Source organism: Chitinophaga oryzae (assembly GCF_012516375.2).
Taxonomy (GTDB): domain Bacteria; phylum Bacteroidota; class Bacteroidia; order Chitinophagales; family Chitinophagaceae; genus Chitinophaga; species Chitinophaga oryzae.
The window spans coordinates 2,824,923-2,882,593 of record NZ_CP051204.2 but is presented as its reverse complement, the minus strand read 5'-3'; the positions used below and the strand labels follow the sequence as shown (position 1 = coordinate 2,882,593).

Sequence of the window (57,671 nt, the reverse complement as noted above, 5' to 3'; positions counted from 1 at the left end):
TAGCAGCGTATAACGGGGTGAGAAGTCTTTGCGCCAGGACGACTGTACGAAGAAGTTACGGTCCCATTGCCGGTCGATATGCCCGAAAACGTTATTGACCACGAAACCGGGAAGGCCGCGTTCCGAATCGTAGAAATAGACCTTGCCGTTCCATTCGCCGCCGTTGATCACGCCGTGCAGGGCGCCTTCGAGGCGGATAGCGTTGATATCGGTGTTTTTGCGGACAGCGGTGGTATCGTAGCCTTTTTGTTTCTGGTAGCGGAATTTGTATTGGCCGTTGGCATTTACCCATTCCGCGCTGAGGGAGGCGCCTACACGCCGGCTGATTTTCTCCTGCCACAGTAAGGAAGGATTAAAGAGGCCGAAGGAACCGGTTTTGACAGTTCCTTTCACATGTCTTTGTTCTCCTTCCGCGAAGCGGGGCTTGAGCGAGGTGAGATAGATGGCCGCCGCGGAGGAATAGTCTTTGGCCGGCTGGAGGATATTGCTTTTCTGACCGTTGTACAGGGCTATTTCCTCCATGTTGTCCAGGGAGAACCGGCCCAGATCGATGACGCCGTTTTGAGCGTTGCCCAGCTGGATACCGTCGTAGAACACGCCGGTATGGTTGGAACCCATACTGCGCACGTCCACCGTTTTCAGTCCGCCGATACCGCCATAGTCTTTTATCTGGATACCGGAGAAATAGCGCAGCGCATCGGCTACGGACTGGGAGTTCAGCCGTTGCAGTTCAGCCCCTTTCAGTTGCTGCCCCGGGGACACCTCCCTGTTGCTGCGGGGTGCAGTGACAGACACCTCGCGCAGGTCTTTGGTCCGGCTGCTGTCCGGCTGCTGTTGCGCCTTCAGGGACATAGCAGGGCATCCTGCGAGCACCAGGTACAGGGTACTCCTCAGTAATGGGATACGCATGTTAATTCACCGTTTTGATAGTTCATCCAACGGCCTTCGTAACAGGAAATCAAATCAAGGTAAATAACGGCAGGATCAGTACTGCCACATGATTCACTTCCAAGCCTCATTCCACGAAGGCTTAAAAAACAAATGCATGGCAGGTATTCTGACTTATCTCAGCTCAGGGCGGCCTTCCCATTGAATGTTCAACAGTGGCCGGACAAATGCCCTGGCGTTTTATGGAGAATTACAGCAGCGGGACTGTCCGGGATTTACACCCGTGTTCCCTTTTAATTACCCCCGCACCGCAACGGAGGGGGTAAACCATTGCGGTGCGAAGGTAGTGCTTTAATTTATTTCTTCAAAAAGTTGTCAGCAGCTTGTGATCGATGGCACATTTGATGAGCATGGCGGTGTTGCGGGCTTTAAGTTTGCCCAGCAGGTTGCGGCGATGGCTGTCAACCGTATCGCTGCTGATAAACAGTTTCTCGGCTATTTCATGGTTCGTATGTCCGTTGGCGATGAGCCACAGTACTTCTTTTTCTCTTTTGGTGATATGGAGCTCCCGCGTGCGGGCGGCGCCGGCAGCGGTTTGCAGCCCGGCGGCCAGTTCCGGGGAGAGATAAGTGTGACCGCTGTAGACATCATGGATCGCTTTGAGCAGTTCTTCCTTATCGGCGTTTTTCATCAGGCAGCCGCTGGCGCCGCTGTCCATCATATCCTGTATTTCCCGGCCGTCTTTATGGTAACTGAGTCCCAGCACCATAGTGTCGGGATGATTTTTTTTGATGAGATGACACAGCTCGGCCCCGGCAATATCGGGGAGCATGGTGTCCAGCAACACAACGTCGGTCTGGTGGTGCAGCAGGAAATTCAGGCAAGACTCGCCCGTTCTTGTTTCCCCTGTCAGTTCTATATCTTTTTCATAGCTGAGTAATGCGCGTAGTCCCTCTAGTATCAATGGATGATCATCCACAAAATATAATCTGATCATGGTTTTTCATATTTGCTGTAACGTCGGCATGCATCGGCATGGCATCTCCGGGTAAACCTGCTGTTTAGATTTCATTTACTACCCGTAATATATAAAAAAAAAGAAGATGAAGCGTATCATGAAAAGTTCACGATATCAGCAGGCTGTTATTCCACCCCGGTTTTATTTCCGGCTGCAGGAAGCCCAGCAATGACAGGCCAATGCCGGCGATGCCTTCGAGTACATTGTGACTGTTGTGATAATCGGGATGATGATAAAACTTGTAACCGGCAGGCCCATCCTTCCAGGTATTCATACGAAGTGTTGTTTGCAGCCATTCTCCGGCCGCTTTATTGAGGACAGGGTCTCCGGCAGCCATGGCCGCCTGTTGCAGCATATGAGCGATACCTGCGCTGCCGTGGCAGATGCAGGCGTCGTGCACCGCGCCGTTTTGCGTATTACGATGCTGCGCAATGTCCCGCAGGATAGTGAGCGCGGCCTCGTTGTAATCTGCCCGTTGCAGGCGTTTTCCGGCCCCTGACAGCATGGTCGCAATTCCCAGATCGCCGTAACACCAGCCCAGCCGGCTGTGGGTATCTCCTATGCTCACACCTGTAGTGTCGACCAGTACAGGGAACAAGGACTCTCCCCCGCCACCCTGCGCTTTTTTGTGGGACAAAACCCAGCTGATACTGCCTTCCATGAGGCGGAGCACGGTATCGCGGGCGATACCTTTTTCGTATATCCGTCCCAGCACGGCAATGATAGCCGGCACCCCATGGGCCAGGCCCAGGTTGTACAGATCACGGCCCTGGTAACGTTCGCTCGCAGAAGAAAACATATCTTTCCAGGCGATGCCGGAAGGAAGATGGTGCGCCGACTGGTCGAGACCGGCGACGAGCCGTTCCAGCACCGGCTTCCCCACCGGCAGGGGCCGTTCCAGGAAATACAGGGCGGTGCCCAGCCCTTCGTGCAGAAAGTCATTTTTGCCGGCCACTAAGGATTCTTCCATAAAAGCGGCCACCATCTGATCTATCTCCCCGAAAGCATCTTCGATCTCGTCTTCCTCAATGAATCCCATCTGTGTGAGATGCTGCACGCACCAGGCCACCCCTGAAACGCCGCCACAGAAAGATCCGTTCAGCGGCTGCTCGGACAAAGCCTGCAGGCTTTTTTCTATAATAGCTAAAACCTTGTCTACATGTTCTTCGCGGGAAGTATGCTGGTAATAATAGGCATAAAATAAAGCACAACCGGTAAATCCTCCCAAAAGCCCGGCATTGTTATCGTTGGCAGTAAAATGGTCTAATTCCCGGCTGATATTTTCCAGCGCGGCGGTAATGTCGTCTTTATAATCCATCGTTCCTGAAATATAATGATTCCGGGGCTAAAACCCCGGGCGAAGAATGTGTTAAACAGCAATGTTATGCATACCCTAAAACATAATAGCCCCGGGCTTTCACCCGGGGCAGGCTGTAATCCGTAAAATCTGTTTAATACAAGCAGGAGTCTACACTGCAGATAGGAGCACCTGTGCTGATGCACTTCATGGATCCTGCACGGTTATCTGCACCGGCTGTCTGCGTGTTTTTGCTCAGGTCTGATACTTTGATCTTGCCTAAGCTGAGTTTTTTTTCAGTTTGCTTTTTCATCAGCTAACGTTTTAGGTGACAAGTATGGTAATACCGGAGTACTTTAACCCGGAGGAAACTGTAGTCCGTCAATGTCCGCTTAATACCGGCAGGAGTCGATGCTGCAGATAGGCGCTCCCTGGCTCAGGCAGGAGAGCGGGTGAGAATTACAGGCCGCAGAACGGTTATCTGCATCAGCAGTCGGCATATGCTTGCTCAGGTCAGATACTTTGATCTTACCGAGGGTGAGTTTTTTTTCAGCTTGCTTTTTCATCAGCTACCGTTTTTTTTTGATTAACAACCTTTAGTGGAAGGAGGAGTACATTTGGCCATCAGGCTGCATCCTGTGTAAGTAGGCGCTTTCACGTCGATATTACCCGGTTGGGAAGCATTCAGTTTAGCTACTTTAATCTTGTTGAGCACCAGCTTTTTTTCAAATGTTTTTCTCATAAAACAATTTTTATAGGTTTAAATAATAAAGAAGATTGATAAACAGATAAATGGATTTTGGACAGACATTCTACTTTGAGGGTGATTAAATCAGGATTTCTACGGATTACAGGATAGTGATAAATGTAAGCAGAAACCACGAAACCATAGCTCACGGAAAAACGTGATTTTTAAAATTTAGCTGTTTAAACATGAAATTTACCGGTTTTACGGGATAGCCTTTCGCTGCCGTTTCTGTTACCTTCAGTAGTTTTAAGTGTACACCGAAAACCATGATCAAGGCTGAAAATTTCTACGTTGTCAGAACACCGCTTTTACCGGTAAACACCTCCGCCAGTCTGGCCCACCCTCATCTTGCCGAACATATCCGACAAATACTGCAAACACCTTTTCTGCGCGAAGCTATCTATATCGCTTCCCCGGAGCTGTTCGGGGAACTGGAAAAATGGGAACAGGGAAGCCAGGACGACAAACTGGTGTATTCCCTCTACCGCTACCTGCTGCGCATGAGCAGCCGCTGCACGCCCTATGGCCTGTTTGCCGGCTGCGCTACCGGCGCAGTGAGCGATCAATCCGGTATCCGCCTGCACCATTACGCGCAGCATGTGAAACAGAGCCGCCTCGATATGAACTATGTAGCGGAGCTGGTGACCGCATTCACGGCTATCCCTGCCGTGCGGGAACAACTCCGCTTCTATCCCAACAACTCCCTGTACAAATCAGGTAGCCGTTACCGTTATGCCGCCTACCAGTTGTCCAATAAGTTCCGCCACTACTTCCTGACGGCCGTCAACACCAGCGGCTATCTCGATGCTGTGCTGGACACGGCTGCCCGCGGGGCTACGCTGAAGGATATACGCCATTGCCTCATCGATGAGGCCAACGGTATCACCGAAGCGGATGCGGCTGATTTTACGGAAGAACTGCTGCAAAGCCAGCTGCTGGTCAGCGAGCTGGAACCAACCGTCACAGGGGAACAGTTCTTTCAGCGCTTCCTCGAAAAAGCGGCAGCCCTGCAGCCCGACGGCGAATGGCCGCCGGTGCTCCGCCGGATACAATCGCTGCTGCAGGACCAGCAAAGCAGTATTTCCGAATACCGGCAGCTGCATTCCCTCGTGAAATCACTCATGCCGGATACCAGCGAAAAAGACCTTATCCAGACAGACCTCTTCATGGCTACGGTGCAAAACACCCTGAGCCGCACCCTCGTGGAAGATATCACCACACAGGTGAACCAGCTGCGGAAACTGATGCGCCACCGGCCGCATACAGACCTGGAGAATTTCGCCCAGGCTTTCAGCAAACGATACGAAGAACAGGAAATACCGCTCAGCCTCGCCCTCGATCCGGAAGCAGGCATCGGCTACGGACACCACCTCGGCCGCCATACCGATCATACCCCGCTGGCCGACGATATCGTGGTAGCCGGCGCGGAAACACCATCACCGCGCCCCGCCGGCAAACTGCAACAATTTCAGCAACAGCAGCTGTACCGCTGCCTCCGGGAGAACAGCACCGAAATACTGCTGACGGATGCAGACCTCGACACGCTGGAGGAAAAAGACACCGCCACCCTGCCTTACAGCATGTACCTGATGGGCAGCATACTCGGCGCCAGCGCCGCCGCCGTAGATGCCGGCGATTACCTGTTTGAGCTGAACGGTTGCGCCGGACCCTCCGCCGCCAACCTGCTGGGACGTTTCTGTCATGGCGACGAACAGCTGACGGCCCGGCTGAAAGCCTGCCTCGACCGTGAAGCGGCACAGGAACCGGATAAAATATTCGCAGAAGTTGTGCACCTGCCGGAAGCCCGCACAGGCAACGTTCTCCTGCGTCCGCAGCTGCGTGATCATGAAATCGTATACCTGGCCAATTCAGCCGCCCCCGCAGATCAGCAGCTGCCGCTGTCAGACCTGATGATCAGCGTGCAACAGGGCCGTATTGTGCTGCGGTCCCGCAAGCTGAACAAGATCGTCGTCCCCCGGATGAGCACCGCGCACAATTACCGCAACGGCCTGCCGGTCTATAAATTCCTTTGTGAACTGCAACACCAGGACTATCCCGGTAACCTGGGCTGGGCATGGCAACTGCCGGGCGGCGAAACATTCCTCCCCCGCGTGCGCTATCGCAATATCATTCTCAGCAAATGCTCCTGGACGCTGGATAAAAAAGACTTTCCCGATCTCGACAGCGGCAAATCCTGTCTCGCTGTTTTCCAGCCCTTCAAAACCCGGTGGCAACTCCCCTCTCACGTAGTGATCGTGGAAGGCGACAACGAACTGCTGATCGACACCACGCAGGAAGCCGCACTGCACCTGCTTTTCCGGCAACTGCGCAAAAGTGGTACGCTCACCATCCAGGAGTTCCTCAGCACCGCTGAAAACTGCTGGATAGAAGGTCCCGATGGCAGGCATACCAATCAGTTTATCATCCCCGTGCATGACAGCATATCGGCGCAAAAGAATGCCACAGCCGATACTACCCGCACGGCAACCGTTACCCTGCCCCGGCAGTTTATGCCCGGCAGTGAATGGCTATACGTAAAAGTGTATTGCGGTACCCGCACAGCGGAAGACTTCCTGAAAGAGACATTGCAACCGCTGGCGCAGCAACTCACAGACGCAGCGCTCATCGACAAATGGTTCTTTATCCGCTATACCGATCCGGACCACCACCTGCGCATCCGCTTTCATCACGGAACCCGTCCCGATTTCTGGAAGACGGTGCTGGAAAGGTTTTACGCAGCCCTGCAGGAATTTTCCGGTAAAGACCTGGTATACCGCGTGCAAACGGATACGTATGAACGGGAAACGGAACGTTACGGCGACAACACCATGGAGTTCAGTGAAAGCCTCTTCTGTTACGACAGCGAGGCGGTAGTACAAACCATAGCACTGCTGGACGAAGAGCAGGGAGAAGATTATCGCTGGCAACTGGCGCTCCGCGGCACAGACATGCTGATACAGGACTTCAGTCTCGCCGCCACGGAGAAACCCGCTTTCATGGAAAAACTGCAACAGGGATTTTTCCGGGAGCATGGCGGCGAAAAAGCGCTGCTGCTTCAGCTCAACGATAAGTACCGCAAGGAGATGCGAAAAGTACAAAGCATACTGAACCCGCATGACGACGAGCAAAATGACATTGAAGAAGCGGTGGCGTTCTTCCGGCAGCGTTCAGAAAAAACACACCGGTTGCTGCAGCAACACGGACCGTTAGCCGACAAGACCGCGCTGCTGCCCAGCTATATCCACATGTTCCTCAACCGCCTGTTCCTTGCCAATCAACGCAAGCAGGAACTGGTGCTCTATCACTTCCTGAGCAAATACTATGCTTCGCAAGCCGCCATCCGGAAGCAGCAAAACACATCCGGCACTGTTCATCACAAAAAAACAATACAGTATGAAAAAGAAAAGTGAGAAAAAAATGAAGCTTACCGCTATTAAAGTGGCCAGGCTGACAGCACAGCGGGAACAAAGCGCCGCAGGCGCAACACACCCCACCACCACGGTGATACGGACATTTGATTGCTGATCATGCAGGGGTTGCGTTACGCCTGTAACGCAACCTTTTTATGCTTCCCCAACGACGGAAAGCACCCCGCAAAAATTCGCAAACCACCTCCTGGTTTAATAGGTTATGGACTATCTTTGAGGCAGACCATAAAAACCCTTTTATAATGAAAACAAAAAAGATCTGGGCTAATTTCAGCGTACAGAATTTAGAACGCACTACCGCCTTTTACCAACGTCTCGGCTTTAAACACAACGGAGCGTCAGCGCAGCTGACCAGCTTTTTCTTTGGCGACGATAACTTTATCATCCATTTCTTTTTGAAAGACGTTCTGGAACCTGCTATGATGGGTCCTGTCATTGATACAAAGGCGGGAAATGAAATCATCTTCACCCTTTCTGCCGACACAAAAGAAGAGGTAGATAACTGGGAAAAAGAAATACGGGAAGCCGGCGGTACCATCGTGTCACAGCCGGTGGAGTTTGGAGAGGGGTATTACGGGTTTGTGTTTGCCGATCCTGACGGCCACAAATTCAATGTCTTCCACATGTAGCCCTGTTACTGAAGAAACTCATCTTCAGAAGCGGACTTCTTCAATATTGACAGCTGCCGGCGTCGTTTCTGTCGCCAGATGGCCCGCATAGGTATCCTGCAGCGCCACAGGTGTCAGCGTCCAGGTAAAGCCCTGCAGCGCCACTGCGGTATCAGACAGGATATGCACCGCCGGTAGCTCTACGATGCCGATGCCATTGGCTTTGGCCGTCGCTTCCTTCATGGTCCAGTACCGGTAAAACTGCCATACCGGGTCCGGCGCCCCCATCACCTGCTGCCACTCACCGGGTGTAAACTGCTCGCGAAAATCTCCGATTTCGATACCTCCGTTTTGTTCTATGTCGATGCCCACTCTGCCGCTGGTATCCACAGCGCAGACGGCTATATTGCCGGAATGAGAGATATTAAAATCCGGCCCGCCCGGCCAATACGGCCGGCCCGACGGCGTATACAACACCGCTTCCAGGTCCACCTGACGGTCCAGCTGTGCAAAGGCGTGCAACAGCAAATGTTTTCCCAGCAGGGAGGCATGTGCGTCCTGCCAGCGGTGAAACCGCAATACCTTTCTGCGTGCCTGTTCGGGTAGTACACCCAGCAACCGCTCGAACCGGTCCTCCGGCAGCGGTGCATCAAAAACAGTATAATAAATCGAGACAGCCATAAACGGAAGATATATTTTTTCCGGGAACAAAACAATCGGCGGTGCCGGAAGCATTGGAAATGCCGGCCGGCGCTGCGCATCAGCCAAACGGGCGCCCGTGCAAACGGAGAGGAACGGTATGCCTCAGCCCCCGGGGGAAACAGGCGGGCGCCGTCGTAATGTCCCCCAAATTTGTCGCAACGCCCCCCGGCGCCATCCCCGCACATACTTTAGTTTTGCTGAAAACCATTGTATGTCACAGATCAACGTATACCTCAACTTTGACGGCAACTGTGCTGAAGCCATGAAGTTTTACCAGTCCTGCCTCGGCGGCGACCTGTCTTTGCAAACTGTAAAAGACTCTCCCATGGCCGGCGACTGGCCCGCCCATAAACAGGAACATGTGCTGCATAGCAGCCTTACCAAAGGACCGCTGCTGCTGCTGGCCTCCGACATGGGCGAAAATCCCGCCGGCAACAACATCTCCATCAGCCTCACCTGTGATACGGCCGAAGAGCTGATCGATGCCTTCGAAAAACTGTCTGCCGGCGGAGAAAAGACCCGCCCCGTACATGATTTTTTTGCCGGCAAAATAGGCGCGCTGAAAGATAAGTACGGGTTCTACTGGATGCTCTATTCCCATAACGGTCAACAGTAAAGTTGACAGTAGTCCTGACCAATCTGGCAGCCAGAGCGGCCATGCTTTGACAAAAAGGCGGAAATTTATTCTGGATACATATTTGAGCGCTTATGCCACTATGGAAAATGCACTCACCTTCTTAGCACATCATCCGGTAAACGACGCCGGTTTACTGGATGCATATTCTCAAACGGTCACCGGTGTGGTAGGCACGGTCGCCGAATCCGTTGTACACATTGAAGTACAACGCCCTGTCAACGACAGGCGCAATCCTGAAAAGAAAACGCAGAACGGCGCCGGATCGGGCTTCATCATTTCTTCTGACGGCTTTATCATCACCAATAATCACGTGATAGAAAAGGCGGAAAGCATCCGCGTTTCTTTCGTTGACGGCAGGAAAGTCAACGCAGAAATCAAAGGCGCCGACCCCTCCACGGATATCGCCGTACTCAAGATCGATGAAACCGGGCTGAAAGCGATGTCTTTCGCGGATTCATCTGCCTTACAGGTAGGACAGATCGCTATCGCCATCGGTAACCCCATGGGCCTGCAATATACCGTTACTGCCGGCGTGGTCAGTGCGTTGGGCCGCACCCTCCGCGCCAGTAACGGCAGGCTGATAGACAACGTCATCCAAACCGACGCAGCCCTCAATCCGGGCAACAGCGGTGGACCGCTGGTCAACTCCCTCGGCCAGATCATCGGCGTAAATACCGCCATGATCCCGGCTGCACAGGGACTTTGTTTCGCCATCTCGTCTAACCTCGCCGCCCAGATAGCCGGCCAGCTTATCCTCCACGGGAAAGTCAGACGCGCCCAACTCGGCATCGCGGCTCAACCGGTAAAACTCACCGCCCGCATGATCGCCGCCAATAAACTCACCACCCAAAGCGGCGTGTATGTGGTGGAAACCATCCCCGACGGCAATTACGATAACAGCCGCTTACACACCGGCGATATCATCGTCGCTTTCGACAATGTGCCCGTAGCCACCGTGGATGATATGCATCAGCAACTCACGGAAAAACAAATCGGCCGCAAAGTGCCGGTAGACCTGCTCCGCGGCGGCCACAAGATGACCGTTACCGTTATCCCCGGACCAGCCGGGATTTAGAGATTTTGAAATTTTGGAATTTTTTGATGTTGGAATTTCGGGGGAAGATAAAAGCGAATAAAAAAGCGAATAAAAAAGCGATTTAATGATCCGCTTTGTTATTCGCTTTTATCATCCCCGAAATCAAAAAATCCCAAAATCAAAAAATCCCAAAATGATCACGTTCTTGCTTTCTCGACATTTCCTTTGTCTTTATTCTCCCCTTTCACCGTTTTTAGCAAGATGACCATCGGCGATTCCTGCTGTTTATTCGGCAGATGAATAAAGTATTCGTTGCGGCCAATCCATTCCGGCGCAAGAGCGACATTACCCTGCATCATAGATACGCCTGTCAGCTCCGTACGCGCCGGCAGCTTTACCCTTAAACTACCGGATACGGGCATATTAAAAACCACCATGTACACACTGTCTGTTCCGGATTTACGGATATAATACCCCCAGTCCTGTTTCTCGAAACCGGCATAGGTACCGTCGTAAACAGCAGCGCCGTTGACTTTCATCCACTCGCCAATACCTGCGGCCAGCTGCTGCTCTTCGGCGCGGTAAGTACCGTCTGCTTTTGGTCCGAAATTGAGCACAAAATTACCATTGAGCGAAACACTTTTCACCAGCATTTCCAGGATCTCGTTCACTGTCTTCACATGCCCCATCCACTTCGCATGGTAGCCCCACTGGTTTTCAGGTACCGTCATCACCGCTTCCCAGTCGTTGCCATGCACGTCCGCGATGGTGGCAGGAAGCTTTCTCTCCCAGCCCTGCTCATAATCGCCCATCAGGCGGCCGTTGGAATCGAAGTGACGGGCCCCTTTTTCATCGGCACGCAGGCGGCTGCCCATCACCAGGCCGGGATGCAGCGCTTGCAGGTACTGCTCCAGTTCATCGCTGAAAGCGCCGTCGTTTTTCCAGGAATCGTCCCACGTACCGTCAAACCAGAAACCTTTGATAGTGGGATAACGCTGCAACAGTTCCGCCAGCTGATTTTTGACAAACACCTGGAAACGTTTACCCGCCGCGGAATCCGCAGCATTCTTTAACGAAGCCCGGTAGTCCGGATGGTTCCAGTCGATAATAGAAAAATACAGGTGTACATCGATCCCTGCTTTATTGTACGCATCGATCATCGGCCCCAGTAAATCTTTTTTCCACGGAGAAGCGGCGATGGTATATTTTGAATACTTGCTGGGCCAGAGACAGAAACCATCATGGTGCTTGGTGGTGATGATCATATACTTCGCGCCCATCGCTTTGGCCTGCGCTGCCCACTGCTGCGGGTTAAAATTCACCGGGTTGAACTGCCTGTACAGCTGATCATACGCCTTATGCGGCATCTCTTTCCACGAGCGTATCCATTCGGCAGCGCCGTTGTACGTCTTGCCGTTCCATTCCCCGGCGGGGATGGCATACAGCCCCCAGTGTATGAACTGTCCAAAGCGGAGAGACCGCCAGCGGACCATATCGGCATCGGTGCGGTTACCCATACGATGTGCGCCGTGTTTCAATGCAATGGTGTCCTGCCTGGGCTGCTGGCCCTGCACCGTGGCCTGCAGCAGCAATGTGCAACAGGCGGCGGCGAATATGCCGGTAATCATTTTATTCCTCATGATGCTACTCTTTTTATTCCGATACCTGCAACTGCCAGGTGATCGTGTCTGTCAATATCTTTCCCTGCTGTACACCGGTGGCGGTGATGGTATTCGCGCCGGGCCGCAGGATAATGTTCTCAAAAAGAAAATCTCTCTTATTAGCGCCCTGCCTGGCGGTCAGCGGTTTTCCATTATTCACGGAGACGGTCACGTTCTCCATGTTGCTGAATACTTCCACCTGTACCTTTGCCTGCTTACGCACGTTGTTGCGGCGTTCAGCGATATAGATCATAGGCTCCGGGTTCCAGTTGGCCTTGTACCAGAAAAAAGCGTCTTTCTTCTGCTGACGGTCGTAGGTGATCAGCCCTTTCAGGTTGCGGGCGTTCACCCCTCCCCTGTTCCACATGGGCACGGCAAACTCGAACGTGTTCCACAGATAGGAAGCGGCAATATAAGGATGCTGCTCTATAACAGCCCACTGTTTTACATGGGTGGCCGTCTGGTATGTCTCGGGAAAAAATTGTCCGCTGACCGGATCGAAACCGGTGGACAACGAATCGGTATGCTGGTTGATATTACCGTCCGCACCGTATTCTGTCAGCATGAGTTTATAATCCGGGTATTTTTGCTCCAGCCCCTTCACCCAGCCTTCAATATCTTCTATCTTTCCCTCGTACCAGCCGTAATAACGGTTCATACCTTGTATATCGGCCGCCAGGTTGGCCGGCCGGTCCATCTCGCCATACCCGCTAACGGCGGTGGTATAACGATCGGGATCTTCTGTTTTGGCCAGGTCGTTCAACTGACGGGTCAGTACGGCCACATGCTCGTCAGGCGTTTTGGCGTATACTTCGTTATGCAGCCCCCAAACATAAATAGCCGGATGGTTGAAGTTCTGCCGGATCAATTCTGTCAGTTGTTGTTTGGCATTGTCGCCCTCCTTTCCGGAAGCTTTATTGACGAAAGGTATTTCCGCCCATATCACAAAACCCATGCTATCACACTGCGAATAGAGGTACTCCGCCTGCTGATAGTGCGCAAAGCGGATAGTGGTGGCGCCTATCTCTTTGATCAGGTCCAGGTCTGCCTTGTGCTGCGTATTGGAAAGCGCATTGCCGTAGTCCTGCCATTCCTGGTGACGGGTAACGCCGTGCATGGCATAAGGTTGTCCGTTGAGGAAAAAACCTTTACCCGGCACCACCTCAAAGCGACGGATGCCCAGCGGCTGTGTCACCGCGTCCAGCATTTTTCCATCAGCCATGACCGTAGTCGTCAGCGAGTACAGGTACGGATCTTTGCGGCCGTTCCATAAATGCGGCCGGTCTACCTGCAGGTCCTGCCGGATGATATTGATGCCTTGCGGGCTCACCTGCACGTTCTTACGCTGAACAGCTACCGGTCTGCCCTGCCGGTCTTTGATCACCGTCTGCACCACGATGTCTTTATGATGCAGCTGTTTGTTCTCAATCTTGGCGGTGACGTGGATAGCCGCCTTTTGGGCGCTCACGTTACTTTGACGGATATAGATCCCCGGCGAAGCATAGTCCGTGGTAGTGATATTGATATCATTGGTAACGATCAGGCTTACCGGCCGGTAGATACCGCCGAAGATGCCAAACAGGAAATGATTGATGGGCAGTACATCTTCGCGGGCGCTGTTGTTCGCTTTTACCACGAAAGTGTTTTCCTCACCATATTTCACGGAATGGGTGATCTCATAACAAAAAGCGGAATAAGAACCTTTGTGCTCTCCTATCAACCGGTTGTTGACATACAGGCCGGCAACAGCACCTACGCCTTCAAAACGCAGGAACAGCCGTTTGCCTTTCCATTGCGGATCTACGGCAAACACTTTGCGGTAACAGGCTTCTCCGGCATAAAAGTCTTTACCTTCCTGCATGTCCTTGTTGTTCCAGGTATGCGGCACCGTTACATTCGTCCAGCCGGTGTCCGGCTGATTTTTGTCAGTCGTCAGCGCGCCTTTGCGGAAAGACCAGCCATCGTTGAAAGGCAGTACGCTGCGGCCTTCCTGCGCGTATCCCCGCAGGAACAGGGATACGCACAGCACGCCGGCTAAAGAAAATTTCTTCATAATAATTATTTCTGATAACCATCGTTCTGCGTCAGCACAGCATCTTTATTCACATCGATCTCTGACTGCGGGATGGGCAGGTGTATGTTAAAATCGCTGATGGTAGGCGCCACTTTCGGGTTGAATTTGCGTACTCTTTCCACCAGTTTTTTGGTGCGGATCAGCGTCAGTCTTCTCAGCTCTTCGGCCGTCAGTTCGCGGGCGCGTTCATCCAGCAGGTAGTCCATGGTCACCTCGGCGGGTTGTACCGGTGTTGCATGGGCACGGCCGCGCACTACGTTGATGCTGGCTGCTGCGTCGGCGTTACGGCCCTGCAAGAGCTGGGCTTCCGCCAGCAACAGGTAGGTTTCACCGAGGCGCATCTGTATACGGTCTTTATAAGACTGGGCACCCTGTATGTCCTGTGGCTGGAACTCGTACCATTTTGTAGTATGCGCGTACATGTTCTGGATGGTATCGAAGCCGGTAGGCATTACCTGCTGACCGAATTTAGGAGAAGCGGGGTCGTTGTAGTAGTAGGTACGGCGGATATTGTAAGGAGAATTGCGCATGTCTGTTTTCTCGAACAGCTCGTACGTCCACCAGTTGGTGGGCCTGATCCTGCCGATACCGCGGCCGCCGAGGCTGTCGGCCACTTTCATGCCCTGCACGTTTACATAGAAAGGTCCCCATTCGCGGCGGCGCTGGTCAAAATCGGAGCCGCCACCAGGAATGTTATACTGCTGTTCAATCACCCAGATGGCTTCTGTATTGCCCTGGCTGCGGCGCATGTTGCCATAGGTGAACATGTCTGCAAAAGGATCGCCGGGCAGTGATGCTTTAGTGCCGTAACGGGCAGTGATGAGCGTGAAAAATTTACTGTCGATCACGCGTTTGGCGGCGGCTTCTGCTTCGGCGGGTTTGTTGGCGCGCAGCAACGCTTCGGCCAACAGCTGCGCGGCCGCGAATTTATTGATGCGGCCCTGTTTTTTCACACCGGCCGGGTCAGGCAGATTTGCTTCTGCAAAAGTGAGGTCGTTAACAATAAACTGTATCACGTCTGCTTCCGAAGCGCGGGTATAGTCCGTACGCGGCACGGCTACCGGTTCTTTGATGATGGGTACGCCGCCGAACAGGATAGACAACTGGTTGTAGGCATATGCCCTGAAGAAGCTGGCCTCTGCTTTATAGAAAGCGCGCTGTTGCGGCGTGAGGGTAGCCTTCGGGTTGTCTGCATTGAAGATGATATTGTTGGCGGCGTTGATCACGCGGTAGTTCCAGTTCCAGACGGTAGAGAGGGAACCCGTTTGCGGGTTAAGATTGCGGTAGTCTTCGTAGGGCGCCTGCACAGCGTTGGGCTGGCCGGTAATGGCCAGGTCCGTACCTACGTAAAAGGTGGCCAGCAGTCCCTGCGTATTGCCGTAGTCGTTACGCACAATACTCTGCAGTCCTGTGCTGGCGGCTTCGAAGCCCAGTTCATCCACCAGCGTGTTGTCCGGTGCGTATTTGGATTTCAGCTCTTCATCGAGGAAATGTTTGCTGCAGGAGGTGCTACCGGCGATCACCAGCCCTGCGAGCAAAATGCTGTGTATATAAGATGATTTCTTCATGACCTTACATTTTTAAAATTACAGACTGATGTTAACGCCAAACACGATAGTGGCCGTCAACGGATAAAAATCGGAGCTCTGTGAGCCTCCACCCTGACCGTTGTTTAAACGGGTAGCGGAAGAAGTGGAAGAGGTAGGCGCTGTTTCCGGGTCCCATCCGGTCCATTTGGTGAAAGTGCCGAGGTTACGGCCGCTGAGGTACATCATCAGATGACCGATCTTGTAGCGTTCGAGCATATTTTTATCGAAGGTGTAACTGAGCGTGACATCTTTAATGCGGACAAAGGAAGCATCCTGTGCATATTTGTACCCTTTGGGGTTATTATAGATGAGAGACGGATTGGTGTTGATCTTATTCTCTGAAGTCCAGTACGGTATTTCAGCCGGTAAATTCACGGTGCCGCCCTGATCGCGGTTGTCCAGGATATAATTAGGGCGAAGCTGGCCGTGTACATTCTGAATAAAGATATTCAGGGAGAAATTTTTATAGGTGAAGGTATTGGTAAGACCGGCGATGTATTTGGGCAGTTGCGACCCCAGGTAAGAGCGGTCTGCCGCATCAATTTTACCACTGCCGTCGCGGTCCAGGAACCTGATGTAGCCGGGTTTGGCGCCAGGATCTATTTTCATATCTTCTCCTTCCTGCCAGATACCGGTCATGGTATAATCGTATATGCCTAACAGTGGTTTACCGATGAACAGGTTATTGCCGATATCATCTTTATTGTCTCCATACAGTGATACCACTTTGTTCTTGTTAAAGGAGATATTAAAAGATGTTTGCCAGGTGAAGTTGTCCGATTCGATGTTGCGGCTGTTGAGCAGTACTTCAATGCCTTTGTTGGCTGTTTTGCCGATGTTGTCGAACACGGAGGTGTAACCGCTGACGGCGGGGATTTTCCGGCTGAGCAGCAGATCGTAGGTATTGGTGTTGTAAGCCTCGATGGTACCGCTTAATCGGTTGTTCCACAGCCCGAAGTCGACCCCAACGTTAAGGCCTTTGGTGGTTTCCCATTTCAGGTTGGCATTGCCAAGAACGTCCGGTATTACGCCGATGGTGGTCACGCCGTCATAGATATATTGCGCGGTATTCATCCTTGTCAGTGTCTGATAGGCGCCGATGGCCTGGTTGCCGGATTTGCCGTAGGAGGCGCGCAGTTTCAGCTGGGAGATCACCGGCGCGGCGGCTGCCAAAAATTTCTCGTTGTGCACATTCCAGCCTACTGCTACGGAAGGGAATACCCCGTACTTATTGTTTTTACCGAAGCCGGAGAAGCCGTCACGGCGGATGGTAGCGGTAACGAGGTAACGGCTGTCGTAGGTGTAGTTGGCGCGGAACATCTGCGACAGCAGGCTGCTGCTGGTATAGTTGGATTCTGTTTTCTGTACCTGTCCGGCAGTAAGGTTGTTGAAATCGAGGTTATCGTTGATGAAGGAATTGGCTTTAAGCTTAGTGGTGAACAGTTCATCGCGCTGGGCGCTGTACAGGGCGGTGAAGTCCAGCCCGTGTTTGTTGAAACTGGTCGCATAGGTCAACAGGTTCTCCACGATCCACTGTTTGGTCTCTTCATTGTACACCTCCGCAGAGCCCAGCTGGTCGCCGGCTTTGCGGCCGGTGTAGTTGGCTGTGCGCACCGGTCTGTAGCTATAGGAACCGTTGACGCGGTATTTTAATCCTTTGATAAAACCGGGTGATGCTTCCGCGTAACCGCTGGCCGACGTGTTTTTAGTACGGTTCAGACCGGGGTCGTACAGGTTTACGAGCGGGCTTTGGTACAATGTCTGCGGCGCGATGGGATATATTTCGTAATCTCCTTTGGCGTTGTAGAGCGTACCGTAAGGGCTCAGGGAGTTGGCATCGAACAGCGTGGCTTTACCGCCGTCGTTGTTATTGTTTACCAGGAACATGTTCAATCCCGTTTTCAGCCACGGGGTAACGTTCGCGTCTATATTGGCGCGGATGCTGCTGCGGTTGAACTGGTATCCTTTAATGGTGCCTTCCTGTTTGAGGTAGGTGCCGGACACATAGTATTTCACGTTGTCGGTGCCGCCGGAAATACTCAGCTCATGGCTCTGGATATAGCCCTGCTGACCGATTTCCTTTTGCCAGTTCACTTCCGGAACGCCGTTGGCATAGTTGGTCTGTTCGGAGAGATAAGGCAGGTCGGGCGCAGTGGGACGGCCAGCCTGGATATTGTACCAGTGGTTTTTGGTACGGTATTGTTCCCCGTTCATATTCTTCATTACATTCGATTGAAATTCCGGGCCGCCATATCCGTTATAGGAGATCACCGGTTTACCGGACTTGCCTCTTTTAGTGGTGATCATGATCACGCCGTTGGCGCCGCGGGCGCCGTAGATAGCGGTAGCGGAGACGTCTTTCAGCACATCGATGGAAGCGATATCATTCGGGTTGATGTCGTTGTAGGTGCCTCCGAAAGGCACGCCGTCCAGCACGATCAGCGGCGCGTTGCTGGCCGTAATGGATTTCATGCCACGGAGATAGAAAGCGGGAGAGCTGCCCGGTTTGCTGGTGTTGCTCACGATATTGATACCGGCGGCGGAGCCCTGTACTGCCTGCAGCACGTTGGTCACCGGCAGATTTTTAAGACGTTCGGTAGGTACGGAAGAAATAGAGCCGGTCACATCGCTTCTTTTTTTGGTGCCATAGCCCACCACTACGACTTCGTTCTGTTGTTCCACGGCCATTTTCATGGTGATGCTGAGCGTGGTGCTTGTTGTCACCGTTACCTCCTGCGGCTCCATGCCGAGGTAGGTGAACTGTAATACCGCCGGGCCGTCGCCGGGCACGCGCAGGGCGAAGCCGCCATCTGCGCCGGTAGAAGTGCCCAGTGCTGTTCCTTTCACCCTCACGGACACGCCGGGCAGGGGGTCACCGCTTTCGTCGGTAACCTTGCCTTTAATGTCCAGCGGTGCTGCAGCTTCCGTGTTAATGGCGGATGCAGCGTGGTTGGTTGTTTTAGGAGAAATAAAGATGGATTTGTTTTCGATCACATACTTCAGCGGCTGGTCTTTCAGCACTAACTCAAGGAACTCGGCCACCGGCATGTTCTCGGCCGAAACGGTCACCGGGCGAGCCTTCTGCAGCACATCCCTGCTGGCGACGATCGTATAACCGGACTGTTGCCGGATGATGCCAAAGATCTTTTCCACCGGTACATTCCTGCCGGACCAGGTGATCAGCTGGGCATATCCGGTAGCACTGGCTTGCAACATCACAACGGTAAGGAATAAAGAAGTCAGCTTCATGACTAACAGCATTTTGGTTGGCAACCATTGGCGGACACGGCTCCCCGTTGACACAGGGGCATAGCACGCCCGGTTGCAAAGAGCAGTTTTTTGCATAACTTTGCAGTGGTTTGGCTTGTAAAAAATGGTGTTCTGGAACACTCAACATTTTTGCATGACTGTAACCATCCAGCCGGAAGTGGGTCGAAGCACTTTCGGTTTTCTATTACAGGCAGACACGAAGTTGATATTTGAAATTGTTGTTCACTGTTTTTTCCATAACGCCCCGCTACGGGGTGCGATTACTGGTTGATTTGTTCACGGCATTACGATTGTTTACTGTTTTTATACGGACGACTTTTCGGATTGTTTACTGTTTCCCGATGATCAATGTTCTGTTCTCCAGCCTGAAGGCCACTCCTGACTCCTTTAAAAAATTCAATACGCTCGAAAGATTGACATCACTGCCTATTTCACCCACAAAAGTGATATCAGGCGGCGTGCCGGCATAAGTGACTTCTATGTCGTACCAACGCCCGATCATGGCGATAACGGCCGTTAATTTTTTATCCTGAAAATTCAGGATACCGTTTTTCCAGGCCATGACAGCGGCAGTATCTACCTGTCTGTTTAACGCCACGGTGCCGGCTTGTTTATTGAACAGCAGCTGCTGGCCAGGCTTCAACACACTGGGATACTCCGGTATGTCCACCCGCACGGCCCCTTCCAGCAATGTGGTGCTGATACCCGGGTCGTCGGCATAGGAGCTGATATTAAAATGTGTTCCCAGCACTGTTACGGAGGCCTGATTACTCAGGGCCACTACAAAAGGCGTTTTACCTTTGGCCACTTCAAAGTAGGCTTCCCCGGTCAGCTCCACTTTCCTTTCCGTGCCGGTAAAAGCGGTAGGGAAAGTAAGGGCGCTGGCGGCATTAAGCCATACCAGCGTACCATCGGGCAATTGCATTCGGAACTTGCGCCCCCTGGGCGTATGCAGGGTATTGGCGACAGCTTCCCCTGTGCCGGACGGCTGATATTCCACCTGCCCGTTTTTTAATATTACCTGCGTGCCCTGAGCGCTGGAGATGAGGCCATCCTCCCGGTTGTCGAGCACCACCTGCTGACCGTTGGCCAGTGTGAGTACAGCGCCGTTTTTACCGGGCTGTACGTCTGCCGCCGCTACGACCGGACCAGCCGGTGCTGCCTGACGCGTGTGCAGCAACCAGTAACCACCGGCGGCCGTCAGCAATACGATAACGGCTGCAGCGGCCACCCAGCGGCGCACACGGCTAAGCCGGCGGACACGGGCGGCAGGCTCCTGCTGCAGAATACGCTGCAGCAGCGGTTCATATTCCGCCGGATGGTAGTGCGGGTCTGCCGGGGTATGTGCGTGCAGCTCATTCAGCATCGCCACCCATTCCTCGTCGTCCGCCTGTTTGCCCAGTTCGGCAAACAGCTCCGCCTCCTCTGCCGGTGCGGCAACGCCAGCGTAATAACGCTGCAACAAAAACCTGTAATACTCTTTTGCTTCCACTGTAGGCCCCCGCTTTTACTCATCAGACGCTGAAAAATTAATGGTGTACTATGCCGTCTGAAAAAAAATTAAAAAATTCTTAACAGCATCCCTATCAGGAAGACAGGGAGGTAGTCACCGGTGTGCTTCTCCAGGTATTCCCGGATAAATTTCCGGGCGGTGACAAGCTGATTTTTTACCGTATGCTCTGAAATATCCAGCGCTTCCGCTATTTCCCTGCGGGACTTTCCCTCCTGCGTGTTCAGGATAAACACCTCGCGGCGGGAAGCCGGCAGCTGGTCAATGGCATTCCTGATGTGTAACTGTAATTCCTTGACGCGGAAAGCCGCGGTCACATCTTCATTATCTTCTATATCATCGTGTGTGATAGCTTCTACCCGTATCTTTTCGCGGGCTATTTTCCTGAGAGCGGAAAGAGAATAGTTGGAGGCGATTGTGTACATCCAGCCGGCCGGATTGTCGATACCACCCAGCGTATGCCGTAGCTGCCATACTTTCAGGAACACCTCCTGTAACACTTCGGCGGTGGCTTCCTCTGAACGGAGCATCTTGCGTACAGAGACGGACAGCACTGCATTGTAACGATGATACAGTATACGAAACGCTGCCTCATCCCCCGCTGCAATCCGCGAAAAAAGTAACCTGTCCTCGAGTATTTTCACAGTGCACAAGATAAAAAAATTTAGAGATTTCGGAATTTGGGGATTTTGGGATTTCGGGGATTGGGTTTACGAAAATAAAAGCCATTTAAAAAGCAAAGCTGCCTCCTGGTAAGGAGGCAGCTTTGGACACAAAAGGTCAAATCAAAAAAATCACTACATCAAAAAATCCCTAAATGTCACGGCCACGATGTCTCCACGCCGCGGGCTCGGATATAATCCTGGAACTCCTTCAGCAGCGGGGCCTGTTCCCGCACGGCGCGGGGCGTTACGTTCTTGCTGCGGGCAAAAGCCACGAGGTTGCCCACTGCTTCGCCAATACCCCATTCAGTGGGATGAAGGCGGTAACAGCCATTGGTGATATGGGTAGTGCCGATATTTTTATTGGCAGGCAGCAGGTTCTCCATCCTTTGTGGCAACAGGGCGCCCAGCGGGATCTGGTAAGGCAGCGACCCAAAGTCAACATAATTGACGCCGGCGCAACTGGGATGAAGGTCGATATGATAATAGCCTACGCCTACGCTGTCGTAAAACTCGGCCGCTTTTTTCTGCGGCTGGCCGGCTTTCTGCGCACGTTGCTCTGCACCCACATGTTCTTCGAGGACCGTAAACACTGCTTTGATACGCCGCGACTCGCGGATATAGGGATATTTGGCCATACCGTCGGCAGTACCCATGATGTCTTTACGGAAACGGATGCCGGGCCACCCTTTGCCGCCATCAGGACGGGGCGCCTCGGTCTGCAGCCAGTAGATGAGTGACAGGTTGAGCTGCTTGGCCTGCGCTACATGGTGATGGAACTTTTCGGGGCTGACACCAATCACGTTGCCCAGCATATAATCGTTCTGCGGCCAGTTAACGATGGTCACGTCGCCCTTATAGGCGCCTTCCGCAAAATTGCCTTTGTTGATAATGCGCCGGTAGTTCCACAGGTTGAGCGCATCGCCGGTGGCGATGCCTTCGGGGTGGAAACCAAGCAGCTTGGGCTTCAGCGTGCGCGGATCGGAATAGTGCAGGTCCAGCTGCCGGCCCGACCAGGCGGGCGTAAGCGCCGGCACATGGTTCCGCCAGAACTCGTACCTTGCGGGCTTTTCGATGACGAAGTTGCCGCCTGGCACATAGTCCAGCGCAAAACAAACAGTAAAAGCCTGGTTATTTTCCGGGTTGCCTTTTTCCGGCGCATGCAGCTCGCCGGTCTGTTGCTTCGATTCGGTGCCGGTCACAAACTCGGTGCCTGTCAAAGGCAACAGGTCGCCCATTTCGGTGGCATCTGCAAAGTAGGAACCCTGTAAAATCAGTTCCCGGTGGTTACGTTGGTCCTCTGCGGTGAGCGACAATACCTTGCTGCCCGATACATTAGCGCGCACCACTTTGGTATCGGTCAGCAGTACCAGTTGACCTGTACTGATGAAAGGAGCCAGCATATCCAGCATCACGGCCAATGCCACTTTAGGCTCGTGACAGAGCCGGGACACGGAGCCGTCGCCCGGATTCAAATGCGTCCGTTGGCGGGCATCGGCAGTGAGCGGATAATGACGTGTATAGTATTCCCGGATACGGTTTCTCAGTTCGCGATAGCGCGCAGGCGCGCCATGTGTTTCAATCCACGGATGTTCGTCCGGCGGCACGCCCTGCTGGGTGAGCTGACCGCCGATCCAGTCTGTTTCTTCCGTCAGCACCACCGTTTGCTGGTTGTGCAGCGCCGCCAGCGCTGCCGCTACACCTCCCAGGCCGCCGCCGGCAATCACCAGGTCGGCTGTCAGCGTCTCCGGCTTTGCCTTTTTCTTTCCTTTGGCACTCCCCTGCTGCTTTTTATCCTGCGTCATGGCTAGTGCAGGCTGCGCGATCACAGCGCCGCTGCTCAATGCGAGCATCTCTAAAAAATTCCTCCGTTTCATTATTTCAATATTTTAATATTTTGATATTTTATTGGGCTGTTTCCCTTGATCATCTCTCTGATAAAGGCTATAGCACAATATCAACCAAACACTGTCCAACAGCACCCATCTCCCCACATCAGCATAATCAGCGGTAATCATATCATAGTTACCAGCCTTCGTTCTGCGTTAGACCCGGGTTGATGTCCCTTTCTGCCTGCGGTACCGGCAGCAGCATCAGCTTCGGCGTCCAGAAGCGGGTTTCGCGGGTATAACGCACATCCAGCTGGCCGGTATAATCCGGGATGCTGTTAAGGTCGTGTGCAGCGGTCTTTTTGAAATTGGGCACAGGCGGCATGGCGGCAGGACTTTTGGCAATGCCCACCACTTTGCCCGGCATCACCAGGTCTGCAATCCCCCAGCGACGAATGTCAAACCAGCGGAAACCTTCTACAGCCAGTTCTACGGTACGTTCGCGGCGGACCAGTTTCCGCAATTCGTACTGGTCTGTTTCAATAGCAGCAGGTACTGCCGGCTGACCGGCGCGTTGCCTTACTTTGTTGATAGCGGCCGTCACTGTCGCGTCCATTTGTCCCAGTTCTATCTTCGCTTCGGCATAGGTCAGCAATACTTCAGCATACCGCATCAGGATGAAGCTCACTTTGGAGAGGAACACATTTTCATCGGTCATGGTGTATTTGGTCCACAGGTATCCGACGCCGCTTTTAGCCGGACCGAAAGCATTATCATAGTCTGCATTTCCTTTTACAGACCAGCTGCCGTCTGCATTTCTGAAGGACGTGGACGATTTGTAAATATCATATACAAAGGTGGTATTGTTCATGGTCACCGTGTCTCCCGGCAATGCGACCGTATATTTCAGTCGCAGGTCCCTGTTTTTGGACGGATGCTGCGGATCATAACTGGACGATTCATCAATCCTTTTCCCATCGGTGCATTCGAACTGATCTACCAGGCGCTGGTTCGGGAAACGGCCCGACTGGCCGCCGGCGGCGCGGGAGCAGTTGCCCAGCGGCAGGTAAGTGATAGATCCCGCGAGGGCATCGGTATACAATACTTCCAGCATGATTTCATTACCGGCATTGGGTTTCTGTCCGCTACGGGTGAACAGGTCCTGGAAACGCGGATTGAGCGACAGTCCCGCTTTGTCGATCACCTGTTTGGCAGCATCGGCGGCGATTGCATAGTCCTTGTTATAAAGCGCCGTACGGGCTTTCAGGCCGAGGGCCACGGATTTGCTGACCCGCCCTCTTACGCCAGGCAGCCAGTCGAGGGACTTTGCCGCTTCGTCCAGTTCGGCGTAGATAAACTTTATCACATCCTGTTTGGGCGCGCGTTTTTGATTGTAGAATTCATTCGGCTGCAATGGTTTGGTGATCAGCGGCGCATCGCCGAACATGGCGGAGAGATAGAAGTATGCCCACGCCCGTAATACCCGGGCTTCCGCTTCCATGCGGCTGTAGTTGGCCGGGGCCACATTGGCCTTCGCGTTCACCATCCCGTCCAGCATTGTATTGGCGCGCTGAATGGTGGCGTAGGCAAATGACCAGATGGCGGCCGGATGTGCGTTGTACGTATCAAAAGTGCCTTCTCCCAGCTCGTTGGCGCGAAGGATGGCGATGTCTGTCCACCCTTCGGAGCCCGACTGGTAAGGCACCAGCCCGAACTCCCATTTGATGGACGCATACACTGCTGTCAGCGACACATTGATCTCATTCTCATTGTTCAGGAAAGTGCCGGTAGCCGGCGCGCTGAGTGGCGCCCTGTCCAGGAATTTATTACATCCTGACATACCTGTCAGGAAAAAAGTGCACCCAATGATGCTATAAAAAAGTTTTCTCATGGCTTAAAAGTTTGCGTTAAGACCGATAGTGAAGGTTCTCATGATCGGGTAAAATTCCCCGGCGGTATTTGTCTGTTCCACATCGAAACCGGGGAAGAACTTATCGAAGGTGAGCAGGTTCTGGCCACTGGCGTAAATCCTTACGGAGCGCAGCTTGGCGTTGCTGGTCACTGTTTTGGGGAGCGTATAGCCGAGCACCACGTTCTTCAGGCGCAGGTAGGCGCCGGAGCGCATCCAGAAAGAAGATGTTACGTAGTTGTTGGCGATGCTGTTGGGCGTCAGCCTCGGATAAGCGGCATCGGTATTATCGGGAGACCATGCATCTTTCTGATGTTCGAAGATGGTGCCCTGGAAGTTGGCGGAATAGAAAGGCTGCGCACCGGTGCCGGACAAATAGTTGTTCCGTTTACCTACGCCCTGGAAGAAGATGTTCAGGTCAAAACCTTTATACTGCCCGTTGAGGGACAGGCTGTATTCATAGCGGGGGAAAGAGTTGCCCAGCACTACGCGGTCATAGGCGTCGATTTTACCATCCGGTTTTCCGTTGGCGCCGCTCACGTCGGCATAACGGATATCTCCCGGTTTGGTATTGGCGAAATGGAAAGGCGCTTTGTCTATTTCTTCCTGTGACTGGAAGAAGCCCTGGGCCTGGTAGCCGTAGTAGGAATTCAGCGGATGGCCTTCGCGCATAATGAGGGCGCCGTTGATGTATTCTTTGCCACCAAGGCTTACTACCTCATTTTTCACATCGGAGAGATTGGCTTGTACGGAATAGGTGAAATCACCGGCGCGGTCCTTCCAGCCGACGCCCAGCTCCCATCCGGTGTTGCGCATGGAGCCGATGTTCACGAACGGGGCGCCCAGGCCTACGTAGGCAGGCACGCCATCCAGCTGCAGCATGTCGGTGATGTTACGCCTGAAGTAATCAGCGGTAACGGTCAGGTGATCGTTGAGGGCGGTAAAGTCGATACCGGCGTCCAGTATTTTGGAGGTCTCCCAGCGGATGAACGGGTTGGCGGCGGTAGTGAGCGCGTAACCTGCATTCACTACGTTGTTGAAGTAGTAATCAAAAGAGCCGCCGGTGCTGTACATGGCGTAGGTAGGATAATAGTTGGCTACGCCGTTCACTACCAGGTCCTGGTTACCCAGGGCGCCGTAAGATCCCCTGATTTTCGCGCTGTTGATCACGTGACTGATGGATTTCCAGAAGTTCTCTTCCGAGATGCGCCAGCCGGCGGACACGGAGGGAAACAATTTCCACCAGTTTTCCTTGCGGAAACGGGAGGACGCGTCGAAACGGCCGTTAATTTCCAGCAAGTATTTCTCTTTGTAATTGTAGTTGATCCTGGAATAGGCAGATGCCATCGCATATTCGCTTTGTGCACCTGACATGGTTTGTCCCAGCGGATCTGCCGCATCCAGGTATGGCAGTGAAGGAGAGATCAGGTTCTGACGTTGTGTGTTGACGTAGCTGGTTTTAAAAAGTTCGGTGGTGAAGCCGCCCAGCACGGTGAAGGCGTGCTGGCCTATATTCCGGTTATAGCTGGCCTGTGAGCGGAACACGTTGCGGGTGGTTTGCGTGTTGTTATCGATCAGGGAATTATTTGCCGGCCATTTGCGGGCAAAGAGCAGTTTGTTATTGGCGACATCCGGCGTATAGATTTTGTATTGATCGGTGAACACGCGGGCATGTCCGTTGGCGGTGTTGGAGCTGTAGCTGGCCAGCAGTTCCATGCCTTTGACGGGTTTATAGGTAAGCGTACCGGTGAGGATACGGGAGTCGGTAACACGTTTGTCCCAGCCGCCGTCTTTTGCCTGTGCGGCAGGGTTCATATTGGACCATCCTTCGCCCCACTCGCCGGTATTGAACCGGCCAGGCGCGATGGCCGGCAGGCCTATCATAGCGCGGATGATGCCTTGCGGCGAAGATTGTCCGGGCCAGTTACGTTCTGTTCTGTTCACCACGATATCTGCGGCGGCAGACAGTTTGCTGGTGATCGCGATGTCGGTATTAAAACGCAGGTCGAGGCGTTTGAAGTTGGTGTTGGCGGTAAGGCCGTTCTGCCCCAGATAACCGCCGGAGCCGAACACTTTGATCTTCTCACTGCCGGCAGACAGGCTCAGGTTATGGTTGTGCATGATACCGTTGTTGACCAGGATGAGGTCTTTCCAGTCGGTGTTGAAACGATTGAAATTATCCGGTCCCATTTTTTCATAGTCGGCGATCTGCTGTGTGAAAGCCGGTGGCAGTCCTGCATTCACCTGTGCGATGTCCCACAGTTTCATGTGGTCCAGTCCATCTACCTTTTTGGGCAGGTTGGTCGGTGATTGTTGGGCGACGTAGCCGTTGTAGCTGACGCTGACGCCGCTGATACCGCGTTTGGTGGTAATGAGGATAACGCCGTTGGCCGCGCGGGAGCCGTAGATGGCAGCGGCAGCCGCGTCTTTGAGTACAGAGATGCTGGCGATGTTGTTGGGATCGATGGCGTCGAGGCTCATTTCGATGTTGTCGATGAGCACCAGCGGGTTCTGGCCGGCGTTGATGGAGCCGATGCCGCGGATGCGGATGGTGCCTGCATCGCCGCCGGGTACGCCGGACTGCTGGGTAACGGTAACGCCGGGGGCGGCGCCCTGTAAAGCCAGGGAGGCGGAGGCCACCGAGCGGGTTGTCATGGTTTTACCTTCAATGACAGAGACCGCGCCGGTGAGGTTGACTTTTTTCTGGGTGCCGTAACCGACCACCACTACTTCGCCGATTTGTTTGTTAGACGGTTCCAGGTAGATGTTGACCTTCTGCTGGCTGGTAGCTGCCAGTTCCTGTGTTTTATATCCTACGAAAGAAAAAACGAGTGTAGCCGTTTCCGTTGTACCGGCAAACTGGAAGTCGCCGTTAGCGTTGGTGGTGCCTCCTTTGGCAGTACCTTTCATCACTACGCTGACACCGATCAGCGGTGTGCCGTCTTTATCTTTTACACTGCCTTTGAACAGGTAGTTCTTTTGCCCGAAGGCATATGGCTGTTGCAGGATGACGAGGAGCAGGAGCAGAAAGCTGCCCAGTCGCCAGTGACGGGTAGATTTTCCCATACAAAAAAAATTTTGATTGATAATAGCTTGATATAAATAAATAGCAGTCGCATAACCGGCCTTCCTGCCGGCGGCAGTAATTACAGGTATTGCATGTTGGTTGATGGTCCGGGCATAAAGTTGATCAATGATATTATGTGTGTCCGGGTGATTGACAGCCCTTCACTTTTTATCCTTTCTGCAGGGATGCTGAAATGCCGCAGCGGCCCAACCTCGCTTTTAGGCACAGGACACAGGCGGGGACAGCCGGCCCCGAAACAGATTTCTGTATGATTCTGACCGGCATAGGCAATAAGGCATAGCAACAGCCGGCAGCTGGTGACAAGTAGCTTTAGTTTCATCAGAACGCGTGTAGAATTTGTAGTTGTGTTTATAAAATATGTGGCTACAAAAAGCCTACTTTATAACAAATATGCCTCGGCTAGGGCTAAAATAGTAATTCTTTTAAATAATATCCGTATAATTAATTAAATTTTTTAAAAACAATATGGAAATACAGGCTGGAAGAGAATTTTAAATTATCTAGTACTTAACAAACGCTTTAACCCCGCAGGATAAGTATCGCCGGTGTCGGTACCTGCGCCATCCATAAATGCGCCATAGGTAATACTGTCGCCAAAACAAAGAATACGGCGATAACGGCGCAACAGCCGGTGTTTTTTAAGATAGTCATACAACTGTGCGGCCATGAACCGGTAGCCTGCGGCTGTGGGATGAATACCATCTTCCCTGCCCATATTAGCGGCATTGACAATCAGCGAAGCAGCCGTTCTGTTCGGCTCCCCGCGGCGAACAAATACCTCATGGAGATCAAGGCAATAAACCTGTTCCGAAGCGGCGATTTCCCGGACAATGGCACAGGCACTGTCTATCCTGACGTTGGGATCTGTATCGTATAACGCACGCCGGTGGCGCTGAAAGAGATACCCCGTATCTACCGGCAGAGAAGTCATCAGCACTACTTTGGCGCCGGTCTGCCGGATACGCTGTACCAGCTGCCTGTACTGCGCGGTATATTGTCCGTATGGCACCAGCTTGCCGGAATTGACCATATCGTTTGTTCCGGCCATCAGCACCACCAGGTCAGGCCGCAAGGCCACCACATCCTGCTCTACCCTCCTCAGCAGATCGGAGGTACTATTACCCCCTACCCCTTTGTTGATCACGGTATAGGGTCGGGAAGCACAGGCCACACAGGCCATGAGACAGCATAAGAGCAGATAACGCATCACAGGGAAATTACGAATTACGAATTTGGAACGAATCGGATAAAGATATAGCTCCCCATTCGTAATTCGTAATTCGTAATTGATTTTAGTATTTTTATGATTCAATTATTTCAGCGGCAACAGGGATGAGTGATCAGCACAATAAGTACACAGAGGATGCATTTATACAGCAACTGGCGGCAGGAGACCAACAGGTATTCCGGCAGCTGTTCGACTGGCATTATAAAGCCCTGTGTTATTTTGCCGGCTCCATTGTCTCCCATACCCATGCGGCGGAAGACCTCGTACAGGAAGCTTTTTCCAAACTATGGGACAAACGCGGCGATTTTCAGAGTACCGCCAGTATCAAGGCTTTCCTGTTTATTTCCACCCGTAACGCCTGCCTGAATTATCTGAAACAACAAAACAGGTTGACCGAAAGGGAGCAGGAATTCCTGTACCACCAGGACGGGCAGACAGCCCCTGTTGCTGCCGGTTTCGATCCGCTGCTGGCAGAAACCGAACTGCTGCAACACCTGTACGCCGCCATAGAACAATTACCCGCCCAATGCAAGCGGGTATTTAAAATGGGCTACCTGGAAGGCCGGAAAAATGAAGAGATTGCCACCGCGCTCAATATCTCCTACAATACCGTTCGCACCCAGAAACTGCGCGCCATCAAACTGCTGCGCAGCAGCGTACTGAAAAAACAGGTGCTCCCGCTCCTGCCGCTTTATCTCACCCTGCTGCGATACTATGACTATAAAGGATAAAACCTATGTTCCAAAACGTTAATCCCACTACGACACTGACGCTGGAAGAAGCCATTGAACAAGGGCTGACAGACCATCTCTCCTACGATTTTGAATTCCTGGCCGAAGATGTGCCCGGACAGAAAGTGCTGATCTTCTCGGAAGATGTACACACCGACCAATTGCTGGACCTGCACAACATCTATGTGGAGCAGGATATCGCCGGGATGATCTTCCGGGGCAACCTGCAGGTAGACAATTCCATCATTGACTATGAACCGGACACCTACGCCTGCTTCCTGTTGATAGAGGGCAACCTCACCTGCCGCAACCTTGTTGCCGGCTGCGTTCCCATACACGTAAAAGGGAATGTATATGTCCGGGAAACCTTTATCGGTTACTACAACCACGGCGAGGTCACCATCGACGGCGACCTGCACGCCCGCCTCTGGATCGAAGACGATCACCAGACAACGGTAAAAGGCACTGTACATGCTGTAACCTTCGCCCCGAAGGACTGGACCGCCACTCCTGACTATACCGACTGGCACGATGTGCTGCTGCCGGAAGTGGCCACGCAGCTGCTGAAAGAAGATTACCTCTTTGCCGGCAATGCAGACCTGCTCCGCCTGATCGAAGATGGCCAGCCGGTTTTCAAACAGGACCTCCTGCGCACCGGCATCAGTTCCGATGAATTCCGGCAGCTGTTATACAATGAATTGTTTGCCCCGGGGCTGGACAGCCTGACGGTGACCCAAAAACCGTGGGAGCTGCGTCTCACACAACATAGCGATCAACCGGGCGGCTGGGAAAACGATACCCTGTATATCCTGAACGCCGAAGAAGGGCGGTCCTTTGTTATCTCCACCGCTCCCGGCAAACCACTCTTTTTCGGGTATCAGGTTGCGGACGACCGGTTTGAAGAAGTGACTGATCTTACATCGGAGCCGGGGCAACTGCTGCTCCGCTATTTCACCAGGGCATGCGCCATTGTCAACGCGAAAGTCAACTGGAACCGCTATTACCGGAAAGAGATCGACGAAGAGCAACTGTGGCAACTGATCTGGTTATTCAATCCCGGCGACAACACCGACTTTTTCCTCCCTGTTGCCACTGAGCTCTTCCACCGCGTGGCACTGGCAGCTGATTACCCTTACACGTACATCCATAGCCGTTATCCGGAAGACAGCCTGCGCCGTGGCCTGGATGAAGTCCCCGGCGCCACGGTGCCCGTCGCTTTGCTGGACGGGCTGCTGGACCGCGGACTGATCGCCGAGCTTTCCTACAATAAACCCCTCTCAGGGGAAATGGAGACGCTGAACGAGGTGACCATGCTCTATTGGAATACGCTCCTGAAAACACCGCCACCGTATGACGAAGACCCTGTCAGCGAGGAGTACATGCATTTCGTAAATACAGAGATGCAACCGCAGGGCGCTATGCTCATACGGCTCAATGCCGGCATGCGCAACTACCTGCTGGCTTGTATGCCGGTGGCCGCTATTCCGCAGCTGAAACAACTGGCAGATGCGCTCGACGTTACAGTGGAGTTTTAGGCCGTGGGGTCCCCGACCCTGATGCAGGGGCAGGCGATGCGCCCGACGTCACAGCGGAGTTTCAGGCCTTCTGCCCCTGGTCGTTAATGCGGTTGACAGCTGATGCGCCCGGCGGCGCACCGGATTCCTACATCTTTATATTCAGTCAGTTACCTATTGATTTAAAAAAAATTTAAAATTTCTTTCGTTTTCTTTTCATCGAACTCGACAAGTTGTTGTTTCTATAAAAACAGCAATAGTGGGAGTTCCTGACAGCCAACAACCGGATACATTTTTACAGCGGGTCGCCTATCTGATCGCGCGGCACCAGCAGGACCAGCTGACTGCCGGCGAAGCCGAAGAACTGCGCGCCTGGCTGGATGCCGCGCCGGAGAACCGCCGTTTCCTGGAACAGTGGAGCGATACCCGTTTGCTGGCAGACAAACTGCAGCGGTTTACCCAACCCGATGTCAACACCGCCTGGGAGGCCTTTCGGGCCAAACACCTGACCAATGCCCATCCCACAGAAGTTCCCCGGAAAACATTCCGGCTGTCCCGGTGGCACTGGAGCGCAGCAGCAGCAGTTGTGCTGCTGGCCGGTACTGCCTGGTACATCCAGCACTCCCGCCCCGCTGCGCCTATCGCGCAGCAGCAGGAACAGACGCCCGTACGGCCGGGCACCAGCAAAGCCGTGCTCACCCTGGCCGACGGCTCCACCATACAGCTGGACAGCGCCGGCAACCAGGTGATCGCACAAGGGGCCTCCAACATCCTGCAACAGCAGGGACAGCTTCGCTATGATCTCCAAAATCCGGACGCAGCGCCGGCACTGAATACACTGACTACTCCCCGTGGCGGCCAGTTCCGGGTAATACTCCCGGACGGCACCGCCGTATGGCTCAACGCCGCTTCTTCCATCACCTACCCCACCGCCTTCCGCGAAGGCGCCAGACAGGTAAGCATCACCGGTGAAGCGTACCTGGAAGTAACATCAAAAGCCAACCATCCGTTCCGGGTCACCATCAACGACCAGACAACCGTAGACGTACTAGGCACCAGCTTCTGCATCAGCGCCTATGCCAACGAAAACACCATCAACGCCACACTGGTGAGCGGTGCGGTAAAAGTCAATACCGGCAACACTTCCCGCGTACTGGCCCCCGGCCAGCAGGCACAGATCAGCAACGGCAGCATAACTGTCAGCCAGACAGACACCGCTGCCGCCATCGCCTGGAAAAACGGGGAATTCTATTTCAACAACGCCGATATACCGGCCATCATGCGGCAACTGGAAAGATGGTACGATGTACATGCGGTATACGAGGGCAATATCCCCTCCCGCACCTTCCAGGGCGAGATACAACGCAACCTGCCGCTGGAAGACGTACTGGAAGGCCTGCAGTCAACAGGCATCCGTTTTCATATGAAAGGAAGAAACATTATTGTACAACCATAAATTGTCATGATTCACAACGAGCGAAACCAGCCATCTATCACCTATATGCACAACTAAACACAACAATGGCTGTCCGCCCATAAAAAACCGGAGGTGATTGGACCCACCCCCGGCGAATGTCCGGACGAAGACAGTCATTAAGCTTTTGACGCACTTAAATACTGATTATTTACATCCAAACAATGCAAATCTATGCAATTGAATCTTTATGCAAAGACTCTTTCTATACCAGGGTCTTTACCAACCAAAATTGCGTTAACAATGAGATTAACAGTGATGTTACTGATTGCGGCCACACTAAAGGTTTCTGCCGGCGCTTCTGCGCAGACAGTGTCGCTTTCTGCGCGCAACATCTCCATGGAAAATGTGTTTACGGCTGTTAAAAAACAGACCGGCTACCTGTTCTTTTATGACCGCGCGCTCCTGCGCAGCACGCGGCCTGTCAGCGTACAGGCGCAACAGCAGCCGCTGCAGGACTTCCTGGCGGACGTATTTAAGGACCAGCCACTGGACTACACCATCAAAGACAAAACCGTTTTCATCAAACGGCGCGACCTTCCTGTTGCCGCTCCGGTACAGCAACCGGTGACCGGCACCGTGAAGGATGCCGCCGGCGTGCCGCTGCCAGGCGTAACGGTAAAGGTGAAAGGTACCAGTAACGGCGCCATCACCGACCCGGAAGGCAACTTCAGCATCAAAGCCCATCCCGGCGATGTGCTCGTGATCTCCTATGTGGGCTTTGAACCGAAAGAAATCACCGTAGGCAGCGATACCAACGTTCCCGTTATATTACAGGCCGCAGTAAGCGCGCTCAACGAAACCGTGGTCATCGCCTACGGCACCACCAGCAAAAGACTCAATACCGGCTCCGTCAGCAGTGTAAAAGCCAGCAACATCGCGTCTAATCCTGTGATGGACCCGCTGTCCGCGTTGCAGGCAAACGTTCCCGGCCTGCTGGTCACCTCCAGCAATGGCCTGCCGGGATCCGCCTTTAATGTGAGCATCAGAGGCCAGAACTCTGTATTAAAAGCCAACCAGCCACTATATATTGTCGACGGCGTGCCTTTCATCTCAGACCCGCTCAATGCTTTCACCTCCGCCAACGGCAATCAAAGCCCCCTGGCATCTATCAACCCGGCCGACATAGAGCGGATCGATGTACTGAAAGATGCAGATGCTACCTCTATCTACGGGTCCAGAGGCGCTAACGGCGTGGTGCTCATTACCACCAAACGCGGGAAAGCCGGTAAAACACAGACGACATTCAACGTGTATACCGGCGGCAGCAAAGTGGTGAACATGGTAGACATGCTCTCTACTCCGCAGTTCATCCAGATGCGCAAAGAAGCCTTCCGGAATGACAATCAAACGTATACTGATGAAACAGCTCCTGACCTGACTATCTGGGACCAGCAGAAAACCACCGACTGGCAAAAGCTGATGATCGGCAATACCGGCCACGTAACGGAAGCACAGGGTAGCGTATCCAGCGGTAATGCCCAGACACAGTTCAGATTAAGCGGCACTTTCCGTAAGGAAACCACCGTGATGCCCAATAATCTCGGCTTTACCAAAGGCGCGGGCAGCATCAGCGCAGACCACAGTAACAAAGACGGTCGTTTTCATATAGGCGCCGTCGTTAACTACTCTTCCCTGCGCGACAACTCCATCGCCGCCAGCCTCGCGGGCTTCACCGATATGGCGCCCAACTACCCGATATATGACTCCACCGGCAACTACTATTGGATGCCTGCCGGCATGAATCCCATGGCCTTCCTGCTCCGCAGCTCGGATGCCCGTACCAACAACCTGGTGGCACAAACAGACATCCGCTATACGCTGCTGCCGGGCCTTAACCTGAAAGCCAATGTAGGTTATACCCGCAGCGATATGCAACAAACACAACTGGTGCCGCTGAAAAGCAACAACCCTAACACCACCGCCACCAGCACCGCCAACTACGGCAACACGCAAGCCAATACCTACATCATAGAACCGCAGATCGATTACACCACCACCATCTCCAAAGGCACCCTGCAGGTACTGGTGGGCGGCAGCTGGCAGGAAGCGCTCCGCAAAGGCAGCTGGGTGATCGGGGAAGGCTATTCCAGCGACGCGATGCTGGAAAACATGAACGCCGCTGCCAAACTCACCGCTAAAACTACGACGTATGCCCTCTACCGTTATAATGCGGTATTCGGTAAAGTGAACTATAACTGGGAAGAAAAATACCTGCTCAACGCTACGTTCCGCCGCGACGGCTCCACCCGCTTCGGACCCGGCAACCGCTTCGGTAACTTCGGCGCGGTAGGCGCAGCATGGATCTTCAGCAAAGAGTCCTTCATCCCCGAAGGGTCCATACTCAGCTATGGTAAACTGCGCGCCAGCATCGGTTCCTCCGGCAACGACAATATCGGCGATTATGCTTACCTCGACGCATGGCAGTCAACCTCTTTCCCTTACGACGGTATCACCGGCCTTACCCCCGCCCGGCTGGCCAACCTCAATTATCACTGGGAAGTGAGCCGCAAGAAAGAGGCCGCCCTCGAACTGGGTTTCTTCAAAGATCGTTTGCTCATCACCACCAACTACTACCATAATATTTCAGACAACCAGCTGCTGGATTATAAATTATCACCGCAGACAGGGTTCCCTTCCGTTACCCGTAACTTCCCCGCCAAAGTGCTCAACAGCGGATGGGAATTTGAAATCAACGCTACCAACATCCAACGGAAAGACTTCACCTGGCGTACCTCCTTCAATATGTCCATCAACAAAAATGAACTGAAGGAGTTTCCCAATATCGAAGCTTCCTCCTATAAAAATTTGATGGTGGTAGGCAAACCGATCACCATTCAGAAAGGCTTCCAGTTTGCCGGCATTGACCCGCAAACCGGCCTCGCCCTTTTCCAGAGTGCCAAAGGCGGCACCACCAGCACCCCCTCCGACCCCGATGATTTTGTCATCCTGGGCAATCACATGCCGGAGTTCTATGGCGGTCTGCAAAACAGTTTCTCCTATAAAGGCATCAGCCTCGAGTTCCTGTTCCAGTTCGTAAAACAGGAAGGCACCTCCTTTAACTATGGCTATGGCATACCTTACCCTGGCTCCGGTTCCAACCAGAGCCTGTATGCCCTCGACCGCTGGACCGCCCCCGGCGATAATGCCGGCGTGCCAAAAGCCACTGTCGGTTCCGGCGCGGCTAACTTCCGCAGCTATTCTATCTCCAGCGCACAGTGGGGCGACGCTTCCTTTATCCGGTTGAAAAACCTCTCCCTGCGCTATGATCTCTCCAGATATGTACAGAAATGGAAACTGGCCGGCGCCAGCGTTTACGGTCTCGCCCAGAACCTGTTCACCATCACGGGGTACGAAGGATACGACCCTGAAACGCAGGGCAGGATGATGCCTCCGGTGAAAACATATACCATAGGATTACAATTGTCACTCTGATAAAAAACACAGACATGAAACGCATTTATATATACTTCACTTTACTGGCTGTTTCCGCGACGGTGGCTTGTAATAAATATGTAGACACACCACTCCCTAAAAATGAGCTGGTGTCTGAACTGGTGTTCACCGATGACAAGACTGCTACCGCTGCAGTAACAGGCCTGTACACCAGCATGAACGCCTATAACTACCAGTTTGCCAATGTGCTGGCCAGCTTCCTGTCTTCGATGCAGGCCGACGAAATGTACTATTTCTCCACCTTTGAGAACTACGACGTTTTCCGGCAGAACAGGCTCGTACCCAGCAGCCAGTATGTAACAAGCATGTTTGCCGACCAGTATGCCTTTATCTATCATACCAACGCCTGCCTGGAAGGACTGAAGAAAACCACGGCCCTTTCTCCCAACGTTAAAAAACAACTGCTGGGCGAATCTTATTTCATGCGCTCTTTCTTTAATTTCTACCTGGTGAATATGTACGGCGATGTGCCCCTGATCACTTCCACCAACTACGAAGAGAATGGCCTCAAACCGCGCGCTGCCAGGTCGGTCGTATATGATACGATCATCAAAGACCTGAACGAAGCGGTATCGCTGATGAGCGACGACTACCCAACAGGTACGCGGGTACGTCCCAACCGGGCAGCCGCCAACGCACTGCTGGCCAGGGTGTACCTTTACAATCAACAATGGGCGCTGGCAGAAGCAACCGCCGGCAAAGTGATCGCCGACAGCAAATACTCCCTGCTGCAGGACCTGAACAAAGTATTCCTGGCCAACAGCGGAGAAGCCATCTTCCAGCTGCAACCGGTGAACGTGGCCAATGGCCGCAATACCTGGGAAGGCTTTACCGCCACTCCCGCCACCCCTACGGCCACTGCAGTGTTCCGGCTGGATACCCTGCATTTTATCTCCCGCTTTGAAGCCAATGACCTGCGGCTGGCCAACTGGACCGGCTTCCGCAAAACTACCGCCGGCGCAACTTACTATTTCCCGTATAAGTACAAAATCAGGTTAGGCACACTCGGCGTAGTCAACGAATACTCCATGGTGCTCCGCCTCGCCGAACAATACCTCATCCGCGCTGAAGCCCGCCTGCAGCAAGGAAAACTGGACGACGGCCGCGCTGATATCGACGCCATCCGCGTCCGCGCCGGCCTTCCCAAACTGTCTGCGTCCCTCAGCAAAGACGACCTGCTGAAAGCCGTGGCCAAAGAAAGACACCTGGAACTGTTCACCGAATGGGGACACCGCTGGTTTGACCTGAAACGGACCAAACAGTCCACCGCCGTACTGAAACCTATCAAAGGCGCCAACTGGCAGGATACAGACACCCTGTACCCCATCCCGGTAGACGCTACCAGCACCAACCCCAACCTCACCCAAAACCCGGGATACTAATGACGTACCGTTTTTCATTTGCCATATTGTTACTGTTGTTGCTGACCGGCGTTGCTATCAACGCCCGGTCGCAGCAGCGGGTAACCATCACGCCGCAATACCCGCAGCGTGGTGATCTCGTTACGGTGACCTACGATCCACGGTCACCGGGAGCTGTAATCCCTGACAGCGTATCCGGCATCACACTGGTGTTCTCCTACTCCAATTTTTATGATGTAGCGACCAGAATACCCTTGCACCGGCAGGGAACAAAGTGGACGACCTCCTTCCGCCTGGCAGGTTTTGCCACCTATGCTACCTTTTACCTGGAAAGCGGTGAGCTCATCGACAAGCCCGCAGCAGACAGCCACTACCCGGTACCCGTATACACCGGCAAACAGCCGGTGGAAAACGGCCTGCTGTACAAGGCTTACAGTCTGTCTGCACAAAGAGGCAAGTCACCCGGGCTCGCCGCGGAACAGGCCGCCCTGTACCAACAGGAGCTGGACCACTACCCCGGAAACTATGAAGCCAAAATACGGCTGCTGCAATACAAAATGCAACACGCTGCCGACGCCAAAGCCCGCGAAACCGCCCGTCAGCAGGCATTGCAGGTGATCGCCCGGAAATTCAACAGCGCCCCCACCGTCGCCGGCAACCTGAATAAAGTCACCATGGGCTACCTGATCATCGGTGAAAAAAGCCGGGTAGACTCCATCCGCCAGGTGGTGCTGAAACGTTTCCCCGGCAGCGGTCCGGCCATTGAACAACTGTCTTCCAACCTCCGTAAAGAAAAAGATACCGCCACCCGGATAAGGCTGCTGGAACAAGCCCTGCAAAAGGAGAACGCAAAAAACGCGGACGACTATACGGGCATGCACGACCAGCTGTTTGCGTTATACGCCGCACAGCGTAACACCGAAAAAACGTTGTACCATGCCCGTAAGGTAGCCGGCCAACGCCGCAATCCCTGGACGGCCGAGACCTTAAAAGACCTCGCCACCACCCTGCAGGTCAACCGGCTCGCGCCGGACACCGCCCGCTACTATGCGCAACTGGCGCTGGCCCAGGCCGACAGCTTCCCTGCCGGCGTTATCCGGCACTTCCCGGAAACAGGCTACATCTACCCGTTTGTAGACGATAGCACCCGCAAGGCTGTCACCCGTAAAGCACAGGCCAACCTGCATTCACTGCTGGCGTTAATAGACCTCCAACAGGCACGCCTGCACGAAGGCGGCCTGCAAATGGACAGTGCCCTCGCTATCTCCCCCGACCACGAAACACTCAACAACGCCACCGACTTCTATACCCGCACCCACAATACGGAAAAGCTGAAAGCAGTGCAACAGCTGCGGGAAAAAATACTGCTGGACAAAGTACGCCGTCAGCTTATCAGCCGGCCGGCACCATCGCTGCAGTCTTTTGTAGATATGAAAGGTAAGCCGGTATCGCCCGACGCACTGAAAGGTAAAATTATACTGATTGATTTCTGGGCCACCTGGTGCGTTCCCTGTATGCAGGAAATGCCTTACCTGCAACAGTTGTACGAGGCTTATAAAGACAATCCCAAAGTAGTGTTTATGGTGGTCAACAGCGGTGCGCGCAACACCCTCGCCGATGCGCAGGGATGGTTCGGCCACAAGAAATACACCTTCCCGGTGTATTACAATACCGATCCTGATGTGGGAGAGAAATTCCGTTTTAATATTATTCCGGCCACCTATGTCATCGATCCCAAAGGCAATATCCGTTTTGCCAACATCGGGTTCGAAGGCGCCGAGGTAGCTGCCAAACTAAAGCTGCAACTGCAACTGGTGGAATCAGCTTCCTTCTGATGCCAGTATGCCGGCAATCGCTTTGATCAGTCCCTTGTCTGTTACCCCATTCATTTTCCAGCCGCTCTTCATTTTCCGGATGATGCCTTTGCTTTCATCATTCAGGTAGATGTCCCACTCCACACAATCCCCTTCCTCACAGGTCTCCATCACGGGAATGGCTTCTCCCTCATAGGCAATGTCCCTGTAAGAAAACTCCAATGGCACGGAAGCGCTTTTCAGCTGGGTGATCATGTCCTGGAGGAAACTGATCATACGTTTCCGCTGAATGCCGAAAGAAGCGTTCCATTTGTTTTTGGAAGCACGTTTATGCGCGAGCTTAAATTTAAAGCCGGACATTTTAGTCGTATAGTCGTCGGCGTTAATTTTATCCACCTGCTGATTGGCGAGGATATACCAGTGATAGCCGGTGCCTACAGGGACGCCGGAACCTTCGGGGGCGTGGCCTGCGCGGCGTTTGACCACCTCATAGGAAATTTCCCACAGGTCGGGCGTGATCTTGGTTTCACGCCATACGCCGGCGTCATAGTTCCATTTATGGCTCCGGCCGATTTTCATGCCGGTATACTGTTTTCCTTCAAACTGTTTCCATGCGTTGTAGCTGCCGGCAACAGGCACATTCTTCTTTGCCGCTGCCTTTTTCTTCGGTGCCGCAGGTTTGGCCGCCTTTTTACGGGAAGGCGCGGTAACCGCTCTGGTTGCTGCCATCGTATTGAGTTTAGCAAGATGGCATCAATAATCAGACCTGAATCAATTACGAATTACGAATTACGAATGGAGGGCTCCCTTTTGGAAAGGTTATTAATGAACCGCTCCATAATGGAGCCCTCCATTCGTAATTCGTAATCCGTAATTCGTAATTTATAAAAGAACAAGTTGTTCGTACAGGCGTTGCAGCGTGGCCGCCGCGTCTGTACACAGTCCGCCATGCGTTCTGGAAGTTTGTACGATAGTACTTCTCGTGGCGGTAAGCCAACGGAAACGGGAAGCGAGGTCCAGCATGCCGATAGGTCCGCCCTGCCGGCCGCCGTTACATATTTTTTCGATGGCGCAGAGGTAAGCGGCCAGCTCTGAAATGTCGATGGCCGGGCACAGCGCGCGCAGCCGGGCTTCGTCCAGCGTGTACCGCATCTGCAGGAATTGCTGTTTTTTACAGTAGAGCATGACACCTGCATTGAGAAACTCTTCCCGCTCTACCCGTGGCACTACGCGTATAACGGCGTACTCATATAAGTGTTGATCTTGCATATACTGCTTCTTTTACAAAAATTTCTGAGGAGGCAACCCGCCTGGTTAAAAACTGTGCATATACTTCGCGTCTTTCCGCGGGTGACACGCCTTCATGGCCGGTCAGCCATTCTTCCGGCACCAGGTCCACGATGGCGCGGATGCGCTCCGGCGTCAGGATGGCGCGGAAAGCGCTGTCCACCTCCGCTATCTGTGTAGCCTGCGGCAGCAATACATGGTCTTTTATTTTGGCGAAAGGCCGGGTGGCCTGTTCCTCCCAGTTGTCCCACGAGTGATGAAAGTACAGCGAAGCGCCGTGGTCTATCAGCCACAGCTCCTGGTGCCACATCAGCATATTGGTATTCCGCACGGTACGGTCCACATTGGTGAGCAGGCAGTCGAGCCATACGATCTTCGAGGCCAGGTTTTCGTCGATGGTGGTCACCACCGGATCGTAGGTAATGGACCCGGAGAGGTAATGTAACGCCAGGTTGAGGCCCACGCTGGATTTGAGCAGGTCCTGTATTTCTTCGTCGCCCTCGTTGCGGCCATAATCCTGGTCCAGCGTGGCAAAGACGATTTCCGGCACTTTGAGGCCCAGCGCCCGGGCTGTTTCTCCGCCGATCAGTTCAGCGATCAGGGCTTTCACGCCCTGGCCGGCGCCCCTGAATTTCAGCACATACAGGAAACCGTCGTCGGCTTCCGTCAGCGCAGGCAGCGAACCACCTTCCCGCAACGGGGTCACGTAGCGGGTCACCTGCACGGTCCTGAGTGAATATTGATGATTGTTGATACCTGACATAATAGTTGTTATCCTGTTAAGGACGGCCCAAATTAGGTTATTTTTTTCAGAATCAGGTTCAGCGCGGCTTTTCATGGCATCACGATGTACCTGCACGGTAAAGGCGGAGACTTATCCCCTGCGTTGGAAGGCCCCTGAAGCACCGATTCCGAATTGTTTCCTATATTTAGGCGGAAGAAAATCAGGTACATATTGTCAAGGTCATCTATCCCGGATGAAAGAGAGCAACTGCTAGCGATAGCAGCAGGTAACGAGGCCGCCTACACGCGCATGTTCAACACCTACAGCCAACAGGTGTTCAATGCCGCTATGCTGTATCTGAAAGACCCCGCAGCGGCCAGGGAAGTGGTACAGGAGATTTTTATGCGGGTGTGGCTGAAGCGCGAAGCCCTGAACGCCATCGATGATTTTTCCGACTACCTCTTTATATTAACCCGCAACCATATATATGACAGCTTCCGCAAACAGCAGGTAAAACAAAAAGCCATGGCTTACCTCGGCATGCAGGAACCGGGTTATGCCAACGACACGGACCATGTGGTGCAGGACCACCAATACCAGCAGATATTGCATGACGCCATCGACTCGTTGCCGCCGGCGCGCAAAAAAATCTACCTCGCCCGCAAGCAGGGGCTGAGCAATGAAGAAATCTCCCATCAACTGAATATCTCCGTACACACCGTAAAAAAACAACTGCAGCTGGCCCTCCGCTCTTTACGGTCCATCATCAAACAACAGCTCAATCATTTTTGGATTTTTTGATGTACGATTTTTTGATTTTGGGGCTTTATTTCCCAATCCCCAAAATCAAAAAATCGTACATCAAAAAATTTCAAAATTTTTTTCCGGGGGATACTCCTTTTCTTTCCGTCGTTCGTCTTTACCCCTGTCACCATTCTAAAGTCGCTATAATGACTATCGCTGAAATCAGGCAACTACTGGATAAATATAAGTATCAGCCGCTGAGCCCGGATGAGCTGGCACAACTGCAGGAAGCGGTTGCCAGCGGAGCATTTGAAGAGGAGATCAAGGCTGATATCCTTCATACGTTGTATACCCGGTCGGCCCCCGAAGCCGAATGGGCAGCAGCGGAGAAAAACGCGGTATTGCAACAGGTATTGCAGGCAATGCCGCTACGGCCGGTGCGCAACACAGTCCGGAGACGCTGGATGTATGCCGCGGCGGCAATATTGGCGGCAGGTATCATGACCAGTGGCTTATTGCTGATGCGCCGGCCGGCAGCGCCGGTACCCGTGGCCGTTACGGTCAAATCCCACCCGCTGGCGCCCGGTAGCAACAAAGCCATGCTCATACTGGCGGACAACAGCACCATTACCCTGGACAGCAGCAGCAACGGCGCACTGGCCGTACAGGGCAGTACGCAGATCAGCAACACCAACGGGGCGCTGACCTACAAAGGCAATGGCGATAATAAACAACCACTTTATAATACGGTAGCCACGCCCAGAGGAGGGCAATACCAGCTTACCCTGGCCGATGGCAGTAAGATATGGCTGAATGCCGCCAGCAGTATCCGTTTCCCGGCAGCTTTCACCGGCAAAGAGCGGCTGGTGGAGGTAACAGGGGAAGTATATTTTGAAGTAAGCCAGAACGCACAGATGCCTTTCCGGGTAAAAGTCAACACTCCCGGCGTGGAAGAGATGACCGTTACGGTGCTGGGCACCAGTTTCAACGTGATGGCTTATGCCGACGAACAGGCCATCCGCACCACCCTGGTAGACGGCGCCGTACAGGTGGCCCGTGGCGGTCAGCAAAGCCTGCTCAAACCCGGTTACCAGGCGACCATATCCCCTAACGGCGGCACTTTTGAAACCAGCGTGGCCGATGTGGAACAAACCCTTGCCTGGAAAGAAGGCAAGTTCCGCTTCCGCAATACCAACATCCGTACCATCATGCGGCAGCTGGCCCGCTGGTACGATATAGAAGTGGCTTATGACGGCAATGTGTCCGATATCGACCTTACGGGGGTGATCTCCCGCCGCGAAGATGCAGGCGCCCTGCTCAAAGCCCTCGAAACTACCCAACGCGTCAAATTCACAGTGGAAGGACGTACCATCACCGCGAGACCGGTGACGCCCCACTAGCACTTATACCTGTAGTAAAAATTATGTAACGTTTAAAAGATTTCATGGTATGAACACGTAATGAACAACATCAACCACCATTAGCGGTAGAAAAAACCGGACCCCGATTGCAGTCAGGGCCCGGCAATAAATGGCTACCCAATTTCACTTGAGGATTAGAAACTGAATTTTTTAAAAAGCCACGAACACAAAAGTATGCAACAACTTACTACTGGCAAAGCCTGCCGGCCAGAACGGCCTTTGCTCCGAAAATTTCTGTTGGTTATGAAATTAACTGCCACCCTGCTATTGGCCGTCACCCTGCACATAAGTGCTAAATCGTTTTCCCAAACGGTTACCCTGAAGGGTAAACGGCTAGCCCTGTACGACGTGTTCAATAACATCAGCAAACAAACCGGCTATGAGTTTGTGTACGATGAAAAGTTATTGCAAGGCTCCGGCCCTGTTAATATGAATGTCAATAACGCCCCGCTGACGGACGTACTCGACAAATGCCTGAAAGGCAAGCCCCTGGAATACTCGATCGTCAACAAGATCATCGTGATCAGCCCTAAACCGGCGCCGGAAAGCGTACTCCAGGCAGCGCCCATCAAAGGTACTGTCACCGGCGCCGACGGGAAACCACTGTTCAACGTCAGCGTACAGGTGAAAGGCACCACCCGGGGCGCCATCACCAACGAACAGGGCGGCTTCTCCATCCAGGCAAACGCCAAAGAAATACTGGTGTTCAGCTCCATCGGCTATGAAACGAAAGAAATCACCATCGGCAGCAATACCACCCTGGCGGTAGTGCTCAATATGTCCAACACCCAGCTGACCGGTGTAATGGTCACCGCCCTTGGTATCAAACGCTCCGAAAAAGCCATCACCTATGCTATGCAACAGGTGAGCGGCGGCGAGCTGACAAAAGCCAAAGACCCGAACCTGATCAATACCCTCAACGGTAAAGTAGCCGGCCTCTCCATCTCCCCAGCGCCTCCGGCGTGGGCGGTTCGGCTAAAGTGGTACTGCGCGGCAACAAGTCCGGCATCGGTAACAACCAGGCGCTGTACGTGATTGACGGGGTGCCCATGAACAACAACCTCACCAATCAGCCTACCAGCGCCTATGGCGGCAGCAACGCCTACGACGGCGGCGACCCCATCTCCAACATGAACCCGGAAGACATCGAAAGCATCTCCGTGCTGAAAGGCGCTTCCGCAGCCGCCCTTTACGGCAGCCAGGGCGCCAACGGGGTGATCCTGGTCACCACCAAAAGCGGCAAAACCGGTAAAGCGCAGATCAACTTCTCTTCCGGCGTAAACCTCGCACAGGCAGCCTACAAACCGGAACTGCAGGATAATTATGGCAGGACCAACGCCACTTCTCCCCAAAGCTGGGGCGATAAGCTCAGCAGTCCTGCGGTTAACAATATGTCATCGTTCTTTCAAACCGGTCAGACCTATACCAACGCCCTAAGCCTGTCTGCCGGCACGGAACAACTGCAGACGTATTTCTCCTACGCCAATACCGCCGCTACCGGTATAGAACCCGGTAATAAACTGGGCCGCCACAATATCAATTTCAAGGAAACAGGTCACTTCCTGAATAATAAACTCACCGCGGAAGCTGACGTGAATTATATGACCCAGAAGATCGACAATACGCCGCTCTCCGGTTTGTATTTGAATCCGTTGATTGGCTTATACCTTTTCCCCCGCGGTCAGGACATCCGGCCTTTCAAAAACCAGTTTGAGATACCCGACCCGTCCCGCAACTTCCTGCCGGTCCAGAACTGGACCAACCTGGAAGATATCCAGCAAAATCCCTGGTGGATCACCAAACGCAGTCCCAACACCCTGAACAGGAACCGGCTGCTGCTCAACGCCAGTGTGAAATATGAAATCAACTCCTGGCTGAATGTACAGGCCCGTGGCAGCATTGACCGCATCAATGACGTATATGAGCAGAAGATGTATGCCGGCACCTATAAAGTACTGGCCCCCGCCAATGGCGTCTACAACTACAACAACGCCACTACCACTCAACAATACGGTGACCTGTTACTGAACTATAATATTCCCGTTGGCAAAGACTTCCGTCTCACCGGCGTACTAGGCGGGAGCCTCCGCGATGTGAAGACTACCGGCGTAAAATTCAACTCCGGCCAGGATGGGCTGAAGATCGCCAACATCTTCGTCATCCAGAACTTTAACACGTTGAACGCGCTCAACTCCGGTACCCTGCCTGAAAACCACGGACAGTTCCAGTCCGCCTTTGGCAGCGCCAGCCTCTCCTTTAAAGAAATGGCTTACCTGGACGTGACCGCCCGTAACGACTGGTCTTCCAACCTCGCCTATACGCCCAACGGTTCCTACTTCTACCCTTCCGTAGGCCTCAACCTGATCCTCAGCCAGATGATGCAGCTGCCGCAAGCCATCTCCTTCCTAAAGGTAAGAGGCTCTTATGCAGAAGTAGGCAACTCCCCCGATCCTTACAAAAGCCACGTTGCTGACAATACTTTTGGCGTAGGCAGCGCTATCAGCAATGTACAGGCGCCTTTCACCGACCTGAAACCGGAGAAAACAAAATCGATGGAATTTGGTATGGAATGGCGTTTCTTCGATAACAGGCTGACAGCAGACGTTACCTACTATAAAACCAATACCCACAACCAGACGCTCAGCATCCAGTCTCCGCAGGCATCTTTCTATGACCTCTTCTACTTCAATGCCGGCAACATCCAGAACAAAGGGATCGAAGCAGTGTTCCGCTATGACGTGTTCCGCGGCGGTAAGTTCCAGTGGAATACCGGTGTCAACTATTCCGTGAATGACAACCGTATTGTGGAACTGGCAGAAACCAACCCTGAGTTTGTGCTGAGCGGCGCTTCCGGCGCCAACTTTGTGTCCAAATTCAAAGTGGGCGGTTCTTTCGGCGACATCTACGGCACAGTGCTGCAACGCGATGAACAGGGCCGTATTAAAATTGATGACAAAGGATCTCCCATCAAACAAGGCGGAGATGTGGTTTACCTTGGCAATGCCAATCCGAAATGGCAACTGGGCTGGAACAACAATCTCTCCTACGGCGACTTCACCCTGTCTTTCCTCATCGATGGCAAATTCGGCGGCCAGGTGATGTCTGTGACCCAGTCGGTATTAGACCAGTATGGCGTATCCAAAGCAACCGGCGATGCCCGTGATGCCGGCGGTGTAGCGATCAACGGTGTGGGCCCTGACCAGAAAGCTGTTACCAGCGTGGACCCGCAGAAATGGTACAGCACCATCGGTGGCCGCGAAGCGGTATCCGGTGAGTATATGTACAGCGCTACCGTGGTAAGGTTGCGTGAACTGTCACTCGGATACACCGTTCCGGTGAAAAACAGCTGGATGAAAGCGCTGCGTTTCTCCCTCACCGGCCGTAACCTGATCTACTTCCATAAAAAAGCGCCCTACGATCCGGAAATGACCATGTCTACCGCCAACGGCCTGTCCGGTGTAGATATCTTCATGCCGCCCGCTACCCGCAATTATGGCCTGACGCTGAACGCTACTTTCTAATCTATGTCCACCGTAAAACAGAAAAACATGAAACGTATCAACATATTCTCCGGTAAATATCGCCTTCCCGCTATCGCAGCGGGACTGCTGCTGGCGATGAGCGCCTGCACCAAAAATTTTGAGCTGTACAATACCGATAACACCGGTATCCCCAACGGAATGCTGGAAGCGGACTTCTATAACCTCAGTTATCTGAAGACGGCTACTATGGCTATTTATAACTTCTCCGGCGGCGGCGATCCCAACTCTTTCCAGTTACAACAAAACCTGAATGCCGACTGCTTTTCAGGCTACATGGCTTCTGCCAATCCGTTCAACGGCGGCAGGAATAACCTGAGCTATTTTATGATGACCGGCTGGAACGGAGAAGCCTTCAAAGTAGGTTACCTGAGCGTCATGGGACAGCTGGCCAAACTGCGGCAGTCCAATATTCCAAAAGACTTCCCCGCCGTGTGGGCCGTGGCCCAGATCGTACAGGTAACTGCCATGAGCCGCGTTACCGACATTTACGGCCCTATTCCCTACAGCAAGGCCGGCACCAGCAAGACCAACATCGACTATGACAGCCAGCAGGAAGTATACACCCGCCTGTTCAAAGAACTGGACACTGCAGGGAATACCCTCCGCGATTTCATTGCCAGCGGTAAAACACTGCCCTTCAAATTCGGCGACTTTGACCTGGTATACAATGCTGACTTCACCAAATGGCTGCAGTTCAGCAACTCGTTGCGCTTACGTTTAGCCATGCACGTTATCAAGGCTGATCCCGCGCTCGCCAAAACGGAAGCCGAAAAAGCCCTGGACCCTGCCAAAGGCGGTGTGATCACCACCAACAACGGCAACATGACCGTAAGGATTCCCGGCGCAGGCTATACGAACCCGCTGGTGTTCGTGGCTAAAAACTGGAATGATATTCAGATCAATGCGTCCCTGCAATGTTATCTGACCGGTTATAAAGATCCCCGTCTCGCTAAGTACATATCCAAGTCTACTGATACTAAATTCCCGGCACAGTACGTTGGTATCCGCCTGGGCAGCATCACAGGCAATAATGCCAAAGATGATTACGTGGGTTATTCCGCCCTCAACTACCAGGACGATATCTTTACGCTGAATACACCGGTACAGCTGATGACCGCCGCGGAAGTGTACTTCCTCCGTGCAGAAGCGGCACTGAACAATTTTGCCAATGCCGGCGGTACCGTACAGTCATTGTATGAGAAAGGCATCAACACCTCCCTGGAACAGTGGCACGTGGCAGACGCCAACTATGTCAACAACAGCGTGAACACCCCGGACAAATATGTAGACCCGAAAAATGCGCAGAACAACATCGACACCCCTACCCATATCACGGTGAAATGGGTGGAAAGCGCTACCCCTGCCCAGAAACAGGAACGTATCAGCACCCAGAAATGGCTGGCCATGTTCCCCGAAGGTCAGGAAGCGTGGACGGAGTTCCGCCGCACCGGTTATCCTAAACTGTTCCCGGTAGTGAACAACAACAGCGGTGGGACCATTAGCACCACCCTGCAGGTAAGAAGACTTCCCTTCCCGCAGAATGAATACAACACCAACAACGCAGCGGTCACCAAAGCCGTCGGTTTGCTCAGCAAACCGGAAGACAACGGCGGCACCCCGCTCTGGTGGGACAAACGCTGAGGCGACTAGCGACGTGGTAATGATATCGCAGGATAACAGTGTAGTTTGGTCATGATGTAATCATCATCGTACAATCTAAAAATTTGATGCTCCTGATGAGCAAAGCGCCTTCATACAAAAAAGCATTTTCTGCTTAGCGCCGGACCTGTTCCGCGCCCGCCCCTCTTATGATCCGCGCAGCTCACCGCTCATCAGGAGCATCAGTTATCATCATATCAATCACCGTTAAAATTTACGTATGAAAAAACAATTCCGCGTATGGTCATCCTTCCTGATGCTGACCTCCTGTTCAACCCTTCTGTTTGTGGCTTCCTGTAAAAAAGACGAAGCCAGGCCCGACAACCCGCAAACCAAATCTGAACCCAGGGTGGAAACCGTTACCAAAGCAGGTGGTAAATCTGTCTGTTATGTTGAAGTCAACAGCAACAGCCTCCTGAATACCGGTAAGTACACCCTGACCACCGGCGGTCAACAACTGTTTGACATCGCCATCATTTTCGCAGCGAACATCAATTACAACACCACCACCGGTAAGGCCGTATTGTACAACAATCCGAACGTGACCAACGTGCTGGTGAACAAAAACACACAGATTGTGCCGCTGCAGAACAAAGGCATGAAAGTATTATTGTCTATCCTTGGAAACCATCAGGGTGCCGGCTTCTGTAACTTCACCAGCCGTGCTGCTGCCAAAGCCTTCGCCCAGCAGCTGGCCGATACCGCCAATTACTACGGGCTGGATGGCATTGATTTCGACGACGAATATGCCGACTATGGTAACAATGGGCTGCCACAACCCAATGACAGCTCCTTTGTCATGCTCCTCGATGAGCTGCGGAAGCTGATGCCCACCAAAATAATATCGTTCTATTATTACGGTCCGGCGGCTTCCCGTTTGTCCTGGGGCGGCAAAAAAGCAGGCGACTTTATCAACTATAGCTGGAATGCCATGTATGGCACGTATTCCGTGCCCAATGTGGCCGGCCTCACCAAGGCCAACCTCGGCCCCGCAGCTGTGGATATTCAGGCTACCAGTCAAAGCACCGCCAACTGGCTGGCCACCCAGACCAAAAACAACGGCTATGGTATTTACCTGTGGTACAACCTCACCAGCACCGACAAACATGTGTATTTCTCCGGTGTGTCCAACATCCTCTATGGCAGCAGCGTAACGTATACGCCCTGATGCCCCTGTTTACAATCTGTCTTGAGAGAACGGGCTGACCAATATTGGTCAGCCCCTTTTCGTTTTCGCAGAAATATTTTTTCGCATAACCACGTCATTATCAGTCCCATCCACCTGAAAGCCGCATTATTTCTGTCTTTCACTTGACAAATTCAAAAAAAATCACTTATTTTCACAGTAGAATGCAAACGATTGCATTCAAACAGGAAACCAGCGAAAGGAAATAACCATACGGAACGATCGCACCAGCACAGCCACTGTAGCAGAGAGCAGCGACCCAACGAAGACCTGTTGCAGCGGAGTGAAACCCAACGAAGACCTATTACATCTGAACGAACAACGAGCCTGGCAATGAAGCCGGCGCAGTGCCTGAAAACAAACGAAAACCTACTGTACCGAAACGGAGACGATGACTGTTAAAACCCGGGAATACCTGTAGCAAACGGAGACCACGTGCCCGGACATTTCAGACAAACGGAAACAAAACCTACATCTTTAATAATTCACCCCTAAAACAAACCCTTATGATTAAACATTTATTGTTTTTGTTGGCCGGTCTGCTGAACGTAGCCGGTTTTTGCGTGCAGGCGCAGAACAAGCCTTTCCCGCAAGCCATCAGCTATCCTAACTGTATCAAGCCCAACAACGTTACCCAGGCTTCCATGAACGCCAGCGTGGCCAGCTATTACGATTACTGGAAAGCCACCTACCTGAAGAACAACCTGACTTCACTACCGGGCGGCTACTATGTAAAAGGCGAAATTACCGGTAACCCCGACGGCTATAAAGCACTGGGTTCTTCCGAAGGACAAGGGTACGGAATGGTGATCGTGGCCCTGATGGCCGGCCATGACCCCAACGCCCAAACGATTTTTAACGGCCTGTTTAAAACCGCCCGGGCCTACCACAGCTCCGAAAACCCCAAGCTGATGGGCTGGGTGGTAGCCGACGCCTCCAGCGCGCAGGGACATTTCGGTTCCGCAACAGACGGTGACATGGACATCGCCTACGCGCTCATCCTCGCCCACTATCAGTGGGGTTCCAACGGCGCCATCAACTATCTCGCGGAAGCCAAAGACATGATCAACAATGGCCTCAAAGTGAGCTATGTGACCAACAGCAAACGTCTCAGTCTCAGTGACTCCGACTCCAAATCCACGCTCGACACCCGGCCGTCCGACTGGATGATGGACCACATGCGGGCCTTCTACCAGGAAACCGGCGACGCCACCTGGACCAGCGTGATCAACACGCTCTATGGCGTATACTCCCAGTTCTCCGCCACCTACACCCCCAATACCGGCCTTATCTCCGACTTCGTGGTGAAGAACCCGCCGGAGCCCTGTCCTCCCGGCTTCCTCGACGAATATGACGAAACCAACGAATACAACTACAACGCCTGCCGCGTACCCCTCCGCATGGTTATGGACTACGCTATGCACGGCAGCAGCAACGCCCTCGCCATTACCAACAAGATGGTGAACTGGGTAAAAAACAAAACCAACAACAATCCTACTGCTATCGTAGACGGCTATCAACTGAACGGCAATAACCGCGGCTCCGGCCAGGAAGCCGTATTCATCGGTCCTTTCGTGGCCGCATCTGTTGTCAGCAGCAATAACCAGGCATTCCTTAACGCCGGCTGGAACTGGCTGAAGACTGCCAAAAGCGGCTACTACAGCGATTCCTATGGCCTGCTTTGCCAACTCTTTATCTCGGGCAACTGGTGGATACCCGGCAATTCCGGACCGGTGAACCAAGCCCCTACCGTGAGCATCACCGCACCGGCTAACAATACCGGCTATACGGCGCCTGCCAGTGTAACCATCAACGTTACTGCCGCCGACAGCGACGGTACAGTGAAAAAAGTAGAATTCTTCAACGGCAGCACCAAACTGGGAGAAGATACCACCAGTCCCTATTCCTATACCTGGAACAACGTGGCCGCCGGCAGCTACAGCCTTACCGCCAAAGCCACAGACAACGGTAACAGCAGCACCACTTCTGCCGCTGTCAACATTACCGTGGCCGCCACTCCGGGCTGCAACCCTGTAGAAGCCAGCGGCGATGACGGCAACGTAGCGGCCAACGTACTGGACAACGATTTCAATACACGCTGGTCTGCCAGCGGTGAACAATACATCCAGTTCTGCCTCGGCACCACCCAAACCGTTACCGGCGTAGACATCGCCTTCTATAAAGGCGATACCCGCAGGGCAAAATTCGATATCCTCGTCAGCAGCAACGGCACCAGCTGGACCACCGTAGCCGCCAATAAACTGAGCAGCGGCACTTCCACCGCCTTCGAAGCATTCAACTTTACGGCAGTAACGGCCAAGTATGTACGAATTGCAGGACACGGCAATGATGTTAATGCGTGGAACAGCTACACCGAAGTGAAAGTCAAAACACAAACATCACTGGCAGGTGCGGCTTCCGCCACTTTCAACCCTGTAAATGATGCGCCGTCGAAAGCCGGCAAACTCAACGTAGACGCCTACCCCATTCCCTTCCGGGAAGATCTCCGCGTGACCTACACCCTTGATAAAGCAGGCGTGACCAGCCTGATCGTGTATAACCTCGCCGGTCAACCCGTAGCGGTGCTGGTCAACGGGCAGCAGGCAGCCGGTACCCACCAGGCTACATTCCATGGCGGTAAACATGCAGCAGGCGTGTATATCATCAAACTGGTACAGGAAGGCAGCGCCACGGTTAAAAGAGTAGTGAAAGAACAATAATCATTTAGGGATTTTTTGATTTACGATTTTTTGATTTTGTAGACGAAAATTATAGGAGAACCGAAGCGGGTCAAAGCACCCGCTTCGGTTCTCCTATTTAATCATTGGACGAAATCAAAAAATCGTAAATCAAAAAATCCGGAAATACTACCGGTTACGGTGTACCCTCCAAATCACATTGCTCACGTCATCCGTGATCAGCAGATCTCCGTTGGCCAGTTCAGCGATCCCTACCGGACGGCCGTAGACCTCACTTTGAGTCTGATTTGCCACAAAACCGGTCAGGAAATCTTCCGGGGGCCCGGCGGGGCTGCCGTTACGGAAAGGTATAAAAATGACCTTGTAACCGGAGATGACGGAGCGGTTCCACGAGCCATGCTGCGTGATAAATGCTCCCTGGTGGTACTTTGAAGGGAATGTTTTGCCCCTGTAAAACAGCAGCCCCAGCGAGGCCGTATGGTTGCCCAGCGGTATGTCCGGTGTAATGACCGGCTGTTTCGGCGCCAGCGCCAGTTCTTTTTCCATGCGTGGGTCAGGATGCGATCCGTAGTAATAAAAAGGCCAGCCGTAGAAACCGCCTTCTTTCACAGCCGTCAGGTAATCGGGCACCAATTCGTCGCCCAGCCCGTCACGCTCGTTGACCGCCACCCACAGCTGCCGTGTACCGGGGGCCCAGTCCATTCCCACAGGATTGCGCAACCCCGATGCATAGACGCGTTCACCGCTTCCGTCCATGTTCACTTCAAGGATGTTGGCCCTGCGGACTTCATTGCCGAGCCCTTTTTCCGCCACGTTGCTGCCCGATCCTACGCCGATATACAGTTTCTTTCCCGAAGGGTCCGGCAATAAAGAACGGGTCCAGTGCTGGTTATGCTCCCCTGCGGGCAGCGGCAGCAGCTGCACGCCGCTGTCGTGGATAGCCGTATCGCCGGCGCGATAAGGAAAACGCATTAAACCGTCGGTATTACCCACGTAAAAGTGCGCGCCGGATATCAGCATCCCGAAGGGCTGGTTGAGGTCTTTTTTGAACACATAATGCTGCTCTGCGTAGCCGTCTTTATTCCCGTCACGCAACAGGGTGATGCGGTTGGCGCTTTCACCATAATGCTGTGTCTTGATTTTACGGGAGATTTTAGCGCCGACTTTTTTGACGCCCTTTAGTACCGTGTTGGATTCAGCGACAAACACATCCCCGTTATCGCCGACGTAGAGCCAGCGGGGGTGGTCCAGCCCATCGGCGAATTTGGTGACGGTGAAACCGGCAGGCGCTACCGGCGTTTGACCTTCAGCCCACCCGACCACCCTGCTGTAGTTGGTAACAGAAGGGGTAGCATACGGTTTCGCCAGGGAGTCGGCCTGATAACCTTTGGTAGTAACAGAACCACCGTAAGAGCCCGGGTTCATTTTTGCTGCGTGACAGGCTGTTAACAGCATCAGCAAGCCATAACAGATCTTCATAAGATATGATTTACAGGATTCCTGATTATCCCTGCAAATACAACTCCAACCAGCTTTAGCTGTCACAACAATATATTAATTATATTATTATTTGATTTTATCTTTTTATTGAGCGATATTTATAAACCTATGAAAACATCAAACTGAGAAATTTAGATTGGAATTTTTCATTTGTAAACCTGAATTAACCATATAACATGAAGCCACACACCGTCCTGGTCATCGATGACGACGCTGATGACAGGATTTTCTTCAGTGAAGCCATTAAAAAAGTCTCGCCTGAGGTAGAGACCCACTACTGCGAAAACGGTATCCAGGCTATTGATTTGCTCTTCACCAAAAAACTTGTCGATCCGGATTATATTTTTCTGGACATGAACATGCCGATGATGAATGGCAAGGAATGTTTGCGTGAGTTGGGGAAACTCATTCACAGGAGCATCACCAAAGTAGTGATCCTCAGTACTTCCGACATGGTGGAAGACGTACAGGAATCCATGGCGCTGGGCGCCCGCCTCTTCCTCACCAAACCGGATTCCTTCGATGCCCTTTGCCGTATTTTGAAAGATGTGCTGGAAGAAAAATGGCAGAAATGCTTCAGATAGTCTTCTTCAGCAAAAAACTGATCCTTCCGTTGGTTTCCATATAAGCCTTCTCTATCTTTTCCAGTGAATCCTGTTTTGTTTCGAGCCGGAGACTTTCCATCAGGTCCGATTTACTTAAAGAAGCCACTTTCATATTGTCCCAGTGAATCTGCCCGTTTTCGCAGAGCAGTAAATGTTTTCCTTTTATCACGTCATTGACCGTGTCATTGGCGGCGCATAACCATGCCACCAGCCGGTTGACCAGCACCATCGTAGCTGATGCCGCTACGGTGGACCAGAACGGCGACGCGCCGATCACTCCTCGTGCCAGGATAGCGCCCAGCATGATAATGATGATCGTGTCGAAGGCGGAACGTTTGCCGAAAATACGCATGCCGCCCAGCCGGATCAGGACAAGGGCGATGAAGAACATGGAAAGGGCGCGTACAGACATCTGCAGAAGGTCCAGTTTCTCTCCGTCACCCCAAAAGACACCAGCGATATCCATATCAAACAAATTTTATCTGCTCGTAGGCGGGAGCGGCATCCAGGTAACCGGCAGGCTTAAACAACCTGCCCTCCAGTCCGTGGTAAGCCGCAAAGAAACCCTCCAATTCCCGCACCAGTTTATCCGGCACCACGTCCAGTTCCTTGTACACGCGGGAGAGAAAAGGCACTGCAATGTACCTGTCCCAGCGCACCTGCATACCGTCAGGCTCATGAACGATCGCTTTAATAGCGCCGATCAACCGGCATTTAATCATACAACCGGTAAATGTTTTAAACTCGGACAACACCATGACATCAAGCGGGTTTCCGTCTTCCGCCCTTGTCCCGGGAATAAAGCCCATATCAAACGGGAACATCATGCCCGCAGGCAATGACTGGCTCATTACAAAGAAGCGCGACACGGGGTCGAAATCATATTTTTCACTGCTCCCTTTGGGTGTTTCAATCACCACATGCAGCTCTTTTATAATCATGAATACGCAATTAACCTGGTCAACGATAAAAGAGATAAATAGGCGGACAGCTGCATCGATCAAAAAAAATACCAATCGAAGGAGTCTGGGTTTAATATTTACATGGCAGGCAAAACAACGTTAAAGACAGCGCCTTCGCCCGGAACGCCCAACGCACGGATACATCCCTTGTGGTTGATAGCGATCTTGTTGCACAGGGCCAGTCCTATACCGGTGCCTTCATAAGCCGTGCGGTTATTGAGCCGTTGAAAAATCTGGAAGATCTTGTTTTCATATATCTGGTTAAAACCGATACCGTTGTCTTTTACAGCAATTTCATAATAGCTGCGGTTGACATCCAGCTCAGTATAGGTCACGAAATCTTCCGGCGTAAGCAGCCGTGCGCTGACACGGATTTCCGGGTCACGGTCTTCTGATGTAAACTTCAGCGCGTTGCCCAGCAGGTTGTACAGCAGCTGGTTCATCTGCAAAGGTATCGCCGGTATGGTTGGCAACGGATCGATCGTCACGGAAGCTTTTTTCTGTCCTACTGTTACTTCGAAATCGTTCAGCACGTGGACCATCACCTCGTTGAGATCAGTAGGCACAAAGGGATCGTCTGTACGGTTAAGCCGGGAGAAGTTGAGCAGGTCATGGATCAGCTGCGACATCCGCCGGGCGCTGATCATCATCTTTTCGATGTATAGCTTTCCGGTGTCGCTGAGCGTGTCCTGCCTGGAATCACAGAGCAGGCCTGCGAACGTATGGATTTTACGCAAAGGCTCCTGCAGGTCATGACTGGTCACAAAGGCAAACTGTTCGAGTTCTTTGTTGGATTTTTCCAGGTAATAATTGGCTTCCGTCAGCTCAAGCGTGCGTTGTGCTACTATTTCCTCCATTTCCTGCGCCACCTTCATATAACGGGCTTCGCTTTCCTGGAGCGCGGAGAACAGCTTTTTCTGTTCGGTGATATCGCGTGCTATTTTGGAAGCGCCTACAATATAGCCCCTGGCGTCCCTGAGCGGAGATACGGTTAAAGAAATATCCAGCAGCCGGCCGTCTTTGGTTCTGCGTTTGGTTTCAAAATGGTCGACCACGATGCCTTTTCTTAAACGGTCTATAATTTCCGTTTCTTCCGATGCCCGCTCTTCCGGTATCAACATCATGATCGACTGCCCGATGGCTTCTTCGCTGGTATATCCGAAAAGTTTTTCCGCACCGGGGTTCCACGTCGTGATGGTACCGTCGAGCGTTTTACTGATAATGGCGTCGTCAGAGCCTTGCACAATAGCGGCCAGCCGGGCCATGTGTATCTGTGCAGCTCTTAATTCCGTGATATCGATCAGCATATTAACGGCGCCGGTTACACGCCCCTGGTCATCCAGGATCGGGTCAGGGTAAGGCTGCACGTGCCTGCGGGAGCCGTCGGGTCTTTCCACGACAATCTCTGCATCCCGGACCGCTTCTCCCGTCTTTAGCGCCTGCGCCATCGGGCAGGTCTCCAGTGGAACGGGCGTTTTACCGTCAACATCAAATATCTTCCAGGAGCCGCACCACAGATCTTGTCCGACCACCGGCGTGCGGCCCCACAGCGCCACTGCCGCTTCATTATACCAGAGGATGCGGCCTTCCGCATCGCAGGTGTAGATAGCGGCCGGAAGCCCCTGTAAAAGATGGCGATAGTATTTTTCGCTGCTCTCCACCCGCTGCAGCGCGTTGATCGTTTCCGTCACGTCCACCGCTACCATCATGATACCGGTGATGCTCCCGCTGTAGCTACGCACGGGATGCAGCACATAATTGAAATACTGTTTGACGGGATTACGCTGACGGATAAACGTTAATTCCTGCG

At 52.9% G+C, this 57,671-nt stretch carries 43 protein-coding genes and 1 riboswitch (2 of these 44 cut by a window edge); of the genes, 19 read left to right on the top strand and 24 right to left on the bottom strand.

Features of this window, described 5'->3' with window-relative positions:
- The 6 genes from HF324_RS12035 to HF324_RS12010 form a co-directional block, all read right to left on the bottom strand.
- Nucleotides 1–909: the beginning of a TonB-dependent receptor gene (locus HF324_RS12035; RefSeq protein WP_258539498.1), read on the bottom strand. It extends 1,089 nt beyond the left edge of the window; 909 of the gene's 1,998 nt are visible here — the first part of the coding sequence; its start codon is at nt 907–909; the stop codon falls past the left edge of the window.
- Nucleotides 910–1,030: 121 nt separating this feature from the next.
- Nucleotides 1,031–1,235, bottom strand: a riboswitch (cobalamin riboswitch).
- 17 nt (nt 1,236–1,252) lie between these two features.
- A complete protein-coding gene (locus HF324_RS12030; protein ID WP_168802694.1) occupies nt 1,253–1,885 on the bottom strand; it encodes a response regulator in 633 nt (210 codons plus the stop codon).
- Nucleotides 1,886–2,012: 127 nt separating this feature from the next.
- Nucleotides 2,013–3,224 carry a lanthionine synthetase C family protein gene (locus HF324_RS12025; protein ID WP_168802693.1) on the bottom strand — a complete coding sequence of 404 codons (1,212 nt, stop codon included), beginning with the start codon at nt 3,222–3,224 and terminating at the stop codon, nt 2,013–2,015.
- 133 nt (nt 3,225–3,357) lie between these two features.
- Nucleotides 3,358–3,516: a hypothetical protein gene (locus HF324_RS12020; RefSeq protein ID WP_159456097.1), complete on the bottom strand. Its 159-nt coding sequence runs from the start codon at nt 3,514–3,516 to the stop codon at nt 3,358–3,360.
- Nucleotides 3,517–3,595: 79 nt separating this feature from the next.
- Nucleotides 3,596–3,769, bottom strand: coding sequence for a hypothetical protein (locus HF324_RS12015; RefSeq protein ID WP_168802692.1), 174 nt, complete (start codon nt 3,767–3,769; stop codon nt 3,596–3,598).
- Nucleotides 3,770–3,789: 20 nt separating this feature from the next.
- Nucleotides 3,790–3,945 (bottom strand): class I lanthipeptide, encoded by a 156-nt coding sequence (locus HF324_RS12010; RefSeq protein ID WP_159456099.1) that lies wholly within the window; start codon nt 3,943–3,945, stop codon nt 3,790–3,792.
- 272 nt (nt 3,946–4,217) lie between these two features.
- Here HF324_RS12010 and HF324_RS12005 point away from each other — a divergent pair, with 272 nt between their 5' ends.
- The 3 genes from HF324_RS12005 to HF324_RS12000 all read left to right on the top strand — a co-directional run bounded on the left by HF324_RS12005 (nt 4,218) and on the right by HF324_RS12000 (nt 8,008).
- On the top strand, nt 4,218–7,361 hold the full coding sequence (locus HF324_RS12005) for a lantibiotic dehydratase (RefSeq protein WP_168859869.1): 3,144 nt from the start codon (nt 4,218–4,220) through the stop codon (nt 7,359–7,361).
- Nucleotides 7,345–7,476 carry a hypothetical protein gene (locus tag HF324_RS33570; protein ID WP_258539497.1) on the top strand — a complete coding sequence of 44 codons (132 nt, stop codon included), beginning with the start codon at nt 7,345–7,347 and terminating at the stop codon, nt 7,474–7,476. Before HF324_RS12005 ends, HF324_RS33570 begins: the two co-directional genes overlap by 17 nt.
- Before the next feature lie 145 nt (nt 7,477–7,621).
- Nucleotides 7,622–8,008, top strand: coding sequence for a VOC family protein (locus HF324_RS12000; protein WP_168802690.1), 387 nt, complete (start codon nt 7,622–7,624; stop codon nt 8,006–8,008).
- Nucleotides 8,009–8,032: 24 nt separating this feature from the next.
- Here HF324_RS12000 and HF324_RS11995 read toward each other — a convergent pair whose 3' ends face one another.
- Complete coding sequence (locus tag HF324_RS11995; RefSeq protein WP_168802689.1) at nt 8,033–8,668, bottom strand: 4'-phosphopantetheinyl transferase family protein; 636 nt, start codon at nt 8,666–8,668, stop codon at nt 8,033–8,035.
- 232 nt (nt 8,669–8,900) lie between these two features.
- On the opposite strand from HF324_RS11995, the gene HF324_RS11990 reads away from it, so the two are divergent.
- Together HF324_RS11990 and HF324_RS11985 are read left to right on the top strand one after the other, a co-directional pair.
- Nucleotides 8,901–9,305: a VOC family protein gene (locus HF324_RS11990; RefSeq protein WP_168802688.1), complete on the top strand. Its 405-nt coding sequence runs from the start codon at nt 8,901–8,903 to the stop codon at nt 9,303–9,305.
- A 100-nt stretch (nt 9,306–9,405) separates the two neighbouring features.
- Entirely contained in the window at nt 9,406–10,401 is a 996-nt protein-coding gene (locus HF324_RS11985) for a S1C family serine protease (protein ID WP_168859868.1), read from the top strand.
- 158 nt (nt 10,402–10,559) lie between these two features.
- On the opposite strand, the gene HF324_RS11980 is transcribed toward HF324_RS11985, so the two are convergent.
- The 10 genes from HF324_RS11980 to HF324_RS11935 all read right to left on the bottom strand — a co-directional run bounded on the left by HF324_RS11980 (nt 10,560) and on the right by HF324_RS11935 (nt 29,161).
- Complete coding sequence (locus HF324_RS11980; protein ID WP_168859867.1) at nt 10,560–12,002, bottom strand: alpha-L-fucosidase; 1,443 nt, start codon at nt 12,000–12,002, stop codon at nt 10,560–10,562.
- A gap of 13 nt (nt 12,003–12,015) precedes the next feature.
- The gene (locus tag HF324_RS11975; RefSeq protein ID WP_168859866.1) at nt 12,016–14,076 is read right to left on the bottom strand and encodes a glycoside hydrolase family 2 protein; all 2,061 of its coding nucleotides are present in this window, start codon (nt 14,074–14,076) and stop codon (nt 12,016–12,018) included.
- A gap of 5 nt (nt 14,077–14,081) precedes the next feature.
- Nucleotides 14,082–15,665 carry a RagB/SusD family nutrient uptake outer membrane protein gene (locus tag HF324_RS11970; protein WP_168859865.1) on the bottom strand — a complete coding sequence of 528 codons (1,584 nt, stop codon included), beginning with the start codon at nt 15,663–15,665 and terminating at the stop codon, nt 14,082–14,084.
- Nucleotides 15,666–15,683: 18 nt separating this feature from the next.
- A complete protein-coding gene (locus HF324_RS11965; protein WP_168859864.1) occupies nt 15,684–18,935 on the bottom strand; it encodes a TonB-dependent receptor in 3,252 nt (1,083 codons plus the stop codon).
- A 349-nt stretch (nt 18,936–19,284) separates the two neighbouring features.
- The gene (locus HF324_RS11960; RefSeq protein ID WP_168859863.1) at nt 19,285–20,448 is read right to left on the bottom strand and encodes a FecR family protein; all 1,164 of its coding nucleotides are present in this window, start codon (nt 20,446–20,448) and stop codon (nt 19,285–19,287) included.
- A gap of 68 nt (nt 20,449–20,516) precedes the next feature.
- On the bottom strand, nt 20,517–21,110 hold the full coding sequence (locus HF324_RS11955; protein ID WP_168859862.1) for an RNA polymerase sigma factor: 594 nt from the start codon (nt 21,108–21,110) through the stop codon (nt 20,517–20,519).
- Nucleotides 21,111–21,286: 176 nt separating this feature from the next.
- Nucleotides 21,287–23,005, bottom strand: coding sequence for an FAD-dependent oxidoreductase (locus tag HF324_RS11950; protein ID WP_168859861.1), 1,719 nt, complete (start codon nt 23,003–23,005; stop codon nt 21,287–21,289).
- A 148-nt stretch (nt 23,006–23,153) separates the two neighbouring features.
- Nucleotides 23,154–24,848 carry a RagB/SusD family nutrient uptake outer membrane protein gene (locus tag HF324_RS11945; RefSeq protein WP_168859860.1) on the bottom strand — a complete coding sequence of 565 codons (1,695 nt, stop codon included), beginning with the start codon at nt 24,846–24,848 and terminating at the stop codon, nt 23,154–23,156.
- A gap of 3 nt (nt 24,849–24,851) precedes the next feature.
- Entirely contained in the window at nt 24,852–27,932 is a 3,081-nt protein-coding gene (locus HF324_RS11940; protein ID WP_168859859.1) for a SusC/RagA family TonB-linked outer membrane protein, read from the bottom strand.
- A gap of 518 nt (nt 27,933–28,450) precedes the next feature.
- Nucleotides 28,451–29,161 (bottom strand): SGNH/GDSL hydrolase family protein, encoded by a 711-nt coding sequence (locus HF324_RS11935; protein ID WP_168859858.1) that lies wholly within the window; start codon nt 29,159–29,161, stop codon nt 28,451–28,453.
- A gap of 125 nt (nt 29,162–29,286) precedes the next feature.
- On the opposite strand from HF324_RS11935, the gene HF324_RS11930 reads away from it, so the two are divergent.
- The 6 genes from HF324_RS11930 to HF324_RS33385 all read left to right on the top strand — a co-directional run bounded on the left by HF324_RS11930 (nt 29,287) and on the right by HF324_RS33385 (nt 39,553).
- The gene (locus HF324_RS11930) at nt 29,287–29,913 is read left to right on the top strand and encodes an RNA polymerase sigma factor (RefSeq protein ID WP_168802676.1); all 627 of its coding nucleotides are present in this window, start codon (nt 29,287–29,289) and stop codon (nt 29,911–29,913) included.
- A gap of 5 nt (nt 29,914–29,918) precedes the next feature.
- Nucleotides 29,919–31,448, top strand: coding sequence for a DUF6630 family protein (locus HF324_RS11925; protein WP_168859857.1), 1,530 nt, complete (start codon nt 29,919–29,921; stop codon nt 31,446–31,448).
- 238 nt (nt 31,449–31,686) lie between these two features.
- Complete coding sequence (locus HF324_RS11920) at nt 31,687–32,883, top strand: FecR family protein (RefSeq protein ID WP_168859856.1); 1,197 nt, start codon at nt 31,687–31,689, stop codon at nt 32,881–32,883.
- Between the two features lie 261 nt (nt 32,884–33,144).
- The gene (locus HF324_RS11915) at nt 33,145–36,336 is read left to right on the top strand and encodes a TonB-dependent receptor (protein ID WP_168859855.1); all 3,192 of its coding nucleotides are present in this window, start codon (nt 33,145–33,147) and stop codon (nt 36,334–36,336) included.
- Between the two features lie 14 nt (nt 36,337–36,350).
- Nucleotides 36,351–37,739, top strand: coding sequence for a RagB/SusD family nutrient uptake outer membrane protein (locus HF324_RS11910; RefSeq protein ID WP_168859854.1), 1,389 nt, complete (start codon nt 36,351–36,353; stop codon nt 37,737–37,739).
- Entirely contained in the window at nt 37,739–39,553 is a 1,815-nt protein-coding gene (locus HF324_RS33385) for a TlpA family protein disulfide reductase (RefSeq protein ID WP_220100735.1), read from the top strand. Before HF324_RS11910 ends, HF324_RS33385 begins: the two co-directional genes overlap by 1 nt.
- Here the strand turns inward: HF324_RS33385 and HF324_RS11900 are convergent.
- From HF324_RS11900 to HF324_RS11890, 3 genes are all read right to left on the bottom strand, one after another.
- The gene (locus HF324_RS11900) at nt 39,539–40,261 is read right to left on the bottom strand and encodes a hypothetical protein (protein WP_220101302.1); all 723 of its coding nucleotides are present in this window, start codon (nt 40,259–40,261) and stop codon (nt 39,539–39,541) included. The two genes, HF324_RS33385 and HF324_RS11900, sit on opposite strands and share 15 nt — an antisense overlap.
- A 153-nt stretch (nt 40,262–40,414) precedes the next feature.
- Nucleotides 40,415–40,801, bottom strand: a complete 387-nt coding sequence (locus HF324_RS11895) for a DUF3037 domain-containing protein (RefSeq protein WP_168802671.1) — start codon at nt 40,799–40,801, stop codon at nt 40,415–40,417.
- The gene (locus HF324_RS11890) at nt 40,779–41,582 is read right to left on the bottom strand and encodes a HipA family kinase (RefSeq protein ID WP_168859853.1); all 804 of its coding nucleotides are present in this window, start codon (nt 41,580–41,582) and stop codon (nt 40,779–40,781) included. The genes HF324_RS11895 and HF324_RS11890 overlap by 23 nt, the downstream gene beginning before the upstream one ends.
- Before the next feature lie 192 nt (nt 41,583–41,774).
- On the opposite strand from HF324_RS11890, the gene HF324_RS11885 reads away from it, so the two are divergent.
- The 7 genes from HF324_RS11885 to HF324_RS11855 all read left to right on the top strand — a co-directional run bounded on the left by HF324_RS11885 (nt 41,775) and on the right by HF324_RS11855 (nt 52,815).
- Entirely contained in the window at nt 41,775–42,344 is a 570-nt protein-coding gene (locus tag HF324_RS11885) for an RNA polymerase sigma factor (RefSeq protein ID WP_168802669.1), read from the top strand.
- A 149-nt stretch (nt 42,345–42,493) separates the two neighbouring features.
- On the top strand, nt 42,494–43,687 hold the full coding sequence (locus HF324_RS11880; protein ID WP_168859852.1) for a FecR family protein: 1,194 nt from the start codon (nt 42,494–42,496) through the stop codon (nt 43,685–43,687).
- Nucleotides 43,688–43,951: 264 nt separating this feature from the next.
- On the top strand, nt 43,952–44,743 hold the full coding sequence (locus tag HF324_RS11875; RefSeq protein WP_168859851.1) for an STN domain-containing protein: 792 nt from the start codon (nt 43,952–43,954) through the stop codon (nt 44,741–44,743).
- Nucleotides 44,671–47,229, top strand: a complete 2,559-nt coding sequence (locus HF324_RS11870; protein WP_168859850.1) for a SusC/RagA family TonB-linked outer membrane protein — start codon at nt 44,671–44,673, stop codon at nt 47,227–47,229. The genes HF324_RS11875 and HF324_RS11870 overlap by 73 nt, the downstream gene beginning before the upstream one ends.
- 27 nt (nt 47,230–47,256) lie before the next feature.
- Nucleotides 47,257–48,891 (top strand): SusD/RagB family nutrient-binding outer membrane lipoprotein, encoded by a 1,635-nt coding sequence (locus HF324_RS11865; RefSeq protein WP_168802666.1) that lies wholly within the window; start codon nt 47,257–47,259, stop codon nt 48,889–48,891.
- Nucleotides 48,892–49,129: 238 nt separating this feature from the next.
- Complete coding sequence (locus HF324_RS11860; protein WP_220101301.1) at nt 49,130–50,077, top strand: endo-beta-N-acetylglucosaminidase H; 948 nt, start codon at nt 49,130–49,132, stop codon at nt 50,075–50,077.
- 524 nt (nt 50,078–50,601) lie between these two features.
- Complete coding sequence (locus HF324_RS11855; RefSeq protein ID WP_168859849.1) at nt 50,602–52,815, top strand: glycosyl hydrolase family 8; 2,214 nt, start codon at nt 50,602–50,604, stop codon at nt 52,813–52,815.
- Between the two features lie 147 nt (nt 52,816–52,962).
- Here HF324_RS11855 and HF324_RS11850 read toward each other — a convergent pair whose 3' ends face one another.
- On the bottom strand, nt 52,963–54,273 hold the full coding sequence (locus HF324_RS11850; RefSeq protein ID WP_168859848.1) for a PQQ-dependent sugar dehydrogenase: 1,311 nt from the start codon (nt 54,271–54,273) through the stop codon (nt 52,963–52,965).
- 197 nt (nt 54,274–54,470) lie between these two features.
- On the opposite strand from HF324_RS11850, the gene HF324_RS11845 reads away from it, so the two are divergent.
- A complete protein-coding gene (locus HF324_RS11845; protein WP_168859847.1) occupies nt 54,471–54,878 on the top strand; it encodes a response regulator in 408 nt (135 codons plus the stop codon).
- On the opposite strand, the gene HF324_RS11840 is transcribed toward HF324_RS11845, so the two are convergent.
- The 3 genes from HF324_RS11840 to HF324_RS11830 all read right to left on the bottom strand — a co-directional run.
- Nucleotides 54,871–55,365, bottom strand: a complete 495-nt coding sequence (locus HF324_RS11840; RefSeq protein ID WP_168802662.1) for a DUF421 domain-containing protein — start codon at nt 55,363–55,365, stop codon at nt 54,871–54,873. The two genes, HF324_RS11845 and HF324_RS11840, sit on opposite strands and share 8 nt — an antisense overlap.
- A gap of 1 nt (nt 55,366) precedes the next feature.
- A complete protein-coding gene (locus HF324_RS11835) occupies nt 55,367–55,840 on the bottom strand; it encodes an inorganic diphosphatase (RefSeq protein ID WP_168802661.1) in 474 nt (157 codons plus the stop codon).
- Between the two features lie 98 nt (nt 55,841–55,938).
- Nucleotides 55,939–57,671: the final stretch of a PAS domain S-box protein gene (locus tag HF324_RS11830; protein ID WP_168802660.1), read on the bottom strand. Its footprint extends 2,464 nt past the window's final position; 1,733 of the gene's 4,197 nt are visible here — the last part of the coding sequence; the start codon falls outside the window, past its right edge; its stop codon occupies nt 55,939–55,941.

Bases quoted from the DNA above. Each gene is read 5' to 3' on its own strand.
- HF324_RS12030 (WP_168802694.1), bottom strand. From the start codon at position 1,885: ATGATCAGATTATATTTTGTGGATGATCATCCATTGATACTAGAGGGA.
- HF324_RS12025 (WP_168802693.1), bottom strand. From the start codon at position 3,224: ATGGATTATAAAGACGACATTACCGCCGCGCTGGAAAATATCAGCCGG.
- HF324_RS12020 (WP_159456097.1), bottom strand. From the start codon at position 3,516: ATGAAAAAGCAAACTGAAAAAAAACTCAGCTTAGGCAAGATCAAAGTA.
- HF324_RS12015 (WP_168802692.1), bottom strand. From the start codon at position 3,769: ATGAAAAAGCAAGCTGAAAAAAAACTCACCCTCGGTAAGATCAAAGTA.
- HF324_RS12010 (WP_159456099.1), bottom strand. From the start codon at position 3,945: ATGAGAAAAACATTTGAAAAAAAGCTGGTGCTCAACAAGATTAAAGTA.
- HF324_RS12005 (WP_168859869.1), top strand. From the start codon at position 4,218: ATGATCAAGGCTGAAAATTTCTACGTTGTCAGAACACCGCTTTTACCG.
- HF324_RS33570 (WP_258539497.1), top strand. From the start codon at position 7,345: ATGAAAAAGAAAAGTGAGAAAAAAATGAAGCTTACCGCTATTAAAGTG.
- HF324_RS12000 (WP_168802690.1), top strand. From the start codon at position 7,622: ATGAAAACAAAAAAGATCTGGGCTAATTTCAGCGTACAGAATTTAGAA.
- HF324_RS11995 (WP_168802689.1), bottom strand. From the start codon at position 8,668: ATGGCTGTCTCGATTTATTATACTGTTTTTGATGCACCGCTGCCGGAG.
- HF324_RS11990 (WP_168802688.1), top strand. From the start codon at position 8,901: ATGTCACAGATCAACGTATACCTCAACTTTGACGGCAACTGTGCTGAA.
- HF324_RS11985 (WP_168859868.1), top strand. From the start codon at position 9,406: ATGGAAAATGCACTCACCTTCTTAGCACATCATCCGGTAAACGACGCC.
- HF324_RS11980 (WP_168859867.1), bottom strand. From the start codon at position 12,002: ATGAGGAATAAAATGATTACCGGCATATTCGCCGCCGCCTGTTGCACA.
- HF324_RS11975 (WP_168859866.1), bottom strand. From the start codon at position 14,076: ATGAAGAAATTTTCTTTAGCCGGCGTGCTGTGCGTATCCCTGTTCCTG.
- HF324_RS11970 (WP_168859865.1), bottom strand. From the start codon at position 15,665: ATGAAGAAATCATCTTATATACACAGCATTTTGCTCGCAGGGCTGGTG.
- HF324_RS11965 (WP_168859864.1), bottom strand. From the start codon at position 18,935: ATGAAGCTGACTTCTTTATTCCTTACCGTTGTGATGTTGCAAGCCAGT.
- HF324_RS11950 (WP_168859861.1), bottom strand. From the start codon at position 23,005: ATGAAACGGAGGAATTTTTTAGAGATGCTCGCATTGAGCAGCGGCGCT.
- HF324_RS11945 (WP_168859860.1), bottom strand. From the start codon at position 24,848: ATGAGAAAACTTTTTTATAGCATCATTGGGTGCACTTTTTTCCTGACA.
- HF324_RS11940 (WP_168859859.1), bottom strand. From the start codon at position 27,932: ATGGGAAAATCTACCCGTCACTGGCGACTGGGCAGCTTTCTGCTCCTG.
- HF324_RS11935 (WP_168859858.1), bottom strand. From the start codon at position 29,161: ATGCGTTATCTGCTCTTATGCTGTCTCATGGCCTGTGTGGCCTGTGCT.
- HF324_RS11930 (WP_168802676.1), top strand. From the start codon at position 29,287: ATGAGTGATCAGCACAATAAGTACACAGAGGATGCATTTATACAGCAA.
- HF324_RS11925 (WP_168859857.1), top strand. From the start codon at position 29,919: ATGTTCCAAAACGTTAATCCCACTACGACACTGACGCTGGAAGAAGCC.
- HF324_RS11915 (WP_168859855.1), top strand. From the start codon at position 33,145: ATGAGATTAACAGTGATGTTACTGATTGCGGCCACACTAAAGGTTTCT.
- HF324_RS11910 (WP_168859854.1), top strand. From the start codon at position 36,351: ATGAAACGCATTTATATATACTTCACTTTACTGGCTGTTTCCGCGACG.
- HF324_RS33385 (WP_220100735.1), top strand. From the start codon at position 37,739: ATGACGTACCGTTTTTCATTTGCCATATTGTTACTGTTGTTGCTGACC.
- HF324_RS11900 (WP_220101302.1), bottom strand. From the start codon at position 40,261: ATGGCAGCAACCAGAGCGGTTACCGCGCCTTCCCGTAAAAAGGCGGCC.
- HF324_RS11895 (WP_168802671.1), bottom strand. From the start codon at position 40,801: ATGCAAGATCAACACTTATATGAGTACGCCGTTATACGCGTAGTGCCA.
- HF324_RS11890 (WP_168859853.1), bottom strand. From the start codon at position 41,582: ATGTCAGGTATCAACAATCATCAATATTCACTCAGGACCGTGCAGGTG.
- HF324_RS11880 (WP_168859852.1), top strand. From the start codon at position 42,494: ATGACTATCGCTGAAATCAGGCAACTACTGGATAAATATAAGTATCAG.
- HF324_RS11875 (WP_168859851.1), top strand. From the start codon at position 43,952: ATGAAATTAACTGCCACCCTGCTATTGGCCGTCACCCTGCACATAAGT.
- HF324_RS11865 (WP_168802666.1), top strand. From the start codon at position 47,257: ATGAAACGTATCAACATATTCTCCGGTAAATATCGCCTTCCCGCTATC.
- HF324_RS11860 (WP_220101301.1), top strand. From the start codon at position 49,130: ATGAAAAAACAATTCCGCGTATGGTCATCCTTCCTGATGCTGACCTCC.
- HF324_RS11855 (WP_168859849.1), top strand. From the start codon at position 50,602: ATGATTAAACATTTATTGTTTTTGTTGGCCGGTCTGCTGAACGTAGCC.
- HF324_RS11850 (WP_168859848.1), bottom strand. From the start codon at position 54,273: ATGAAGATCTGTTATGGCTTGCTGATGCTGTTAACAGCCTGTCACGCA.
- HF324_RS11845 (WP_168859847.1), top strand. From the start codon at position 54,471: ATGAAGCCACACACCGTCCTGGTCATCGATGACGACGCTGATGACAGG.
- HF324_RS11840 (WP_168802662.1), bottom strand. From the start codon at position 55,365: ATGGATATCGCTGGTGTCTTTTGGGGTGACGGAGAGAAACTGGACCTT.
- HF324_RS11835 (WP_168802661.1), bottom strand. From the start codon at position 55,840: ATGATTATAAAAGAGCTGCATGTGGTGATTGAAACACCCAAAGGGAGC.